55 protein-coding genes and 1 tRNA gene are annotated in these 55,732 nt (G+C 62.3%); 28 read left to right on the top strand and 28 right to left on the bottom strand.

Features of this window, described 5'->3' with window-relative positions; all coding sequences use genetic code 11:
• Nucleotides 1-27 precede the first annotated feature (27 nt).
• Both grxC and NA645_RS03740 read right to left on the bottom strand, forming a co-directional pair.
• Nucleotides 28-282, bottom strand: a complete 255-nt coding sequence (grxC, locus tag NA645_RS03745) for a glutaredoxin 3 (protein WP_131651314.1) — start codon at nt 280-282, stop codon at nt 28-30.
• A gap of 2 nt (nt 283-284) precedes the next feature.
• Nucleotides 285-698: a rhodanese-like domain-containing protein gene (locus tag NA645_RS03740; protein ID WP_256047595.1), complete on the bottom strand. Its 414-nt coding sequence runs from the start codon at nt 696-698 to the stop codon at nt 285-287.
• Between the two features lie 327 nt (nt 699-1,025).
• Between NA645_RS03740 and gpmI the strand changes: the two genes are divergently transcribed.
• The 4 genes from gpmI to NA645_RS03720 all read left to right on the top strand — a co-directional run bounded on the left by gpmI (nt 1,026) and on the right by NA645_RS03720 (nt 6,127).
• Nucleotides 1,026-2,564 (top strand): 2,3-bisphosphoglycerate-independent phosphoglycerate mutase, encoded by a 1,539-nt coding sequence (gpmI, locus tag NA645_RS03735; protein ID WP_256047594.1) that lies wholly within the window; start codon nt 1,026-1,028, stop codon nt 2,562-2,564.
• A 109-nt stretch (nt 2,565-2,673) separates the two neighbouring features.
• Nucleotides 2,674-3,933 (top strand): murein hydrolase activator EnvC family protein, encoded by a 1,260-nt coding sequence (locus NA645_RS03730; protein ID WP_256047593.1) that lies wholly within the window; start codon nt 2,674-2,676, stop codon nt 3,931-3,933.
• A 33-nt stretch (nt 3,934-3,966) separates the two neighbouring features.
• On the top strand, nt 3,967-5,301 hold the full coding sequence (locus NA645_RS03725) for a S41 family peptidase (protein WP_256047592.1): 1,335 nt from the start codon (nt 3,967-3,969) through the stop codon (nt 5,299-5,301).
• A gap of 1 nt (nt 5,302) precedes the next feature.
• Nucleotides 5,303-6,127, top strand: a complete 825-nt coding sequence (locus tag NA645_RS03720) for a divergent polysaccharide deacetylase family protein (RefSeq protein WP_272891964.1) — start codon at nt 5,303-5,305, stop codon at nt 6,125-6,127.
• On the opposite strand, the gene NA645_RS03715 is transcribed toward NA645_RS03720, so the two are convergent.
• From NA645_RS03715 to hisB, 7 genes are all read right to left on the bottom strand, one after another.
• On the bottom strand, nt 6,118-6,864 hold the full coding sequence (locus NA645_RS03715) for a substrate-binding periplasmic protein (protein WP_256047591.1): 747 nt from the start codon (nt 6,862-6,864) through the stop codon (nt 6,118-6,120). The genes NA645_RS03720 and NA645_RS03715 overlap by 10 nt on opposite strands.
• A gap of 303 nt (nt 6,865-7,167) precedes the next feature.
• Complete coding sequence (locus NA645_RS03710; protein ID WP_256047590.1) at nt 7,168-7,911, bottom strand: substrate-binding periplasmic protein; 744 nt, start codon at nt 7,909-7,911, stop codon at nt 7,168-7,170.
• A gap of 81 nt (nt 7,912-7,992) precedes the next feature.
• Nucleotides 7,993-8,763, bottom strand: a complete 771-nt coding sequence (gene hisF / locus NA645_RS03705) for an imidazole glycerol phosphate synthase subunit HisF (RefSeq protein ID WP_256047589.1) — start codon at nt 8,761-8,763, stop codon at nt 7,993-7,995.
• Between the two features lie 72 nt (nt 8,764-8,835).
• Nucleotides 8,836-9,579 carry a 1-(5-phosphoribosyl)-5-[(5-phosphoribosylamino)methylideneamino]imidazole-4-carboxamide isomerase gene (hisA, locus tag NA645_RS03700; RefSeq protein ID WP_131651305.1) on the bottom strand — a complete coding sequence of 248 codons (744 nt, stop codon included), beginning with the start codon at nt 9,577-9,579 and terminating at the stop codon, nt 8,836-8,838.
• A 34-nt stretch (nt 9,580-9,613) separates the two neighbouring features.
• Nucleotides 9,614-9,874 (bottom strand): DUF2164 domain-containing protein, encoded by a 261-nt coding sequence (locus NA645_RS03695; RefSeq protein ID WP_181103118.1) that lies wholly within the window; start codon nt 9,872-9,874, stop codon nt 9,614-9,616.
• Nucleotides 9,874-10,512, bottom strand: a complete 639-nt coding sequence (gene hisH, locus NA645_RS03690; RefSeq protein WP_256047588.1) for an imidazole glycerol phosphate synthase subunit HisH — start codon at nt 10,510-10,512, stop codon at nt 9,874-9,876. Before hisH ends, NA645_RS03695 begins: the two co-directional genes overlap by 1 nt.
• Entirely contained in the window at nt 10,512-11,105 is a 594-nt protein-coding gene (gene hisB / locus NA645_RS03685; RefSeq protein ID WP_256047587.1) for an imidazoleglycerol-phosphate dehydratase HisB, read from the bottom strand. Before hisB ends, hisH begins: the two co-directional genes overlap by 1 nt.
• A 284-nt stretch (nt 11,106-11,389) precedes the next feature.
• On the opposite strand from hisB, the gene panM reads away from it, so the two are divergent.
• The 5 genes from panM to NA645_RS03660 all read left to right on the top strand — a co-directional run bounded on the left by panM (nt 11,390) and on the right by NA645_RS03660 (nt 15,723).
• Nucleotides 11,390-11,788: an aspartate 1-decarboxylase autocleavage activator PanM gene (panM, locus tag NA645_RS03680; RefSeq protein WP_256047820.1), complete on the top strand. Its 399-nt coding sequence runs from the start codon at nt 11,390-11,392 to the stop codon at nt 11,786-11,788.
• Between the two features lie 119 nt (nt 11,789-11,907).
• On the top strand, nt 11,908-14,133 hold the full coding sequence (locus tag NA645_RS03675; protein ID WP_256047586.1) for an AsmA family protein: 2,226 nt from the start codon (nt 11,908-11,910) through the stop codon (nt 14,131-14,133).
• Nucleotides 14,130-15,212, top strand: a complete 1,083-nt coding sequence (gene mutY, locus NA645_RS03670) for an A/G-specific adenine glycosylase (RefSeq protein ID WP_256047585.1) — start codon at nt 14,130-14,132, stop codon at nt 15,210-15,212. Before NA645_RS03675 ends, mutY begins: the two co-directional genes overlap by 4 nt.
• Nucleotides 15,209-15,481 carry an oxidative damage protection protein gene (locus tag NA645_RS03665; protein ID WP_256047584.1) on the top strand — a complete coding sequence of 91 codons (273 nt, stop codon included), beginning with the start codon at nt 15,209-15,211 and terminating at the stop codon, nt 15,479-15,481. Before mutY ends, NA645_RS03665 begins: the two co-directional genes overlap by 4 nt.
• Nucleotides 15,482-15,647: 166 nt before the next feature.
• Nucleotides 15,648-15,723: transfer RNA gene (locus NA645_RS03660), tRNA-Phe, on the top strand.
• A 220-nt stretch (nt 15,724-15,943) separates the two neighbouring features.
• On the opposite strand, the gene arsH is transcribed toward NA645_RS03660, so the two are convergent.
• From arsH to NA645_RS03640, 4 genes are read right to left on the bottom strand one after another with little or no spacing between them, the layout of a single operon-like run.
• Nucleotides 15,944-16,630 (bottom strand): arsenical resistance protein ArsH, encoded by a 687-nt coding sequence (arsH, locus tag NA645_RS03655; RefSeq protein ID WP_256047583.1) that lies wholly within the window; start codon nt 16,628-16,630, stop codon nt 15,944-15,946.
• Nucleotides 16,627-17,115 (bottom strand): arsenate reductase ArsC, encoded by a 489-nt coding sequence (locus tag NA645_RS03650; protein ID WP_256047582.1) that lies wholly within the window; start codon nt 17,113-17,115, stop codon nt 16,627-16,629. Before NA645_RS03650 ends, arsH begins: the two co-directional genes overlap by 4 nt.
• A gap of 27 nt (nt 17,116-17,142) precedes the next feature.
• Nucleotides 17,143-18,426, bottom strand: a complete 1,284-nt coding sequence (locus NA645_RS03645; RefSeq protein ID WP_256047581.1) for an arsenic transporter — start codon at nt 18,424-18,426, stop codon at nt 17,143-17,145.
• Nucleotides 18,427-18,444: 18 nt separating this feature from the next.
• Nucleotides 18,445-18,789, bottom strand: coding sequence for a metalloregulator ArsR/SmtB family transcription factor (locus tag NA645_RS03640; RefSeq protein WP_336605249.1), 345 nt, complete (start codon nt 18,787-18,789; stop codon nt 18,445-18,447).
• 268 nt (nt 18,790-19,057) lie between these two features.
• On the opposite strand from NA645_RS03640, the gene NA645_RS03635 reads away from it, so the two are divergent.
• The 7 genes from NA645_RS03635 (at nt 19,058) to NA645_RS03605 (ending at nt 26,326) form a co-directional block, all read left to right on the top strand.
• A complete protein-coding gene (locus tag NA645_RS03635; protein ID WP_256047580.1) occupies nt 19,058-19,834 on the top strand; it encodes a substrate-binding periplasmic protein in 777 nt (258 codons plus the stop codon).
• A 215-nt stretch (nt 19,835-20,049) separates the two neighbouring features.
• On the top strand, nt 20,050-22,104 hold the full coding sequence (locus NA645_RS03630; RefSeq protein ID WP_256047579.1) for a BCCT family transporter: 2,055 nt from the start codon (nt 20,050-20,052) through the stop codon (nt 22,102-22,104).
• A 233-nt stretch (nt 22,105-22,337) separates the two neighbouring features.
• Entirely contained in the window at nt 22,338-23,111 is a 774-nt protein-coding gene (locus tag NA645_RS03625; protein WP_256047578.1) for an ABC transporter ATP-binding protein, read from the top strand.
• Nucleotides 23,112-23,125: 14 nt separating this feature from the next.
• Nucleotides 23,126-23,881: an ABC transporter substrate-binding protein gene (locus NA645_RS03620; protein ID WP_256047577.1), complete on the top strand. Its 756-nt coding sequence runs from the start codon at nt 23,126-23,128 to the stop codon at nt 23,879-23,881.
• Nucleotides 23,882-23,943: 62 nt separating this feature from the next.
• Nucleotides 23,944-24,639, top strand: coding sequence for an ABC transporter permease (locus tag NA645_RS03615; RefSeq protein WP_256047576.1), 696 nt, complete (start codon nt 23,944-23,946; stop codon nt 24,637-24,639).
• Nucleotides 24,636-25,325: an ABC transporter permease gene (locus NA645_RS03610; protein ID WP_256047575.1), complete on the top strand. Its 690-nt coding sequence runs from the start codon at nt 24,636-24,638 to the stop codon at nt 25,323-25,325. The genes NA645_RS03615 and NA645_RS03610 overlap by 4 nt, the downstream gene beginning before the upstream one ends.
• Nucleotides 25,326-25,429: 104 nt before the next feature.
• Nucleotides 25,430-26,326 (top strand): D-hexose-6-phosphate mutarotase, encoded by an 897-nt coding sequence (locus tag NA645_RS03605; protein WP_256047574.1) that lies wholly within the window; start codon nt 25,430-25,432, stop codon nt 26,324-26,326.
• Between the two features lie 151 nt (nt 26,327-26,477).
• On the opposite strand, the gene NA645_RS03600 is transcribed toward NA645_RS03605, so the two are convergent.
• The 5 genes from NA645_RS03600 to purE all read right to left on the bottom strand — a co-directional run bounded on the left by NA645_RS03600 (nt 26,478) and on the right by purE (nt 29,689).
• Nucleotides 26,478-27,158 carry a uracil-DNA glycosylase family protein gene (locus tag NA645_RS03600; RefSeq protein ID WP_423836558.1) on the bottom strand — a complete coding sequence of 227 codons (681 nt, stop codon included), beginning with the start codon at nt 27,156-27,158 and terminating at the stop codon, nt 26,478-26,480.
• Nucleotides 27,159-27,173: 15 nt separating this feature from the next.
• Complete coding sequence (locus NA645_RS03595; RefSeq protein WP_256047572.1) at nt 27,174-27,704, bottom strand: DUF3299 domain-containing protein; 531 nt, start codon at nt 27,702-27,704, stop codon at nt 27,174-27,176.
• Between the two features lie 53 nt (nt 27,705-27,757).
• Nucleotides 27,758-28,009 carry a GlsB/YeaQ/YmgE family stress response membrane protein gene (locus NA645_RS03590; protein ID WP_025243550.1) on the bottom strand — a complete coding sequence of 84 codons (252 nt, stop codon included), beginning with the start codon at nt 28,007-28,009 and terminating at the stop codon, nt 27,758-27,760.
• Nucleotides 28,010-28,111: 102 nt separating this feature from the next.
• Nucleotides 28,112-29,197 carry a 5-(carboxyamino)imidazole ribonucleotide synthase gene (locus NA645_RS03585; protein ID WP_256047571.1) on the bottom strand — a complete coding sequence of 362 codons (1,086 nt, stop codon included), beginning with the start codon at nt 29,195-29,197 and terminating at the stop codon, nt 28,112-28,114.
• The gene (gene purE, locus NA645_RS03580; protein ID WP_256047570.1) at nt 29,198-29,689 is read right to left on the bottom strand and encodes a 5-(carboxyamino)imidazole ribonucleotide mutase; all 492 of its coding nucleotides are present in this window, start codon (nt 29,687-29,689) and stop codon (nt 29,198-29,200) included.
• Nucleotides 29,690-30,034: 345 nt separating this feature from the next.
• On the opposite strand from purE, the gene NA645_RS03575 reads away from it, so the two are divergent.
• Entirely contained in the window at nt 30,035-31,417 is a 1,383-nt protein-coding gene (locus NA645_RS03575) for a hypothetical protein (protein WP_256047568.1), read from the top strand.
• Nucleotides 31,418-31,522: 105 nt separating this feature from the next.
• Here the strand turns inward: NA645_RS03575 and NA645_RS03570 are convergent, their stop codons facing one another.
• On the bottom strand, nt 31,523-32,419 hold the full coding sequence (locus NA645_RS03570) for a LysR substrate-binding domain-containing protein (protein WP_256047567.1): 897 nt from the start codon (nt 32,417-32,419) through the stop codon (nt 31,523-31,525).
• Between the two features lie 191 nt (nt 32,420-32,610).
• On the opposite strand from NA645_RS03570, the gene NA645_RS03565 reads away from it, so the two are divergent.
• The 3 genes from NA645_RS03565 (at nt 32,611) to NA645_RS03555 (ending at nt 35,291) form a co-directional block, all read left to right on the top strand.
• Nucleotides 32,611-34,035 carry an aspartate ammonia-lyase gene (locus NA645_RS03565; RefSeq protein ID WP_256047566.1) on the top strand — a complete coding sequence of 475 codons (1,425 nt, stop codon included), beginning with the start codon at nt 32,611-32,613 and terminating at the stop codon, nt 34,033-34,035.
• Between the two features lie 177 nt (nt 34,036-34,212).
• Complete coding sequence (locus tag NA645_RS03560; protein WP_256047565.1) at nt 34,213-34,842, top strand: FMN-binding negative transcriptional regulator; 630 nt, start codon at nt 34,213-34,215, stop codon at nt 34,840-34,842.
• A 5-nt stretch (nt 34,843-34,847) separates the two neighbouring features.
• Nucleotides 34,848-35,291 (top strand): GNAT family N-acetyltransferase, encoded by a 444-nt coding sequence (locus NA645_RS03555; protein WP_256047564.1) that lies wholly within the window; start codon nt 34,848-34,850, stop codon nt 35,289-35,291.
• Between the two features lie 19 nt (nt 35,292-35,310).
• Here NA645_RS03555 and NA645_RS03550 read toward each other — a convergent pair whose 3' ends face one another.
• Nucleotides 35,311-36,135, bottom strand: coding sequence for a helix-turn-helix domain-containing protein (locus NA645_RS03550; protein ID WP_256047563.1), 825 nt, complete (start codon nt 36,133-36,135; stop codon nt 35,311-35,313).
• 147 nt (nt 36,136-36,282) lie between these two features.
• Here NA645_RS03550 and NA645_RS03545 point away from each other — a divergent pair, with 147 nt between their 5' ends.
• Complete coding sequence (locus NA645_RS03545; RefSeq protein WP_256047562.1) at nt 36,283-37,722, top strand: alanine/glycine:cation symporter family protein; 1,440 nt, start codon at nt 36,283-36,285, stop codon at nt 37,720-37,722.
• 23 nt (nt 37,723-37,745) lie between these two features.
• Here NA645_RS03545 and glsB read toward each other — a convergent pair whose 3' ends face one another.
• On the bottom strand, nt 37,746-38,654 hold the full coding sequence (gene glsB / locus NA645_RS03540; protein ID WP_256047561.1) for a glutaminase B: 909 nt from the start codon (nt 38,652-38,654) through the stop codon (nt 37,746-37,748).
• A gap of 170 nt (nt 38,655-38,824) precedes the next feature.
• Here glsB and NA645_RS03535 point away from each other — a divergent pair, with 170 nt between their 5' ends.
• The gene (locus NA645_RS03535) at nt 38,825-39,805 is read left to right on the top strand and encodes an asparaginase (protein WP_256047560.1); all 981 of its coding nucleotides are present in this window, start codon (nt 38,825-38,827) and stop codon (nt 39,803-39,805) included.
• Here NA645_RS03535 and NA645_RS03530 read toward each other — a convergent pair.
• From NA645_RS03530 to nudE, 3 genes are all read right to left on the bottom strand, one after another.
• Nucleotides 39,802-42,669: a hybrid sensor histidine kinase/response regulator gene (locus tag NA645_RS03530; protein ID WP_256047559.1), complete on the bottom strand. Its 2,868-nt coding sequence runs from the start codon at nt 42,667-42,669 to the stop codon at nt 39,802-39,804. The two genes, NA645_RS03535 and NA645_RS03530, sit on opposite strands and share 4 nt — an antisense overlap.
• A 108-nt stretch (nt 42,670-42,777) precedes the next feature.
• Nucleotides 42,778-43,593, bottom strand: coding sequence for a 3'(2'),5'-bisphosphate nucleotidase CysQ (gene cysQ, locus NA645_RS03525; protein ID WP_256047558.1), 816 nt, complete (start codon nt 43,591-43,593; stop codon nt 42,778-42,780).
• Complete coding sequence (nudE, locus tag NA645_RS03520; protein WP_256047557.1) at nt 43,590-44,156, bottom strand: ADP compounds hydrolase NudE; 567 nt, start codon at nt 44,154-44,156, stop codon at nt 43,590-43,592. The genes cysQ and nudE overlap by 4 nt, the downstream gene beginning before the upstream one ends.
• A 115-nt stretch (nt 44,157-44,271) precedes the next feature.
• On the opposite strand from nudE, the gene yrfG reads away from it, so the two are divergent.
• The 4 genes from yrfG (at nt 44,272) to NA645_RS03500 (ending at nt 48,929) form a co-directional block, all read left to right on the top strand.
• Nucleotides 44,272-44,952: a GMP/IMP nucleotidase gene (yrfG, locus tag NA645_RS03515; RefSeq protein WP_256047556.1), complete on the top strand. Its 681-nt coding sequence runs from the start codon at nt 44,272-44,274 to the stop codon at nt 44,950-44,952.
• Nucleotides 44,953-45,108: 156 nt separating this feature from the next.
• Entirely contained in the window at nt 45,109-47,205 is a 2,097-nt protein-coding gene (locus NA645_RS03510) for a hybrid sensor histidine kinase/response regulator (protein ID WP_256047555.1), read from the top strand.
• Between the two features lie 195 nt (nt 47,206-47,400).
• Entirely contained in the window at nt 47,401-48,246 is an 846-nt protein-coding gene (gene fdhD, locus NA645_RS03505) for a formate dehydrogenase accessory sulfurtransferase FdhD (protein WP_256047554.1), read from the top strand.
• Nucleotides 48,247-48,470: 224 nt separating this feature from the next.
• Entirely contained in the window at nt 48,471-48,929 is a 459-nt protein-coding gene (locus NA645_RS03500; protein WP_256047553.1) for a YMGG-like glycine zipper-containing protein, read from the top strand.
• A 102-nt stretch (nt 48,930-49,031) separates the two neighbouring features.
• Here the strand turns inward: NA645_RS03500 and NA645_RS03495 are convergent, their stop codons facing one another.
• From NA645_RS03495 to NA645_RS03480, 4 genes are all read right to left on the bottom strand, one after another.
• Complete coding sequence (locus tag NA645_RS03495) at nt 49,032-49,475, bottom strand: acyl-CoA thioesterase (protein WP_256047552.1); 444 nt, start codon at nt 49,473-49,475, stop codon at nt 49,032-49,034.
• A 58-nt stretch (nt 49,476-49,533) separates the two neighbouring features.
• Nucleotides 49,534-50,697, bottom strand: a complete 1,164-nt coding sequence (locus NA645_RS03490) for an iron-containing alcohol dehydrogenase (RefSeq protein ID WP_256047551.1) — start codon at nt 50,695-50,697, stop codon at nt 49,534-49,536.
• A gap of 196 nt (nt 50,698-50,893) precedes the next feature.
• Nucleotides 50,894-52,684, bottom strand: coding sequence for an acyl-CoA dehydrogenase C-terminal domain-containing protein (locus tag NA645_RS03485; RefSeq protein WP_256047550.1), 1,791 nt, complete (start codon nt 52,682-52,684; stop codon nt 50,894-50,896).
• A gap of 2 nt (nt 52,685-52,686) precedes the next feature.
• Nucleotides 52,687-53,925: a 3-hydroxyacyl-CoA dehydrogenase gene (locus NA645_RS03480; RefSeq protein WP_256047549.1), complete on the bottom strand. Its 1,239-nt coding sequence runs from the start codon at nt 53,923-53,925 to the stop codon at nt 52,687-52,689.
• Between the two features lie 101 nt (nt 53,926-54,026).
• On the opposite strand from NA645_RS03480, the gene NA645_RS03475 reads away from it, so the two are divergent.
• A complete protein-coding gene (locus NA645_RS03475; protein WP_256047818.1) occupies nt 54,027-54,926 on the top strand; it encodes a LysR family transcriptional regulator in 900 nt (299 codons plus the stop codon).
• Between the two features lie 505 nt (nt 54,927-55,431).
• Nucleotides 55,432-55,644, top strand: coding sequence for a cold-shock protein (locus NA645_RS03470; protein WP_256047548.1), 213 nt, complete (start codon nt 55,432-55,434; stop codon nt 55,642-55,644).
• The last annotated feature ends 88 nt before the right edge of the window (nt 55,645-55,732 follow it).

Here is a 55,732-nt window from a genome sequence, read left to right as displayed (position 1 = left end):
CGGCCGTCCGGCAGGTCTGGAATGGAGTCATGCCTGCAGCATCGCATCCAGCCGCCCTGCCCGCTCCAGTGCGTGCAGCTCATCGCAGCCGCCGACGTGCGCATCGCCTATCCATATTTGCGGTACAGAGGTACGTCCGGCCTTGCTTGCCATTTCCGAGCGCAATGCGGGTTTGCCGTCGACGGCAATTTCCTCGTAACTGACACCCTTGCGATCGAGCAGACCCTTGGCTCGAATGCAGAACGGGCACCAGGCGGTGGTATAGATGACGACTTTAGGCATAGTTACTTGACCACTGGCAGATTCTCGCCGCGCCAGCCGGAAATCCCTCCGGACAGCTTGGCGGCAGTGAAGCCTGCCTTCTGCAGCTCGCGGCAGGCCGTTCCGGCGTGCTGACCCATGGCATCGACGACGACGATCGTCTTGGCCTTGTGCTTTTCCAGCTCGCCTACTCGGCTGACCAGCTTCTCGTAGGGAATGTTCAATGAATCGACGATGTGACCGGCGTCGAACTCCTTCTTAGCGCGCACGTCCAACACCACGCCTTCGTCGCGGTTGACCAGAGCGGTCAGCTCGCGATTGCTCAGACTTTTGCCGCCTTTACGCGCTTCGGTGACGGCTAAGAGAACCAGCAGCACCAGAAAGATACTGACCAGAACATAGTGGTTAGAGACAAATTCAATCAGGTTAGCGACCATCAAAAGGGTACCCGGAGGATAAAATGCGGGCCAGTATACACAGCCCCTCTCCCAGGCTGAACCCTGCTGCAAACCGCTGGAAAATGTCGCAATCGGTGGCTAGACCGGGCGAAACGACCATTGAATGACAGCTCCCGGCTGGCCCGTAGGGCGGGCTTTAGCGAGCAAAGAGTCAAAACGCGCAGCGTCGCAATGAGCTTTTAGAGCTCGCTCAACGCTGCATAGCCGAGCGCAGTGATCCTTTAACGGCCTGCCAATCGTGACCATAAGCCGGCCAATCAGTAGACTGGCCACCATTTTTGCGCCCTCGTACAAGGAGCCAAGTAGATGCCCGCCGCGCCCAAACCTCTCGTATTGATGATTCTCGATGGCTTCGGACATAGCGACAGCCCGGAATTCAACGCTATTCATGCCGCCAACAAGCCCGTCTATGACCGCTTGCGCGCGACCCAGCCGCACGGATTGATCTCCGGCAGCGGCATGGACGTCGGTCTTCCGGACGGCCAGATGGGAAATTCCGAGGTCGGCCATATGAATCTGGGCGCGGGCCGCGTGGTGTACCAGGACTTCACACGCGTGACCAAATCCATCCGCGACGGCGATTTCTTCGAGAACCCGAACATCTGCGCCGCTGTGGACAAGGCTGTGGCAGCTGGCAAAGCGGTGCATATCCTCGGCCTGCTCTCCGACGGCGGCGTCCATAGCCATCAGGATCATCTGGTCGCCATGGCCGAGCTGGCGGCCAAGCGCGGCGCCGAGAAGATCTACCTACATGCCTTCCTCGACGGTCGCGACACCCCGCCAAAAAGCGCGCAGCACTCGATCGAGCTGTTGCAAGCCACTTTCACTCGCCTGGGCAGGGGCCGCATCGCCAGCCTGATCGGCCGCTATTTCGCCATGGATCGGGACAACCGCTGGGATCGCGTCGAGCAGGCCTACAACCTGATCGTCGATGGCGCCGCGGCTTATCGCTCTGACTTCGCAGTGGATGGCCTGATCGCCGCCTACGAGCGCGGCGAAAGCGACGAGTTTGTCAAAGCCACGGGTATTGGCGAGCCGGTTCGCGTGGAAGATGGCGATGCCGTGGTGTTCATGAACTTCCGCGCCGACCGTGCGCGCGAACTGACCCGCTGCTTCGTCGAGCCCGGCTTCAACGAGTTCCAGCGTGCCCGAGCCCCGCAACTAGCCGGTTTCGTCATGCTCACCCAGTACGCCGCAAGCATTCCCGCGCCGGCTGCCTTCGCACCGGAAGCGCTGACCAATGTGCTGGGTGAATACCTGGCGAACAACGGCAAGACCCAGCTGCGCATCGCCGAGACCGAGAAATACGCGCACGTCACGTTCTTCTTCTCTGGCGGCCGCGAAGAGCCCTTTGCCGGCGAAGAGCGCATTCTCATTCCCTCGCCACAGGTCGCCACCTATGACCTGCAGCCGGAAATGAGCGCACCTGAGGTGACCGATCGCATCGTCGATGCCATCGAGAACCAGCGTCACGACGTGATCATCGTCAACTACGCCAACGGCGACATGGTCGGCCATACCGGCGTGTTCGATGCCGCGGTGAAGGCCGTCGAATGTCTGGACAAGTGCATCGGACGCATCGTCGAAGCGCTGGACAAGGTGGGCGGCGAGGCGCTGATCACCGCCGATCACGGCAACGTCGAGCAGATGGAAGACGCCATGACCGGCCAGGCTCACACCGCCCATACCTGCGAACCGGTGCCGTTCATTTATTACGGCAAGCGGAACCTGACGATCCGCGAAGGCGGCGTGCTCGCCGATGTGGCCCCGACCATGCTGACGCTGCTGGGCCTGCCAGTGCCGACGGAGATGACCGGGCGCTCGATCGTCGAACTGAAAGACTGAAGGACTGGAAGCTGGAAGCCAAGCTCTTGCTTCCAGCTTAGGCTTCAAGCTTCCGGCTGTTTTTTTAGGCATACTACGGCGGTCGTCGATCGCTCGGTTACACCCTCTCATGCCTCGTATTTTTCTCGCATTCGCGCTTTTTTGCCTGCTCGGCTCTGCCATGGCGGACGAGCGCGCCGACGCTCGCAAACAGATCGAAGCGGCCCGCCAAGACGTAGCCGAACTGCAAAAGCTGCTCAAGCAGATCGAGCAGGAGAAATCTACTGTCCAGAAGCAGCTGCAAACAACTGAAAGCGAGATGGGCCAGCTGGAAAAGCAGGTCGATTCACTGCAACAGGAAATCGACCGCAGCGAAGCGGAGCTGGAACGGCTCAACGAAGAGAAGACCACCCTTGAAGGCGCTCGTATCGAGCAGCAGCGCCTGATTGGCATTCAGGCACGCGCGGCGTATCAGAGCGGTCGTCAGGAATACCTGAAGCTCCTGCTCAACCAACAGAACCCGGAAAAATTCAGCCGCACCCTGACGTATTACGACTACCTCAGCAAAGCTCGTTTCGAGCAGGTCGCCAATTTCAACGAAACGCTCAGCCAGCTGGCCAACGTCGAAGCCGGCATCGAGGCGCAGCAGGCAACCCTGGCCGAGCAGCAGGATGGACTAAAGGAACGACGCGCCCAACTCGCTGAAGTGAGCAAGGAGCGTCAGCTGGCGCTGGCCAAACTCGACCGCGACTATTCCAGCCGTGATCAAAAGCTCAAGGCCCGTAAACAGGAGCAGGCGCAGCTCGAGCGTGTACTCAAGACCATCGAGGAAACCCTGGCGCGCCAGGCACGTGAAGCCGAGCAGGCACGTCAGCGTGCCCTTGCACTGGCTCGCGAGGAACAATCACGACGTCAGCAGGCCGGTAGCGCTGCTCCGGCAGCAACCGGCCCCACCGTTTCGAGTGCCGGCGGCAATTTTGGCGGGCCCTTCGCCAGCGCCAAGGGCAAGTTGCCTTGGCCGGTGGACGGAAGATTGGTCGCTCGCTACGGCACTCCACGCGGCGGCGACGCTCGAACCAAGTGGGACGGCGTGCTGATCGGCGCAGGTCTGGGCAGCCAAGTGCGCGCCGTGCATGGCGGCCGAGTGGTATTTGCCGATTGGCTGCGCGGCGCGGGCCTGCTGGTGATTCTGGACCACGGCAATGGCTATCTGACCCTGTACGGCCATAATCAGAGCCTGTTGCGCGACGCCGGAGAAATCGTCAAGGCCGGCGATCCGATCGCCACCGTAGGTACCAGTGGCGGGCAGGAATCTGCCGCACTGTATTTCGCCATTCGTCAACAGGGTCGCCCAAGCGATCCGGCACAATGGTGCCGCGCGCAAGGATAAGCCGGCTAGCGCGCCCTCACACTGGAGTCAGACATGCTGCACCTGCGCCGTTTCGCCCAACCATCCGCCCTGTCCCTGGCCCTCCTGCTGGCGACTTACGGAGGCGCCTGGGCCCAGCAACCGCCCGCAGAGCTGGCGGAACCCATATCGCTGGGAAGCTCGACCAGCAAGGCGCCGCTGCCGCTGGACGAGTTGCGAACCTTCGCCGAGGTGCTGGACCGGATCAAGGCCGCCTATGTCGAGCCTGTCGACGACAAGACCCTGCTGGAAAACGCCATCAAAGGCATGCTCAGCAACCTCGATCCGCATTCTGCCTATCTGGAACCCGAAGCCTTCGCCGAGCTGCAGGAAAGCACCAGCGGCGAGTTCGGTGGTCTCGGGATCGAGGTCGGCATGGAGGACGGTTTCATCAAGGTGGTATCGCCAATCGATGACACCCCCGCATCCAAGGCCGGCATCGAGGCGGGCGATCTGATCGTAAAGATCGATAACAAGCCAACCAAGGGCATGTCGATGATGGACGCCGTTGGCATGATGCGCGGCAAGCCGGGCAGCGATATTTCGCTGTCGCTGGTGCGCGAGGGCGGGCAACCCTTCACTGTCAAACTCACCCGCGCAGTGATCAAGGTCACCAGCGTGAAAAGCCAAATGCTCGAGCCCGGCTACGGTTATCTGCGCGTCACCCAGTTCCAGATCAATACCGGCGAGGAAGTCGGCAAGGCTCTGGCGCGCCTGCGCAAGGAAAACGGCAAGAAGCTCAACGGCTTGGTGCTCGACCTGCGCAACAACCCGGGCGGCGTGCTGCAGGCCGCGGTGGAAGTATCCGATCACTTCCTCACCGATGGCCTGATCGTCTACACCAAAGGCCGCATCGCCAATTCCGAGCTGCGTTTCAACGCCGACCCGGCCGATGCCAGCGAAGGTGTTTCGCTGGTGGTGCTGATCAACGGCGGCAGCGCCTCGGCCTCGGAAATCGTCGCCGGCGCCCTGCAGGACCAGAAGCGTGGCGTCGTAATGGGTACCGATAGCTTTGGCAAAGGATCGGTGCAGACCGTCCTGCCGCTGAACAACGACCGCGCGCTGAAGCTCACCACGGCGCTTTACTACACCCCTAACGGCCGCTCCATCCAGGCGCAGGGCATCGAGCCGGATATCCAAGTGGCCCGCGCCAAGTTCACCCGCGAGCAGGCGGTCGAAGGCGTACGCGAGGCGGATCTGGCCGGACATCTGGGCAACGGTAACGGCGGCCCGGAACGCCCCACCAGCACCCAGGTCGTCAGCGACTCACCACGCCCGCAGGACGAAGACTTCCAGCTCGGCCAGGCACTGAATCTGCTCAAGGGGTTGAACCTCACCCGCGGCCAGTAGGATGTCCCGACTTGCCATCCTGCTGCTGGGACTCTTGACACCGCTGCTGGTAATCGGCGCTCCGGGCGCGGATGCAACAGGCGACTCAGAGCGCCTGACAACCCTTTCGCGAATGCCGAAGTTAGCCTTGGTAATGGATGACCTCGGTCAGAACGCTGCTCGTGACGGTCGTGTTCTGGCACTGCCCGGCCCGGTGGCCATGGCGATCCTGCCGGACAGCCGCCACGCCACACCGCTGGCCGAACGGGCCAACGCGGCAGGCAAGACGGTCATGCTGCATCTACCCATGGCTCCGGCCGATGGCCCCTATGCCTGGCAGCCGCAACTGGGGCCGACGGAGCTGTCAAACCGATTGGACAGCGCACTGGCAAAGGTTCCCCATGCCAGCGGTGTAAACAACCACATGGGCAGCCTGATGACCGCTCGAGCGCAGCCGATGGCGTCCTTGATGAACGAGCTGCAGCAGCGCCATCTGTTCTTTCTCGACAGCCGCACCCATGCCGGAACGGTTGCAGCCGCCGCCGCTCAACGGATCGGATTGGCCAGCCTGTCGCGGGATATTTTTCTCGACGACGACCCCAGCCCTCACGCCGTTGCGGCGCAGTTCCGCGCAGCCCTGGAGCTTGCGCGCAAGCAGGGTTCAGTGGTGATCATCGGCCACCCGCACCCGAGCACGCTGGCGCTTCTGGAACGGGAACTGCCACGTCTGCAGGCTCAGGGGATCGATTGGGTGGATATCGGCCAGATGATCGCTACCCGTGGCAACCGCGCGATGGTTGCCCACGGCGCACGTGGCGTCTATCGCTCAGCTCAGGATCAGAGATAACGACGCATGATGGCGTCGATGGCGCCATCGTCCCGCATCTCGTCCAACGCTTTTTGCAGCCGCGCCACGACATCGTCCGGCGTCTGCTTGTTCAGCGCGAGAAACAGCTGCGCATCGTTGAACCTCAACGCCGTCACCAGCCCGCTTACCCCTTCCTGCTTGGCCAGATAAGGACCGACCGGATCGGTCGTCGCCCATAGATCGATCTGTCCTTTGAGCAGCTTGCCGATGTTTGCCTGGTCACGCAGCGAGTTGATCGGCTCGAAACCCTTGCTTTCAAGATGCTGACTGACCGCGTCATCCTTATAGGCGCCGACCCGGTATTGCCGCGCCTGCTCGAGCGAACTCAGGCGTAACGGACTGCCGGGCGGAGCGAGAAGCACCCAGCCGGTGCTAGCGAGCGGGCCGACCCACTTGAATAGCGGCTCGCGCTCCGGCGTATAGGTGGTGGAGAACAACCCTTGGTCCGGCTTTTCCAGCACCTGGTTATAGATGCGCTCCCAGGGGAAGCGCAGTGTCAGGCTGTAATCGATACCGGCACGCTTGAACATTTCGCGCACGATGTCGGCGTTGATCCCGCTGACGTTGCGATCCGCTGCGTAGTTCTTGCCGTCGGCCGCCATATTGAACGGCGGGAAATTCTCCGTCAGCACCACCACTCTGTAGTCGTCTGGCAATGCGGCCTTGGCCGAGGCGGCCGCGAGCAACAGCAGGCCGACCGCTAGAATTCGTTTCATCGATCCTCCCCCTACGTCTGCTAATACCAGGCGGCGCACCGACACCTAACAGATGTCATGCGTGCCACCTTTTATGTGTAGCAACGAAAGAACCAGACGCACGGAGACCGTCACCGAACTGGGATGAACAGCACAAGTTGAGACATCATTTGGCCATCACTCGCATCCGCAGCGCCAACCTGCACGAGGTTTGCTTAATAAGGAGGGAAAGGAGATGTTCAGTCGCGGGGAAACGGCGTGGCGCTCACCTCTGGAGCGCCCCCACCGGTCTTCGATGCATGCACGCAGCTAGCGAGGCCCCGATCAGAAATATCGGCCAGTGATGGTATTGATCGTGCCGTCGGCGCGCATTTGATCCAGAGCGGCCTGTAGCTTCTCGACCGTCTCATCGGACACCTGCCGGTTTAGCGCCAGGAAAAGCTCAGCACTGTCGAAACGCAGTACCCGCTTGAGACCGGACACGCCCTGCTGCTTCGCCAGGAAGCGCCCCGCTGGGTCGCCCGTCGCCCATAGATCGATCGCGCCGCTTTGCAGTTTCTCGACGTTGATCTGGTCACGTAACGCCAACGTCGGCTGCAGCCCCTGCGCAACGAGATGCTCGGCAATGGCATCGCCCTTGTAAGCGCCGATCCGGTATTGCCGGGCCTGCTCGAGGCTGTCGACTTCAATGGTGCTGTCACCCCGCGCCAGCAGCACCCAGTCATCCGGCCCGATAGGACCTACCCATTTGAACAGCTCCTCGCGCTCAGGCAACCGAGCCGTTACGAACACCCCATAGCCAGGCGTTTCCAGAGCCATCTTGTAGATCCGTTCCCAAGGGAAGCGCAAGGTCAGGGTGTAATCGATACCGGCGCGCTGGAACATCTCGCGGATGATGTCGGCAGCGATGCCCCTGATGTTCTGGTCACGGGCGAAATTCTTGCCATCGGCAGCCATGTTGTAAGGCGGAAAATTTTCGGTGAGCAGATCGATCTGCTCCGGCGCGGCCTGGGCGGTGGTGCCCAAGATCAAACTGGTCGCTAAAGCAAGAAGCGTGGATTTGAACATGGCATTAATTCCTTTATTCCCGCACGGATGGCCCGTTGCGTTCCTTTAAGTGTTGTTTGCTCGATCGAATCGGCAGCAGACTCAACGCATCACAATGCCGCAACTGGCCATATAGGCTTTTGCTTCCGGCACGGTGTATTCGCCAAAGTGAAAAATGCTGGCCGCCAATACCGCGTCGGCCTTGCCCTCGATGATGCCATCGGCCAGATGCTGCAGATTGCCTACACCACCGGAGGCGATCACCGGGATACTCAACGCCTCGCTGATGGCGCGGGTGACACCGAGGTCGTAGCCGCTCTTGACGCCATCCTGATCCATGCTGGTCAGCAGGATTTCACCGGCACCCAGCGCCTCCATCTTCTGTGCCCAGAGCACCGCGTCCAGCCCCGTGGGCTTGCGTCCGCCATGGGTGAAGATTTCCCAGCGTGGCGTTTCGCCAGCCTTGGACACTTTCTTCGCATCGATGGCGACGACGATGCACTGCGAGCCGAAGCGATCGGCGGCCTCGCCAACGAACTCGGGCGTGAAGACGGCGGCGGTATTGATCGAGACCTTGTCCGCCCCAGCGTTGAGCAGGTTGCGGATGTCTTGCACGGTGCGCACGCCACCGCCGACGGTCAGCGGGATGAATACCTGGCTGGCCATGCGCTCGACGGTATGCAGCGTGGTGTCGCGGTTGTCGACGCTGGCGGTGATGTCGAGAAAGGTGATCTCGTCAGCGCCCTGCTCGTCGTAGCGACGAGCAATCTCCACCGGATCGCCGGCGTCGCGGATGTTCTCGAACTGGACGCCCTTGACCACGCGACCGTTGTCCACGTCGAGGCAGGGGATGATGCGTTTTGCCAAAGCCATAGCGGATTACCCGTAGGGTGGGTGCAACCCACCAATGTGCGTCGATTACGGTGGGCTACGCCCACCCTACGTTTATTCGTCCTTGAACTTGAGATCGCAGAGCGCCTGCGCCTCGGCGACATCGAGGGTGCCCTCGTAGATCGCGCGACCGGTGATGGCACCGATGATGCCGGGGGTATTGGTATCGAGCAGCTTCTGGATATCACCGATGTTGTGGATACCGCCGGAGGCGATCACCGGGATCTTGCTGGCATTGGCCAAGGCCACGGTGGCTTCGACGTTGCAGCCCTGCATCATGCCGTCCTTGGCTATGTCGGTGTAGACGATCGCCGAGACGCCATCCGCCTCGAAGCGGCGGGCCAGGTCTACGGCCTGCACACTAGAAACCTCGGCCCAGCCATCGGTGGCAACGAAGCCGTCCTTGGCGTCCAGGCCGACGATGACCTTGCCCGGAAAGGCGCGGCAGGCCTCGCCGACGAACTCCGGCTGCTTGACCGCCTTGGTACCGATGATCACGTAGCTGACGCCGGCGCGCACGTAATGCTCGATGGTTTCCAGCGAGCGGATGCCACCGCCGATCTGGATCGGCAGGTTCGGATAGCGCTTGGCGATCGCCGTGACAACTTCGCCGTTGACCGGCTGGCCTTCGAAAGCACCGTTGAGATCGACCAGATGCAGACGGCGGCAACCGGCCTCGACCCACTTGGCAGCCATCGCCACCGGGTCATCGGAAAACACCGTGGCGTCGTCCATCAAGCCCTGACGCAGACGCACGCAGGCGCCGTCTTTCAGATCGATTGCGGGGATAATCAGCATGGCGAACCTGTTCAAATCGGGAATCGGTTAAAGGTCAGCTCTTTTCGAGCGCCCACAAGTCGCTTTCGATGCTTTCGAACCTGTCTTTCAGGTGTGTCTGCACATCGAAAATCGCCTTGTTGTAGTAGAGCGGAGCAATCTCACGCGCAAACAGATCGAGCACTTCCTGCGCCTCGAAGGAGCCAAGCTCCAGTTCGAAACGATCTTCGAGAAAACGCTTGATGGTCTGCTGCGCAGCCTGCTCCTGAGCGGGGTCCAGCGTCAGCACAGGTGCTTTCGTCTTGGCCCGGCTCATTACCAGCGGCCATCCCAGGCGGCGAAATTCTGCAGCAGCTGCAGGCCGTGGGTGTGGCTCTTCTCGGGATGAAACTGCACGGCGAAGCGCGAGCCATCGGCCAGCGCAGCGGCAAAGTCCTTGCCGTAGTGACCGCGACCGACAACGTGGCGCGGATTACCGGCCTCGATGTAGTAGCTGTGCACGAAGTAGAAGCGGCCTTGGTCCGGAATGTTGTGCCAGAGCGGATGATCGACCGCCTGCTTGACCTCGTTCCAGCCCATGTGCGGCACTTTGAGGCGCTCGCCGTCTTCCTGCAGATCCTTGCCGAAGAAGCGCACCTGGCCCGGGAACAGCCCGATGCAATCGACCCCACCGTTCTCCTCGCTGCGCTCCATCAGCGCCTGCATGCCGACGCAGATGCCAAGAAAGGGACGGTCGACGCTGACTTCGCGCACCAGCTCGTCGAAACCCAGACGTCGGATCTCGGCCATGCAATCACGGATCGCGCCGACGCCGGGGAAAACCACGCGGTCGGCATCACGGATGACTTGCGCATCGCTGGTAACCAATACCCGTCCGGCGCCGACGTGCTCGAGCGCCTTGGCAACCGAGTGCAGGTTGCCCATGCCGTAATCGATGACTGCAACGGTCTGCATTACAGGCAACCCTTGGTCGAAGGCATCTGTCCAGCCATCCGCTCGTCCAGCATCAGTGCCATGCGCAGCGCGCGGCCGAAGGCCTTGAACACGGTTTCGATCTGGTGATGGGTGTTGTGCCCGCGCAGGTTGTCGATGTGCAGAGTGACCAGCGCGTGATTGACGAAGCCCTGGAAGAATTCCTGGAACAGATCGACGTCGAAACCGCCGACGGTGGCCCGGGTATAGGGCACGTTCATGGTCAGTCCCGGGCGCCCGGAGAAATCGATCACCACGCGCGACAGCGCTTCATCCAGCGGCACGTAGGAATGCCCGTAACGGGTCATGCCCTTCTTGTCGCCGACTGCCTTGGCAAATGCCTGGCCGAGGGTGATGCCGACATCTTCTACGGTGTGGTGGTCGTCGATATGCAGATCGCCCTGGCACTCGATGTCCAGGTCGATCAGGCCATGGCGGGCGATCTGATCGAGCATGTGCTCCAAGAACGGCACGCCGATGGCGAAGCGGCTCTTGCCGGTGCCGTCCAGGTTAATGGTGGCCTTGACCTGAGTTTCCAGGGTGTTGCGCTCTACGCATGCCGTACGTTCGGACATCGACAGCTCCGCTGATCGTGGGGCTAAAAAGGTCCGCATTATAGGCTCAAACCAGCCTACGGGGATACGCGAGCGGCGGCTCGGCGGCCGTCAACGGGTCTGCGCCTCTGTCTTGCGTTCAGCGGAGCGACCGAAGCGCCAGCCACGGCAATCTGTCACGCGCGCCCGGCAAACCGCCCGCAACCGCTCAACGAAGCAGCCCATCGCCAGAGCCGCGAGCCGTCGTGCGCTGAAAAGCCGGCACGGTTATGCTTGCCGGCATCCATTCAGCGCGTCAGGTCAGCATGCCCGTATTCGTCGAAACCCTCACCGAGCCCAGCCAGCAGGATCGCATCGATCTTGCGAAGATCTTTGCCGACGCCCCGGACTGGCTGTTGGCGCCCTACGCGGATGCCACGGCTCTGATCGAGGCAGGACTGGCCGATCACAGCCTGATCGCCGGTCGTTTCAACGATCGCCTGCTCGGAGCCGCCCTGCTGCAGCGCGGTACGTCGCATTGGCGCTTGTCGCATCTCTGTGTGCGCAAGATTACTCGCCGCCGCGGCGTTGGCAAACGGATCCTCGAGGAAAGTCTGCGCCTGGCCCGGGAAGCCGGAACGGACCTGCGCCTGGCCGCGCCGAGAGAGCATCTGGAAGCCCAGGCGCTGGCCGCCAGGACGCATCTGCCGCTGGATTCCATTTAGCTCCGCCCCATCACAGGAACCCAGGCGCAGACAGCCACTCCAACGCCATCTGCGGCGAAAGCCGACGTTCGTGGCGCTATACTCGCTGCTTTTGAAACGCCAAAAACAAAGGACCTGTCATGAAAGCGCTCGGCAAGATCCTGGGCCTGGTAATCCTCGGGTTGCTGCTGCTCCTCGTCGCACTGGGCTTCGCCCTGACTCACCTGTTCGACCCCAACGATTACAAGGATGAAATCCGCGCGCTTGCCCGCGACAAGGCCGGCCTGGAACTGAACATTGCCGGCGATATCGGCTGGAGCCTGTTCCCATGGCTCGGCCTGGAACTGCACGACACCACCCTGGCCAGCGTGCGCACGCCAGAGCAGCCGTTCGCCGATCTGCGCATGCTCGGCCTCTCGGTCCGGGTGCTGCCGCTGTTCAGCCGCGAAGTGGAGATGAGTGACATCACCCTCAATGGCCTCAACCTGACCCTGGCTCGCGACGAAAACGGCAGCAGCAACTGGGAAGGCGTAGGCCAGCCAGCCGGCGGCGAAGCGCAACCCGGCGAACCCGCCCCAGCGGAACAGGCCGAGACAGCGAATGAAGAGCCGCGAGCCGGAAAACCAAGGCGTCCGCTGCAGCTGGATATCGATAGCCTGACCATCAGCGATGCCCGGGTGAGCTACCACGACGCGCAAAGCGGCCAGCAATTCAGCGCCGAAGGCATCGAGCTCAGCACCGGCGCCATCCGCGAAGCCACTTCGATCCCGGTCAAGCTCAACGCCTTCTTCGGCAGCAACCAGCCCGTGATGCGGGCGCGTACCGCGTTGCAAGGCGACCTGCGCTTCGATAACAAACTGCAGCGTTATCAGTTCGAGAACCTGCGCCTGAGCGGCGAAGCCTCCGGCGAACCTCTGGAAGGCAAGACACTGTCTTTCAGCGCGCAGGGTCAATTGCTGGTCGACCGGGCGGCGGATATCGCTGAGTGGACCAGCCTCAAGTTCACCGCCAACCAATTGCGAGGCCTTGGCGAGTTGAAGGTGCGCGATCTGCAGGAGCAGCCGAAGCTCGCCGGTACGCTGTCCATCGCCGAGTTCAATCTGCGCGAATTTCTCGATGGCGTCGGCCAGCAACTCCCGCCCATGGCCGACAACACGGCTTTGGGCAAGGCCGAACTGGTCACCCGCCTGACCGGAACCTCGACCAGTCTGATGCTCGAAGAACTCGACCTGAAACTGGACGGCAGCACCTTTACCGGACAGATCGGCATCAGCGATTTCGCCAAACAGGCACTGCGCGTAGATCTCAAGGGCGACCAGCTGAATCTGGACCGCTATCTGCCACCGCCAAGCCAGGAAGATGCATCCGGCGCTGCCCGCAAGAGCGAAGTAGAGGCCACCGAGGCCGCCGTGATCGGCAGCGGCACCACCCCACTGCCAGACAAGCCCACTCAGCAAGCCTGGAGCGAAGCCTCGGTCCTGCCGATCGCCACGCTGCGCCGTCTGGATACCCGAATCAATCTGGATATCGGCAGCCTCACCGCAATGAAACTGCCACTCGACAGCTTCGCGCTCCGGGCACGCAGTGCAGGCGGCCTGCTGACCCTGGAGGAAATGCGCGGCGGCTATTACAACGGTCGCGTGGAAGCCTCGGCCAGCCTCGATGTACGCCCGCAAATACCGTTGATTGCAGCTCAGACCCGCTTCGCTCGCGTCCCGGTCGAGCGCCTGCTCGAAAGCCAGGGCGAAAAAGTGGTGGTCAAGGGCCTGCTCAATCTGGACAGCGACATTCGCAGTCAGGGCAACAGCCAGAAGGCCTGGGTCGACAACCTAAACGGCAAGATCGGCTTCATCATCGACAACGGCATTCTGGTCGACGCCAATCTCGAACAGCAACTCTGTCGCGCCATCTCCACGTTGAATCGCAAGCCTCTGACCAGCGACCCGCGCAGCAAGGACACGCCGTTCCGCCAACTCAAGGGCAACCTGACCCTTCGCAACGGCGTGGCCAGCAACCCGGACCTGAAAGCCAGCATTCCCGGCCTGACGGTAAACGGCAACGGCGATGTCGACCTGCGCGTTCTGGGCATGGACTATCGCGTCGGCATCGTCATCGAGGGTGACAAGGGCGCCATGCCCGACCCAGCCTGCGCGGTCAACGAGCGTTACGTCGGCATCGAATGGCCACTGCGTTGCCGTGGCCCGCTGGAACTTGGCGCCAAGGCCTGCCGCTTCGACAAAGACGGTCTCGGCAAGATCGCCGCCCGCCTCGCTGGAGAAAAGCTCAACGAGACCATCGAAGAGAAGCTCGGTGACAAGGTCAGCCCTGAATTGAAAGACGCACTGAAAGGCCTGTTCAATCGATGAACCCGCAAGCGTTGAACGACGAGCAGTTCGGTGCATCTGTTCTCGACTGGTACGACCGCCACGGCCGAAAGGATCTGCCTTGGCAACAAGGCATCACGCCCTACCGGGTCTGGGTATCGGAGATCATGCTGCAACAGACCCAGGTCAGCACCGTGCTCGGCTATTTCGATCGCTTCATGGCTGCATTGCCGACGGTGCAGGCCCTGGCCAGAGCAGACGAAGACGAAGTGCTGCACCTGTGGACCGGGCTCGGTTACTACAGCCGCGCACGCAACCTGCACAAGACTGCCAAGCTGATCGTCGCCGAGCATGGCAGCGAGTTTCCAAAGTCGGTCGATCAGCTCGCCGAACTTCCCGGTATCGGTCGATCGACCGCCGGCGCCATCGCCAGCCTGAGCATGGGACTGCGAGCGCCGATACTCGACGGCAACGTCAAGCGCGTGCTGGCCCGCTACGTCGCCCAGGATGGCTATCCGGGCGAGCCGAAAGTCGCCAGAAAGCTCTGGGACGTGGCCGAGCGCCTGACGCCGCACACGCGCGTCAATCACTACACCCAGGCGATGATGGACCTGGGCGCGACGCTCTGCACGCGCAGCAAACCCAGTTGCCTGCTTTGCCCGCTGAAGTCTGGCTGCCGCGCCCACCTGCTTGGCCGCGAAACAAATTTTCCGGTGCCCAAGCCGCGCAAGGCGCTGCCGCAAAAGCGCACGCTGATGCCGTTACTCGCCAATCATGAGGGCGCGATCCTGCTCTATCGCCGCCCCTCGACCGGCCTCTGGGGTGGGCTTTGGAGCCTGCCGGAACTGGACGACCTGACCGCACTCGGCCCGCTCGCCGAGCGTCACGCCCTGCAGTTGCAACAGCGCCGAGAACTGCCCGGCCTGACCCACACCTTCAGCCATTTTCAGCTCGCCATCGAACCTTGGCTGATCAGGGTTAAGTCCGAGGCTAGCGCCGTGGCCGAGGCGGACTGGCTCTGGTATAACCTCGCCACCCCGCCGCGACTGGGGCTTGCCGCCCCGGTGAAGACGCTACTCAAGCGCGCCGCCGCCGAATTGAACGCAGGAGAGATGTCATGACTCGCACCGTGAACTGCCGCAAGTACAAAGAAGAGCTTCCCGGCCTCGACCGCCCGCCGTATCCAGGCGCCAAGGGCGAGGACATCTACAACAACGTGTCGAAGAAGGCCTGGGACGACTGGCAGAAGCACCAGACCATGCTGATCAATGAGCGCCGGCTGAATATGATGAACGCCGAGGACCGCAAATTCCTGCAGGCCGAAATGGACAAGTTCTTTTCCGGCGAAGACTACGCCCAGGCCGAAGGCTACGTACCACCGAGTCAATGATTCATCCCTAGTGGGTACGCGTCCTGTTGGCTGCTTGTCGGCAGCCAACAGGACGATCGGAAACCGCTTTCAAGCTCCATCACAACGCTAAACGCCCGTTCTGACTAAATATTTTCTCGGTCGCGCTTGACAGGCAAAAGCCAAATCCGTCTAATAGCGCCCCGTTGCCCAGGTAGCTCAGTCGGTAGAGCAGGGGATTGAAAATCCCCGTGTCGGCGGTTCGATTCCGTCCCTGGGCACCATGACTTGTAAACCCCTGATTCCGTGAGGTCTCAGGGGTTTCGTCGTTTTGGGGTAGTGTGCCCGCCCCGACTGGATACACGTGACGGGTACAGAATGGCGTTTATGGCCCAACCAATCCAAGGCAAACGAAGCGACAGCTACTCATCCGCCACCTCCCCCAAGGACGCAAGACGCTCCGACCTGAAGTGGACGAGCTCGCTACCGGCGGGCAACCCATAGTCATATGGATCGCTGATTGACCCGCCTAGAGAGCGCCTCGGCCGACTCCTTTCGCTCGGAATAGCGATCCACAAGGTCTGACCGATCCCGCAGGAGGATGGTGAACTTCATCAGCTCCTCCATTACATCCACAACCCGATCGTAGTAAGGCGAGGCCTTCATCCGGTCCTGTTCGTCGAATTCCAGATAAGCCTTGGGCACGGACGACTGGTTGGGGATAGCAAACATCCGCATCCACCGCCCCAGAACGCGGAGCTGGTTGACCACGTTGAAAGATTGCGAGCCGCCGCAGACCTGCATGATCGCCAAGGTCTTGCCCTGGGTCGGGCGGACCGCTCCCATCGCCAGCGGAACCCAATCAATTTGCGCCTTGAAGACCGCCGACATCGAGCCATGTCGCTCCGGCGAGCACCAGACCTGCCCTTCCGACCATTGCATGAGCTGCAGCAGCCCCTGAACCTTCGGATGGTCTACCGGCGCGTCGTCGGGTAGCGGCAGCCCGGACGGATTGAAGATGCGCGTCTCGGCGCCGAAGCGTTCCAGCAGGCGGGCGGCTTCCTCGACCAGTAAACGACTGAAAGAACGAGGACGGGTCGATCCGTAAAGGAGAAGGATGCGCGGCTTGTGTGTTCCTGTGTCGTCATTGCGGATCAGCGCTTCATCGAGATTAGGAAGGTCATGCGTCATGGCGCTTCTCCAGGCTGCAGATTGCCGATGCGGTCGAGTTCGCGCTTCAGCTCGTCCCGGCCCAACCGCTCGAAGGGCAGCGCCAGAAACGCGCGGCAACGGCCCTTGATGCGCGCCAATGTGGCATGAAAGGCTGCGCTGACTTGCACATCGTCCCCCTTCACGTCGGAAGGGTCTTCCAGGCCCCAGTGGGCTTTCAGGGCGGGACCGAAGTAGACCGGGCAAGGCTCGCCTGCGGCCTTGTCGCACACGGTGATGACAATGTCGGGAGGGCTGTCTTCGAACGCGTCGTTGCCCTTGCTGCTCAGCCCCTCGGTCGAAAGCCCGGCCTCGTGGAGTGTTACCAGCGTGCGCGGCAGAACCTGGCCCCGGGGGACACTCCCGGCGCTCACGGCCTCGAACCCGCTCGGGGCGAGGTGGTTGAACATGGCTTCGGACAAAATGCTTCGGCAGCTATTGGCCGTACACATAAACAGAACTTTCACGGCTTCTCCTCCGCGCTGACGGCGGTTTCAGATACTCAGCCTGATGGCCAAGGCGGACAGGGTGACGAACAGGACCGGCAGCGTCAGAACGACACCAACCTTGAAGTAATACCCCCAGGTCACGCGGATGCCTTTACGGCTCAGGACATGGAGCCAGAGAAGAGTGGCCAAGCTACCGATGGGGGTGATTTTCGGCCCCAGGTCGCAGCCGATGACGTTGGCGTAAATCATCGCGTCACGCACTAAGCCGCTCGTATCCGTCGCCTGAATCGACAGGGCGCCGACCAGCACGGTGGGCATGTTGTTCATGACCGAAGACAGGCCCGCTGTCAGAAACCCCGTTCCCAGCGCAGCGCCCCAAACGCCGTAGCCGGCCAGATGATTCAGGGCGGTCGTCAGGTAATCGGTGAGCCCTTGGTTCTTCAGGCCGTAGACGACCAGGTACATACCCAGCGAGAAGACAACCACCTGCCAGGGCGCCTCGCGCAGCACCCTTCGGGTCGAAATGACGTGCCCACGGGCAGCGACGGCAAACAGCACAACCGCACAGACGGCCGCAACGGCGCTTATGGGAATGCCCAAAGGCTCGAGCGCAAACAGACCAGCCAGGAGCGCGACGAGGACGATCCAACCGACTCGGAAAGCAGCTCGGTCGCGAATCGCCATGGCCGGGGCCTTGAGCAAAGCCAAGTCATAAGTCGACGGAACGTCACGCCGAAAGAACAACCAGAGGACGGCCAGCGTCGCCGCCACGCTGACCGCGTTGACCGGGACCATGACGGCGGCGTACTCGCTGAAGCCCACATCGAAATAATCAGCCGTGACGATGTTCACCAGATTCGAAACGACCAATGGCAGGCTGGCGGTATCGGCGATGAAGCCGGCTGCCATGACGAAGGCCAGCGTGGACGCTGCCGAGAAGCGCAAGGCGACCAGCATCGACACCACGATGGGCGTCAGGATGAGCGCCGCACCATCGTTTGCGAATACGGCCGAGACGGCCGCGCCCAGAAGGATCGTGAAAGCGAACAGACGGCTCCCCCGCCCCCTGGCCCAACGCGCGACATGCAGGGCGGTCCACTCGAACAGCCCAGCCTCGTCGAGGAGCAAACAGATAACGATGATTGCGATGAAGGTCGCCGTCGCGTTCCAGACGATGCCCCACACGGTGGGGATGTCAGCGAGCGTGACGACTCCTGCCAACAGCGCGGCGACCGCACCCAGGGATGCGCTCCAGCCGACCCCGAGCCCTCGGGGCTGCCAGATGACCAAGACGATGGTAGCGATGAAAATGGCGACTGCGATAAGCATACGACTGGCGCTCCTGGCTCAGCAGCAAGAGGCGGCGCGGACTGGGCGGTCGCCCATTTGCTCGAGCCGGGCTCGATCCTGCTTCAACCACTCTGCATTGGCTTGCAGCGTCGCCTGGAGAACGTCCCGGACCCAGGACGGCAGGTCCGGATTGAGGCTGTAGTACACCCACTGCCCCTGACGCCGATCCACCAGCAGGCCGTAGGCTCGAAGCTGCGCAAGATGGCGGGATACCTTGGGCTGGCTGTCATCCAGCGCGCAGACCAGCTCGCAAACACAAAGCTCACCCTCCTGAATAACAAGCAAAGCGGCTCGCACGCGGGTTTCATCAGACAAACATTTGAACAATGCAGGGGGCGTCACGGCAAACACCTGAACATACGGATGCGCGAATATATGGATTACCACATATAAGAGCAAGCAGCGTGACTCGATCCAAGACCATCGGCGCAGCCGGTTCCTGTCTTTCACATGCACCGCAAAAAAAAAACCAAACCGGGCAACGAGCCCTTGCGGCCGCCGTTGCGTCATGAGCTGGGTGAACTGGCGAACCATTGGAACTGCGGATACTCTAGACTACGCGGTTGAAACGCTATGGATGGCCGACCAGGCAGGAGCATAAGCAGTGCGGATGTTTCCTTCGATTCTACTGATAGGGTTGTGCACACTCGCCACCCAGACGAGCGCCGAAGAGTGGCGGTTCGTCACCGAGGATTTCCCGCCGTTCAGCCGCGCTGCGGGAGCCCCGGCCCAGACCAATGACGGAATACAACAAGCGGGCGGCCCGCTGGTGGAAATCGTGCAGGCGGTTTGCGCGCGCCTGGACCTGAATTGTCCGATCGTGCTCCATCCATGGCAGCGCGCCCTGCACTTGGCCGAAGACGGGGAAGTCGAAGGTATTTTCACCGTGGTTCGTTCGCCGCAGCGCGAGCGCGCGTTTCATATCACCCGCATGCTGGTCACTTCGCGCTATGCCGTATTCGCTCGCAAGGACAGTGGCTTCGTGTATAGCCAGCCGGGTGATCTGGCCGGTCGGCTGATCGGCGTCTACGGCCCATCCGGCACGTCTTACGCCCTCTCCCAACACCTCGAACCGGTTGCCGGAGCGCAGGTGCATCTGACTGCCAGTAACCGTCGGCTGTTGCGCATGCTGAAGTCCGGCCGCTTCGGTGAAGGCGGCCTGGCTGTTCTCAATCAGGATGTAGCCTGGTATCTGATAGAAGAGGAGCAGCTCGATGAGCTCCGTGAAGCCGGCGAGCTGACGTCGGTCTCCTACGGGATCGGCCTGTCGCGCAAGCGGATCAGCGAGGCGCAGTTTCAGAGCTTCGAGCGAGCCTTGGATGAGCTCATTGCCGACGGCACCGTGTCGGAAATCCTGCGCCACCATCAACTGGAACCGGCTTACTGAGCCGTCCGACGCGCTCAAACAACCCGGGCGGCAACCGCCTCCTGACGATGCCTGAGTGGACGCGGGGCCTGATACATCCGAGACAAGCCCGGCTCGATCTCGTTTTTTGCGTGAGTAATCCTCTGTCGAACACCGTCTACCCTTCAGTCAGCAGTTTCATTTCGGAGCCACGGCGCGTTTCCGTTCCCCTCGATCAGCCAAGAACAGAAGGACATATGGAAGCAGAGAAGAAACTTCCCAAAGCCGTCATCCTTTTCCCGGTGTTCATCCCAGCCGTTGTCGTAACGCTGCTGCTGGTGATCGGCACGATCAGCAACCCCGAACTGGCGAGTGAGGTATTCAGCTCGACGCTGGCGTTCATCACCCGCTCGTTCGGCTGGTTCTACATGTTGGCGGTGGCCTTTTTTCTGGTCTTCGTCGTCGGCATCGCGCTGACGAAATGGGGCAACATCAAGCTCGGGCCAGACCATGCCGAGCCGCAGTACAGCTTCCCGGCCTGGTTCGCCATGCTGTTCTCCGCCGGCTACGGCATCGCGCTGCTGTTCTTCGGCGTCGCCGAGCCAGTGCTGCATTTCTCTACGCCGCCGGCCGGCGCACCGGAAACCGTCGATGCGGCCAAGCAAGCGATGCAGATCGCCTTTTTCCACTGGGGCTTTCACATCTGGGCGATCTACGGTCTGACCGGCCTGGTGCTGGCCTATTTCTCGTTCCGCCACGGCCTGCCGCTGTCGATGCGCTCGGCGCTGTATCCGATCATCGGCGAACGCATTCATGGCCCCATCGGGCACGTTGTGGATGTATTCGCAATTCTCGGTACGTTGTTCGGCATCGCCACCACCCTCGGTCTGTCGGTCACCCAGATCAACGCTGGCTTGAACTACCTGTGGCCGCAAATCCCCGTCAGCACCACGGTGCAGATCATTGCCATCGTGGTGATCACGGCGCTGGCCACCTGCTCGGTGGTGGCCGGGATGGACAAGGGCATCAAGAACCTCTCGCTGCTGAACATGATCCTGGCGATCACGCTGATGCTGTTCGTGTTCGCCGTGGGGCCGACCATCTTCATTCTGGAAACCTTCCTGCAGAACACCGGCAGCTACCTGAACAACATCATCGAGCGCACCTTCAACCTACAGGCCTACAGCCGTAGCGACTGGATCGGCAACTGGACGCTATTCATCTTCGGCTGGACCATCGCCTGGTCGCCTTTCGTCGGCCTGTTCATCGCCAAGATCAGCCGCGGCCGGACCATTCGCCAATTCGTCTTCGGCGTGATGTTCGTACCGACGATCTTCACCTTTCTCTGGTTCTCGATCTTCGGCGACACCGCTTTGCATCTGATCATGGTCGAGGGCTACACCGAGCTGATCGGCCAGGTGCAGAGCGACCACTCCATCGCCTTGTTCCAGCTCTTCGAACGCCTGCCGCTAAGCGCCATCACCTCGTTCATCGCTGTGGTGCTGATCGCAACCTTTTTCGTCACCTCGGCCGACTCCGGCGCGCTGGTGATCGACTCGCTGGCCGCTGGCGGCGTGGGGCAAACGCCGGTCTGGCAGCGGGTGTTCTGGGCAACCACGGCCGGCTTCGTCGCCATCGCCCTTTTGGTTGCCGGCGGCCTGAGCGCCCTGCAAACCATGGCGATCACCAGTGCGCTGCCCTTCGCCATCATCATGATCATCGCGGCGCTGGGCATGTGGCGTGCGCTGGTGATCGAAGGCCACCACGAAGTCAGCCTGCAAAACCACATGCACGGCAGCCGGCTGGCCAGCAATGCCGGGCCGGGCTTGTGGAAAAAGCGTCTGGCCGGCCTGGTCAACTTCCCCAGCCGCGAGGAAGCGGAAAACTTCATCGCCACCAGCGTGCTCAAGGGCATGCGCCGGGTGCAACGCGCTCTGGCCGAACAGGACTGGCCGGCCGAAGTGCATACCGACGAGCACAATTCGCGGGTCTATCTGGAAGTGATCAAGGAGGATCAGGTCGATTTCATCTATGAGATTCGCCTGGTGGGCTATGCCATGCCGTCCTTCGTGCTCACCGAGGATCCGGACACCGACGAGCAGTACTACCGCGCCGAGGTCTTCCTGCGTCGCGGCGGTCAGTCCTACGACGTCTACGGCTACGACCAGCAGGACATCATCAGCGACATACTCGACCAGTTCGAGAAGTACCTGAATTTCCTACATATCTCGCCAGGCAGCCTGCCCTGGAAGATGGGCGAACACGACGAGATGCTCAGCAACGAACCCGACGCACCGAAACCCACGCCGTGAGGCGGCAAAACAGGGGAAGTTCATCTATATAGATACAGGACGATTCGCCGCGCCACCAAGAGTCCGTCGATCGAACGGTGACCAAACGGTCACCGTTCCGGTGGCGGCGCCACGCTTGGCGCATGACCCTGCCCATGCTAGGTTTGCGCCTCGCCAGGAGGGCGAGCAGTTGGCCGGAGCGCAATTTACATAGAAAAGACCAGGCAAAGCGCTGGTCCGAGAGAGGAAGCTCAATGGCTGAGGCCATACCCGCGCTGGAAATTCGCAACCTGCACAAGCGTTACGGCGATCTGGAAGTACTCAAGGGCATCTCATTGACTGCGCGCGACGGCGATGTGATCTCTATCCTCGGCTCATCCGGCTCCGGAAAGTCGACGTTTCTGCGCTGCATCAATCTGCTGGAAAACCCAAACGAAGGCGAAATTCTCGTCGCCGGGGAGCAGCTACGCCTCAAGCGCGCCAAAGACGGCGACCTGGTCGCGGCTGACGCCAAGCAAATCAACCAGATGCGCAGCAAGCTTGGCTTCGTGTTCCAGAACTTCAATCTCTGGCCGCACATGAGTGTGCTCGACAACATCATCGAGGCACCGCGCCGAGTGCTCGGCCAGAGCAAAGCCGAAGCCACCGAAGTCGCCGAAGCGCTGCTGGCCAAGGTCGGCATCGCCGACAAACGCCACGTCTATCCGAACCAGCTTTCCGGCGGCCAACAGCAACGGGCGGCGATTGCGCGCACCTTGGCGATGCAGCCGCAGGTGATCCTGTTCGACGAGCCAACCTCGGCACTCGATCCGGAAATGGTACAAGAAGTGCTTACGGTGATCCGGTCGCTGGCCGACGAGGGCCGCACCATGCTGCTGGTCACCCATGAAATGAACTTCGCCAAACAGGTATCCAGTGAGGTGGTCTTCCTCCACCAGGGCCTGGTCGAAGAGCAAGGAACGCCGGAGCAGGTGTTCGACAACCCCAACTCGGCACGCTGTAAACAGTTCATGTCCAGTCATCGCTAATGGAGCAACACCGCATGAAAAGCTATAAGAAGATTCTGCTGACTGCCGCCGCCACGCTGATGCTCGGCGCCAACGCCCTTGCCGCCGACAAGCTACGCATCGGCACCGAAGGCGCCTACCCGCCCTTCAACCTGATCGACGCCAGCGGCCAGGTGGTCGGCTTCGATCTGGACGTCGCCCATGCGCTCTGCGCCAAGATGGAAGTCGAGTGCGAAGTGGTCACCTCCGACTGGGACGGAATCATTCCCGCCCTGAACGCTGGCAAATTCGACTTCCTCGCCGCCTCCATGTCGGTTACCGAGGAACGCAAGAACGCTGTCGATTTCACCGACCACTACTACACCAACAAGCTGCAGTTCGTGGCGCCCAAGTCGGTGGACTTCAAGACTGACAAGGACTACCTGGACGGCAAAGTAATCGGCGCCCAACGCGCGACCATCGCAGGCACCTGGCTGGAAGACAACATGGACGGCGTGGTCGACATCAAGCTCTACGACACCCAGGAAAACGCCTATCTCGACCTGGCCTCCGGCCGCGTCGACGGCATCCTCGCCGACTCCTTCGTGCAGTGGGAATGGCTCAAGAGCGATGCCGGCAAGGACTTCGAATTCAAGGGCGAGCCGGTGTTCGACGACGACAAGATCGCCATGGCCGTGCGCAAGGGCAACGATGAACTGCGTGAGAAGCTGAACAAGGCGCTGGCGGAAATCATCGCTGACGGCACTTACGAGAAGCTCAACGCCAAGTACTTCCCGTTCAACATTTACTGATCCGTCTGAACCGAAGCCCGACCGCCAAAACTGGTAGGTCGGGCTTCGGTGTTTGAGCCCATATGATTCCCGACCTTCATGGATTCGGTCCGGCGCTGATCGCCGGCACCTGGATGACCATTCAGCTGGCCCTCGCGGCCCTGGCCCTCGGCCTTGTGCTAGGGCTGCTTGGTGCACTCGCCAAGACTTCTCCATTCGCTACGCTGCGCTGGATCGGCGGCACCTACTCGACCATCGTGCGCGGCATCCCCGAGTTGCTCTGGGTGCTGCTGATCTATTTCGGCACCATTGGGCTGGTGCGCGGCATCGGCGAAATCTTCGGCATTGCCAATCTGGCCCTCAGCCCGTTCGTCGCCGGCACCATCGCCCTCGGCCTGTGTTTCGGCGCCTACGCCACCGAGGTCTTCCGCGGCGCATTGCTGGCTATTCCCAAAGGTCATCGCGAAGCGGGACTGGCGCTGGGCCTGGGCAAACGGCGGATTTTCATGCGCTTGATCCTGCCGCAGATGTGGCGCCTGGCCCTGCCCGGCCTGGGCAACCTGTTCATGATCCTGATGAAAGACACCGCGCTGGTATCGGTGATCGGCCTGGAAGAGATCATGCGTAGCTCCCAGATCGCCGTGACCGCCAGCAAGGAGCCCTTTACCTTCTTCGTGGTCGCCGCCTTTATCTACCTCGGCCTGACCGTCATCGCCATGACCGGCATGTACTTTCTGGAAAAACGCGCCGGACGCGGCTTCGTCAGGAGCGCCGCATGAGCTGGGAATTATTCATCAAGTGGCTGCCAGACTTTCTCGAAGGCGCCTGGCTCACGCTGCAGCTGGTTGGCGTTTCGGTCGTCGCCGGGCTAATTCTTGCGTTACCACTGGGCATCGCTCGCTCCTCACGCATGCTGGCGGTGCGTGCGCTGCCTTACGGGTACATCTTCTTTTTCCGTGGCACGCCGTTGCTGGTGCAGCTGTTTCTCGTCTACTACGGCATGGCGCAGTTCGAGGCCGTGCGCCAGAGCGTGCTCTGGCCGTATCTGCGTGATCCCTACTGGTGCGCGATCATCACCATGACGCTGCATACCGCCGCCTATATCGCCGAAATCCTGCGTGGCGCGATCCAGAATGTGCCTGCAGGCGAGGTCGAAGCTGCACGGGCACTGGGCATGTCCCGCCGTCAGGCGCTGTGGCACATCATCCTGCCGCGCGCTGCACGCATCGGCCTGCCGGCCTACAGCAACGAGGTGATTCTGATGCTCAAGGCCAGCGCCCTGGCCAGCACCATCACCTTGTTGGAACTGACCGGTATGGCCCGCAAGATCGCCGCACGCACCTATATGCACGAGGAAATGTTCCTCACCGCCGGCCTGATCTACCTGCTCATTGCCTTCGTGCTGATGCAAGGCTTCAAGCTGCTGGAGCGCTGGCTGCGAGTGGATGCCTGCCAGGGGCGATGATCGCGATACATGCCTCTTCGCCACGGAGCGATGAGGCATTTGCAGCTGAATCCCGCCCTATCCGTGCGGTCAGACGGACACCTGAACCAACCACGAGATCGCCCATGTCAGTCGATATTCAACGCATCGAAAAGGATCAACTCGCCTGCTGGCTAATCCGCCGTGGCGACGACGAACTGCTGATCGCCGAGCAGGGCGCGCAGATACTCAGCTACCGCCGGGGCGATGCGCCGCCGATCATCTGGCTTAGCGAGGAAGCTGCCTTCCAGCAAGGCCAAGCGGTACGCGGCGGCGTGCCGATATGCTGGCCCTGGTTTGGCGATCTAGGGCGCAACCCCGAAGATGTGCAAGCGATGTATCAGGGCGAAGCCGAAGCACCCTTCCATGGGCTGGTTCGCAGCCTGGATTGGCAGCTGGAGCGACAGGGCTCTGAAGGCGACACCGCTATCCTCGAATTCATTTGTCCTCAGGCTCAGGGAGCGCTGCCCGGCTGGCCCCATAGGGTAGAGCTGAAGCTGCAGGTCCGTCTCGACGAGCGCCTGCACATCGCGCTGATCAGCCGCAATCTGAGCGATCGACCCGTCGCCCTCAGCCAGGCGCTGCACACCTACTTCGCCATCGGCGATATCCATCAGGTGTCGGTGGAGGGCCTGGATGGCTGTCGCTATATCGATACCCTGGAAAACTGGCAGCAACGTCAGCAACAGGGTGACCTCCGTTACGAGGGCGAGACCGACCGCATCTATCTCGATCTGCCGCCGGTGCTGAGCCTGCGCGACCCGCAGCTGAATCGCCGAATCACGCTGGAAACCGAAGGTTCGCGCTCGGCCGTGCTGTGGAATCCCTGGATCGCCAAGGCGCAGCGCCTGTCGCAGTTCGCCGACGATGCCTGGCAGCGCATGGCCTGCATCGAAACCGCCAATGCGATGGACGACCGGATCGTTCTCAACGCAGGCGCCAGCCATACGCTTGCGGTCTCCATCGGCAGCGAATCACTCTAGGGTCTACCCCGTTTCTTTGGCACTGGATGGAGCCCACTGCCGGCGCTCTTCGTAGGGTGCGCTCCGCGCACCGATGCTGAGCTCAGTGGTAACCCCGCTCAGCTAACGCGTTCTGATCTCGATATCTCGGTGCGCAGAGCGCACCCTACGTTTACCGCGATTCGGAATCCAGCAGTACCAGCCGCGCTTCGAGCAGTGCAGGAAACCGCTTGAACCAGGCCTGGTTCAGCGGTGACGGATGCGGCAATGGATAAAGCTTAAAGGCGCGCTTCGCACCGTCCTCGGCCTGCAGCTCAATCTCGATAGAGGCGCTGAAACGGTCCTCGCTCTGCCAGAACTGCTCAAGACGCTGGCGTACCTCGGCGGGCTGATCGATACCGAACCAGAGGAAAGCTTCGCGGCCTAGCGTGATGATCGACTCGCCGTGCCAGCTTTCGATGAGCAACTGGCGCATCTGCGGAAGAAAGCGGCGCTTGACCTTCATCGACCAGGCTTTGTTGCCGATTGGCTTGTACGGCACGGTGTTGATCCAGAAGAACCTTTCACTGAGCGCACGCCCGGCTTCGAAGTCCGGCATCTCCTCGCCATGCAGGTGCCGGTAGAGCACCTTGCGCACCAGCTGCCCGCCGCTGCCGATGAACGGCTCGCCATAGCGAACCTCCTCGCGCCCCGGATCGCGACCGAAGAAGGCGATCGGCGCATCGGCGTCGCCCAGGCCGATGATGGGTTCAAGCGGGTCTTTACCGAAGCGCTGGTACACCTCGACATCGATACCCTCGGTATCTGCGGCGAGTTCGCGAAAAGCTTGGCGTTGCCCCTGATTCACAGTCACTGGCATTGGCCTCGTTCAAAAGTCGCTCTCGTCCACCAGCGCCACGTTTGCGGCGGTTAGTGCGTATGCCGCGTCGGCCAGATCATTGCTGACCGGCTCGATCCGCAGCGTGCCGTCCACCCACAAGGGCGCATAAATGTCTTCCAGCATGATGCCGGCCGGGTAGCGAACCAACACGATCTGATTGGGCGGTGGCGGCGGAACGTGGATGCAGGCGCCCGGATATGGCACTAGGAAGAACTCGGTGCTGCGGCCCCTGCTGTCAGTTTCCAGCGGCACTGGATAACCGCCGAGGCGGATCTGCTGGCCGTTCAGCGATGTCACTGTCTTGGCCGAATACATTACCTCGGGTAAGCCCCGCCCTTGCTTGAGCCCACCCTCATCGCTGAAACCATCGGCCTCAGGAGAGTCGTGCTCGATCTCTGGCATTTCCTCTAGCGCCTTGCGGTCTTCGGCGGGCATCAATTCGAGCCAGTCGAGTTCGTCCGGAGCCGCTTGAATGAGGGTTGAGACGCACAGCAAAAGAGGCAGGATGATCGAGCGCATGAGAACCGAGGGGTAGTGAGATCGGGGCCGCCCGAAGCGCGGCCCCGGACGGGTCAGTGTTTACGGCTGGTCACCATGCCATAAATCACCAGCAGGATGATCGCACCGACCACCGCGCCGATAAAGCCGGCACCTTCGCCCGCCTCGTACAGGCCGAGCGCCTGGCCGCCATAGGTAGCGAGCAGCGAGCCGCCGATACCCAGCAGGATGGTCATGATCCAGCCCATGCTGTCGTTGCCGGGCTTCAGGAAGCGTGCGATGAGGCCCACGATCAGGCCGATGATGATGGTTCCGATGATGCCCATTGGCAGTCTCCCTCAGGTCCGAAAAATACGCGTTACGTATCTTCGGACCGGAGAGGGGCTAGGCAGTTCGCCACTGAATGCCCCAGGCCAGACGGCCGGTGATCAGTCGCGGTCGATCAGCGACTCGACCGCAGTGATCTGCCGATCCAGCGTGGCGCGGTCCGGACAGCGCAACGTTGCGTGACCGACTTTGCGTCCGACCTTGAACGCCTTGCCATAGTGATGCAAGTGGCAGTCCTCGACCGCGATGACCTTCGCCACGGGCGGCACTTCGCCGATGAAGTTGAGCATGGCGCTTTCGCCCAGTTTCGCCGTCGAGCCCAGCGGCAAGCCGGTCACCGCGCGTAGGTGATTCTCGAATTGGCTGCACTCAGCGCCTTCGATGGTCCAGTGACCGGAGTTGTGCACGCGCGGCGCGATCTCGTTGGCCTTGAGGCCGCCGTCCACCTCGAAGAACTCGAAGGCCAGCACGCCGACATATTCCAGTTCTGTCAGCACCCGGCCGGCATAATCCTCGGCCAGCGACTGCAGCGGATGATTGCTGCTGGCCACCGACAACCGCAGGATGCCGTCTTCGTGAGTGTTGTGAACCAGCGGATAGAAACAGGTCTCGCCGTCGCGAGCGCGCACGGCGATCAACGACACCTCACCGCTGAACGGCACGAAACCTTCCAGGATGCACGGAACGCTGCCCAGCTCGGCAAAAGCGCTGCTGACGTCGGACTGTTTGCGCAGCACCTTCTGACCCTTGCCGTCATAACCCAGGGTGCGGGTCTTGAGCACGGCAGGCAGGCCGATACTGGCCGCGGCAGCATCGAGGTCAGCCTGGGACTGGATATCGGCGAAAGCCGGTGTAGGGATGCCAAGGTCCTTGAACATCGACTTCTCGAACCAGCGATCACGGGCGATACGCAGCGCATCGGCGCTCGGATAGACCGGCACGAACTGGGAGAGAAAGGCGACCGTCTCGGCGGGCACGCTCTCGAACTCGAAGGTCACCAGATCCACTTCATCGGCCAGCTGGCGCAGGTGATCCTGATCGCCATAGTCGGCACGCAGGTGCTCGCCGAGCGCCGCGGCGCAGGCGTCTGGCGCCGGATCGAGAAAGGCGAAGTTCATGCCCAGCGGCGTTCCCGCCAGGGCCAACATGCGGCCGAGCTGGCCGCCACCGATCACGCCGATCTTCATTTATGCGTTCCTCGGATCCGGATTGTCGAGCACGGTCTGGGTCTGTTCGTCGCGGAATTTCTTCAGCGCAACGTGATATTCAGGGAATTCATGCCCGAGGATGCTGGCCGACAACAATGCCGCGTTGACCGCGCCCGCCTTGCCGATGGCCAGGGTCGCGACCGGCACGCCAGCGGGCATCTGCACGATGGACAGCAGCGAATCGACACCCGAGAGCATGGACGACTGCACCGGCACCCCGAGCACCGGCAGATGCGTCTTGGCAGCACACATGCCCGGCAGATGCGCCGCACCGCCGGCCCCGGCGATGATCACGCGCAGCCCGCGTTCCTCGGCCTGCTCGGCGTACTGGAACAGCAGATCGGGCGTGCGGTGTGCGGACACCACGGTGACTTCGTGCGGAATGCCGAGTTTTTCCAGCATCTCGGCGGTGTGGCTGAGGGTGGACCAATCGGACTTGGAGCCCATGATCACGCCTACCAGTGCGGTCATCGTCGTGCCTCTCGTCGTGCGCTGCGCAGCGCTACAAAAACGACAAGCCACGCACCGGGAGCGTGGCTTGCATGCAGGGCAAACCAGCGAAGGCGCTGGTTCGAAGGCGCGGCATTATACCGGAAAGCCGCGCATGTCGCGCCTGCGGCTTGACAGCCGGACGGCTGCATGAAGGCCGCTCATCTTCGATGCCGTAGCGAATGCCCTAAGCGGAACACCGCACGCCTGCCAGGCCAATGGCGAGCCCCACCCCGAACGCTGGCAGGCAAGCCAGCCCTCATGATGGCCGGCGCTGCTTCCGGCCAGGCTTGGTATGCTCCTCGCGTACACCGTATTGGAGGTGCCGTGTTCTCATTGAAGCGCCAGGGCGATTTTCGCCTGCAATTGAGCCGTACGCTGACCAGGCCGGGGCGTCATCAGGTCGAGCTGTACCTGTTCACGCCCCATGAGACTACCTTTTCCACCCGTGCCCTGACCGAAGAGCAATTCTTTCACAGCGCCCTGACCCACCGCTTTCGGCTGCTGGGCCTGCCGGCCAAAGACCGGGCCAGCAAGCTGGATACCTCCTATTCGCTGCTGTCGCCGCACTACGAAATCATGCATGGGGCCTCGTTTTTCCAGTTCCAGGCGTCCCTGGATCGCCTGCGCCAGCAGCTGCAGGGCAAGGCGACAGCCGAGCCGCTGGCGCGTGCCCTGCGGCTCAGCCAGAACTACGCCCAGCGCCTGCGCAAGGCCGAGCCGAAGCAGAGCAAGCAATCGCGCTACTTTCGCCAGTTGGATATCTATTTTTCCTGGCTTGCGGAGCAGTTCCTGCTGGAAAGCATGACCTTGGAAGGCTTCGCGGACCTCGACGAAGAGCTGCAACAGGCGGTGCACGAATTCCTTCACCAGGAACGCCGCTACCGCGCCGAACGCGACTATCTCAGCGACTTCCAGGGGGCGCCGACCCGCGTCTGGAACCGTATGAGCCTTTATCTGCGGCTGCTGGAATACCCGGTGGTGCTGCGCCAGAAGCTCACCGCACTGGGCGCCGGCACCCGCAAGCTGGTGAAGGCGGCCTCCACCATGCTGATCATGTCGCTGTTCACTTACTTTCTGTTCAACGTGCGCGACGCCAGCCAGAAAATGTCCCTGGCGCTGCTGGTGGGTATCGCGCTGGTGTACGCGGTGCGCGACCTGCTGCGCGACGACCTGATCGACACCGTCACACGCTGGCTGCGCAAGGGCAAGCCGCGCTGGAAGATCCGCCTGCTGATGCCTTATACCCAGGCATCCATGGCCCAACAGCTGGTCTGGCTCGACTACCGCAAGCTCTCCGAGCTGAGCAAGGCCGTGCGCGAGCATTCCGGCAAGTGGGCCACCAACGAGGAGCGGCAGATCGTCTGCTACCGCTCATGGCTGCACCTGGAAAAGGCGGCGCTGGTACAGGACGAGCTCCAGGAACGCCTGATCCTCGATTGCGAGCCGCTGTGCGCGATGATCCAGGCCAGCCATCAGCAACTGTTCGAGTGGAAGGAAGCAGAGGACCAGCCGGTGGCCATCCAGGCGCACACCATCGAAAAGCAGCACGACTACAACCTGCTGCTGGTGCATCGCCAGCCGGGACAGGAAGCCACCGTGGCGCAGCGCTGGACACTGCGCCTGGGTGCAGGGGGCATCGTACGCTGTGTGAACAAGTCGGTGAACTGGCCCGAGCCACCAAAACGACGCCTGTGGCGGCGGGCCTGACCGCACGCTTCAGGCGCTCGCCAATGCCGCATGAAGACCGCTCATTGGCGGAAGGCGCGTCAGTGTGCGTGGCTCGCGGACCGAACTGCGACGCAAATCTTGTCGCTATCCGCCACCCTCCAGCCGGCGCCACAAGAGTCGCACCGCCGCCTTGCGCACCAGCGCGCAGCGATACAGACGGATTTCCAGCGGCAGGCGCCAGGTTTCGTCGGCGCACTCCACCAATTCGCCGCGCTGCAGTTCGGCGGTGATGCTCAGGCGCGGTACCCAGGCGACGCCAAGGCCTTGCAGGGCCATGCTTTTCAGGCTGTCGGCCATGGCGGTTTCGTACACCGTGGTGTAGCGCAGCCGGCGCTGGCGCAGCAGGCCGTTGACCGAGCGACCGAGAAAAGCGCCGGCACTGTAGGCCAGTAGCGGCACGCTCTGGCCGCTGTTCAGGTCGAATAGCGGGCTGCCCTGCTTATCGACGGCGCAGACCGGTAACATCTCGCTGTTGGCCAAGTGCTGGGAGGGAAAGATGTCCGCATCCAGCTGCAGCGCGGCGTCGGGGTCGTGATAAGCCAGCATTAGGTCACAGGCGCCTTCGCGCAGGGCGTGCACCGCTTCACCCACGTTGGTCGCCATCAGCCGGGTACTGGGGTTCAGACCCAGATCACGCAGGCCGGCAATCCATTGCGGAAAAAACCCCAGCGCCAGCGAGTGTGCCGCCGAAACCTGCAGCACCTCGCCCTGCTGGCCTTCCAGATGATGCAGATGACGCAGCACCTCGCCGAGCTGTTCGACCAGGCTACGTGCGGTGATCAGAAATAGCTGGCCGGCCTCGGTCAACTCGATCGGCGTGCGCGTGCGGTTCACCAGCGTAATCCCGAGACTGTTTTCCAGGCTGCGAATGCGACGACTGAACGCCGGCTGGGTGACGAAGCGACGCTCTGCCGCCTGGGAAAAACTTCGCGTTGCCGCCAGGGTGACGAAGTCCTCCAACCATTTGGTTTCGATATTCATGCCGGCTCCTGGCGGGCTTGGGATGGTCTGATCATGCGCAGCAATAACGCTCCATGTCGAAACGGCGTCACATTACCGTTATGCCGATCATGCATGACCCAGCGATTAACGGCATTGGCCGGAAACAGGCCTCAAGCCCTATGGTAGCGGCCTTCGCGGCAACTGCCGCTTTCTCTCGGATGAGAATCCTCATGTCCTCCGCTGCATCGTTCCGCCTCGAAAAAGACCTGCTCGGCACCCTCGAAGTACCCGCTGACGCCTACTACGGCATCCAAACCCTGCGCGCCGTGCATAACTTCCGCCTCTCCGGTGTGCCGCTGGCGCATTACCCGAAACTGGTGGTCGCGCTGGCGATGGTCAAGCAGGCGGCGGCCGATGCCAACCGCGAGCTGGGCCATTTGAGCGATGCCAAACACCTGGCGATCAGCCAGGCCTGCGCGCAGCTGATCCGCGGCGATTTTCACGACCAGTTCGTCGTCGACATGATTCAGGGCGGGGCGGGCACCTCGACCAACATGAACGCCAACGAGGTGATTGCCAACCTGGCGCTGGAATACATGGGGCATGCCAAGGGCGAGTACCGCCACCTGCACCCGAACAACGACGTGAACATGGCGCAGTCGACCAACGACGCCTACCCGACGGCGATCCGCCTCGGCCTGCTGCTCGGCCACGACACCCTGCTGGCCAGTCTCGACAGTCTGGTCGGAGCCTTCGCCGACAAGGGTGCGGAATTCGCCCACGTGCTCAAGATGGGCCGCACCCAGCTGCAGGACGCGGTGCCGATGACCCTCGGGCAGGAATTCCGCGCCTTCGCCACCACCCTCGGCGAGGATCTGGAACACCTGCGCCTGATCGCGCCGCAGTTGTTGGTGGAAGTGAACCTCGGCGGCACCGCCATCGGCACCGGCATCAACGCCGACCCGAACTACCAAGCGCTGGCCGTGCAGCGCCTAGCGACCATCAGCGGGCATCCACTGAAACCCGCCGCCGACCTGATCGAAGCCACGTCCGACATGGGCGCCTTCGTCACCTTCTCCAGCATGCTCAAGCGCCTGGCGGTGAAGCTGTCGAAGATCTGCAACGACCTGCGCCTGCTTTCCAGCGGGCCGCGCACCGGCATCAACGAGATCAACCTGCCGCCGCGCCAGCCGGGCAGCTCGATCATGCCGGGCAAGGTCAATCCGGTGATTCCGGAGGCGGTCAACCAAGTCGCCTTCGAGGTGATCGGCAACGACCTGTCGCTGACCATCGCTGCCGAAGCCGGCCAGCTGCAGCTCAACGTCATGGAGCCGCTGATCGCCTTCAAGCTGTTCGATTCGATCCGCCTGCTGCAACGCGCCATGGACATGCTGCGCGAGCATTGCATCGTCGGCATCACCGCGAACGAGGATCGCTGCCGCGAGCTGATGGAAAACTCCATCGGCCTGATCACCGCGCTCAACCCCTACATCGGCTACGAGAATGCCACCCGCATCGCCGGCCAGGCACTGCTCAGCGGTCGCGGTGTGCTGCAGCTGGTGCGCGAGGAACAATTGCTGGACGACGCCACCCTCGACGACATCTTGCGCCCGGAAAACATGATTGCGCCGCGACTGGTGCCGCTGAAGGGTTGATTCCGGCCTGTTCGGCGAGTACCCACGCTTTATCTTCCCGGGATGGCTTAGGCCATCCCGTTTTCGTTCTCCCCATCGGTCACTGCGCGCCGGGTCTTACGCCCTGCTAGAAATGGCACCTGGAACGGATCAATATCCTGCCCAACCTGAAGCTATTTTCCGCTCGGAGAACCCGCCATGTACCTGCCCGCCGCCTTCCGCCAGGACGACCTCACCGAGCTGCGCGCGCAGATCCAGGCCAATCCCTTCGCCCTGCTCGCCAGCACCGGGAGCGGCGGCATGCAGGCCAGCCATCTACCGTTGCTACTAGAGCCGGAAGAAGGTGAGTTCGGTACCCTCTACGGCCACTTCGCCCGGGCCAATCCGCACTGGCGCGAGCTGCACGTTGCCGAAGCGCTGGCCGTCTTTTCCGGGCCGGACGCCTACGTCAGCCCGAACTGGTATCCATCCAAGGCCGAGCACGGCAAGGTGGTGCCGACTTGGAATTACATCGCCGTGCACGCACGCGGCCCGGTCGAGCTGATCGAGGAGCCCGAGCGCCTGCTGCAGATCGTCAGCCGCCTCAGCGACCGTCACGAGGCAGCCCGTCCGCAGCCCTGGGCAGTAAGCGATGCGCCGCGCGACTACCTGGACGGCATGCTGCGCGCCATCGTTGGCTTCGCCCTGCCGATCCGCCGTCTTGAAGGCAAGTGGAAGCTGAGCCAGAACCGCTCGGCCGCCGACCAGGCCGGCGTGCGCGATGGCTTGGCCGCCTCGCCCCATCCGCGCGAGCAGGCCCTGGCCGCACACATGACTCAAGAAGGATGACTCCTATGGCCGATATCCGCCCGCTGACCGCTGACGACCACGCCGCCTGGCTGCCGCTCTGGCAGGGCTACCAGCGCTTCTACAACACCCAGATCCCGGAGACGACCAGCGCCCTTAGCTGGGAACGCTTCCTCGATCCCGCCGAGCCGATGCATGCGGCGCTGGCCTGGCGCGACGGAGAGGCCGTAGGCCTGGTGCACTGGATTTACCACCGCAGCTGCTGGACCACCGGCGACTATTGTTACCTGCAGGATCTCTATGTGGCCGAAGGGATTCGCGGCGGCGGCATCGGTCGCTCGCTGATCGAGCATGTCTACGCCGAGGCTAGCGCCGCCGGCGCTGCGCGCGTGCACTGGCTGACCCAGGAGACCAACTACCAGGGCCGCATGCTCTACGACCGCATCGCCGACCGTCCCGGTTTCATCCAGTACCGAAAACTGCTCGGATAAGCGCCGAGCGGCTGAAGCGCTATTCGATTTCGAACAAGCCGTCGCGAATGGATACCGATGCCAGCCGCTCACGAATCTCCGGGTCGATTCGCGGGTCGTCTAGCTCGTAGAGCATGACCTGGCGATAGGCATTGACCCGGTTGATCTCGCTACCCAGGTATTCCCACACCACACGCGTGCATGCCGGAGTGCGCCGGTCACCGCTGGAAACGCCGGTCTTGAGCCCGTTGAGGCGATTGATGCGGCTCTTGAAGCTGGGGATCAGAATGGTCTGACTCATCTCGTTGCTCGTCAGCGACTCGTAGTCGATGAGGAACAGACGATCCTGCAGATAAAAGGCCGCGCCCAGATAGCGACAGCGCACCACGCCTTCCTCGGTCCCGCTGGTGTTGTCGGCGCGCGACTGCTCTTGTCGCTCCTGCCGTTCGAAGACGAAGCTGCCGCGATCCTCACGCAAATGCACCAGCGACAGTAGGATATGCCCCGGCACCGACATGCAGTTGGCGTACTCGAAGTAATACCCGCAATAGCGCGAAAGGCTGCTAGCGTTGTCGCGTAGCGGCTGAAACAGCTCGAGCAGCGGGTCGCTGGCGGCGATGCGTTCCTGATCATGGCTGCGCATGCCGATCAGCGGGGCGAACTGGTCGCTGGGCAGCGCCAGTTCATAGCCTTCGACGCCGAAAAAATCACAGATACGCTTGAGATTATGCGCAGTCGGCCGGCTCTGGCCGCTCAGGTATTTGTTGAACTGGGCGCGGTTGATCGACAGCTTCCGGCACACCTCGGCGATCGAGCGGTAGTGACTGCAGAGCAGTTTTAGGTTGGCGCCGAGATGGTCGTGCATGGTCTGTTCCGGTGATGCGAGCGGCGCAATACTAGCATCAACTCGCGCCAACTCGCCGCGACCTGCGTAATTGTGTGACCGATGCGTCTGGCCAACCATTTCGCCCCTGCGTTCCTTACCTTCAAAACAACAAGAGACCACCACGCCATGCTCGATATTCTCAACGACCTCATCTGGAGCAAGCTGCTGATCGTCATGCTGGTCGGCCTGGGTCTGTATTTCACAATCCGCTCCGGCTTCGTCCAGTTCCGCTACTTCGGCAGCATGTTCCGTATCTTCGGCGAGGCCTTCAAACGCAAGCCCGGCCAGCTCAGTTCGTTCCAAGCGCTGATGCTCAGCGTCGCCGGTCGTGTCGGCGCGGGCAACATCGCCGGTGTCGCGGTCGCCATCATGCTCGGCGGGCCGGGTGCGATTTTCTGGATGTGGGTAGTGGCGCTGGTCGGGATGGCCACTAGCTATTTCGAATGCTCGTTGGCGCAACTCTACAAACGCCGCGAAACCGACGGCAGTTACCGCGGTGGACCAGCGTTCTACATTCTGCATGGGCTTGGCCAACGCTGGATGGCGGTGCTGTTCTCGGTGCTATTGCTGGCGACCTTCGGCTTCGGCTTCAACGCGCTGCAGTCCTTTACCGTGGCCAGCTCGCTGCATGACACTTTCGGCGTACCGACCTACATCAGCGGTGTGGTGCTGGCGGTCGTCATGGCAGCCATCATCTTCGGTGGCATTCGCCGTATCGCCAGCATCGCCGACGTCATGGTACCCATCATGGCATTCGCCTACATCGGCATGGCGTTGATCGTCATCGGCATGAACATCGAGCGAGTGCCGGAAACCCTGATGCTCATCGTCCGCAGCGCTTTTGGCCTCGAGTCGGCGTTCGCCGGTGGTATTGGCGCCGCGATCATCATGGGCGTCAAGCGCGGCCTGTTCTCCAACGAGGCGGGCCTGGGTAGCGCCCCGAACGTCGCGGCGGTGGCCGAAGTGAAGCATCCTTCAGCCCAGGGCATCGTGCAGTCGCTCAGCGTGTTTATCGACACCCTGCTGGTGTGCACCAGCACCGCGTTGATCATTCTCCTCTCAGGCGTCTACAACCCCGAAGTCGCGGAAGTTGCAGGTGTGGTGCTGACGCAAAGTGCGCTGGCCGCGGTCGTCGGCGAATGGGGCCGCGTATTCATCAGCATCGCGCTGATGCTCTTCGTGTTCACCACACTGATCTACAACTACTACCTGGGCGAGAACGCACTGGGCTTCTTCAGCAGCAGGCGCTCGCTGATCCAGGGCTACCGGACAGCGGTGATCGCGCTGGTGTTCTGGGGTTCGCTGCAGGATCTGGGCACCGTGTTCGCCTTCGCCGACCTGACCATGGGCCTGCTGGCGATCGTCAACCTGATCGCCGTGGCACTGCTGTTCAAGACTGGCCTGCGCCTGATGCGCGACTACGATGCGCAGGTACGCGCCGGCATCGAGCAGCCGGTGCTCAATGCGAAGGATTACGCCGACCTGGACATCGACCACAGCGCCTGGCCGGCCACGCCCGCACCAACCAGCGAAACACCCGCAGCCGGAACCGTGCTGCAACGTTGAGCCGCTAGCACAGCGATGGCTGGTCAGAAGATCGACCAGCCGATCCGCTCGGTGAGCTTTTCCAGCGCCGCAATGCCGGCCAGCGAATTGCCGGCGGCGTTCAGTTCAGGTGACCAGACACAGACGCTGAAGCGTCCCGGCACCACCGCAACGATGCCGCCGCCCACGCCACTCTTGCCCGGCAGGCCGACCCGATAGGCGAAATTGCCCGCTTCGTCGTAGAGGCCGCTGGTTGCCATGATCGAATTGACTTGCTTGGCCTGTCGCGCGCTCAGCACCTGTTCATCGCTGTGCAGACAATGACCTTCACGCGCCAGGAAAGCGAAGGCGCGCGCCAGGTCCACGCAGCTCATGCGCAATGCGCAATGATGGAAATAGCTGTGCAGCACCGTCTCGACATCGTTGTGGAAATTGCCGAATGCCTGCATCAGGTACGCCATGGCGGCATTGCGGGCGCGATGCTGGTATTCGGAAGCGGCTACCTTGGCATCGGAGACGATCAGCGGATTGCCACAAAGGCGGCGGGCGAAATCACGCAGCGAAAGCGTCGGCGCAGCGAAACGCGACTGATTGATATCGCAGATCACCAATGCCCCGGCATTGATGAAGGGATTGCGCGGCCGACCACTTTCGAACTCCAGCTGCACCAACGAATTGAACGGTTGCCCGGAGGGCTCGTAACCCAGGCGCGACCAGATACTCTCACCGGAATGCTGGATCGCCTGGACCAGACTGAATACCTTGGAGATGCTCTGAATCGAGAAAGGCGTCTGCGCGTCACCGGCCTGCCAGGTCTTGCCGCTGACACCGTAAACGGCGATGCCCAGTTTCGCCGGTTCGACCTCCGCCAGCGCCGGAATGTAGTTGGCCACCGCGCCCCGGCCCAGCAGGGGACGCACTTCATCGAGAATTTCTTCGAGCAGGCTTTGCATGAATCACCGCAGCAGATTGAGAGAGCGCTGGCCCAGGCCAGCCAGACCGTAAGACAAATAGACATTGCAAGCCGAACAGGCTCCGGCAGCTTCAGGCACAAAAACGCTACCCACGCCAAGCGAGCACGCCAGATGAGCCAACCGACAGGGGAATTACTGTGACTAGACCCATGAAACGCCTGTTGGTGCTCTATACCGGCGGGACCATCGGCATGCAGATGAGCGACCAGGGACTGACGCCCGCTACCGGTTTCGAAGCACGTTTACGCGCCCAGCAAGCGCTCGACGACCCGGCTTTGCCGGACTGGTACTTTCGCGAGCTGCTGCCGCCCATCGACAGCGCATCCATGACCCAGCGCAACTGGCTGGAGATGGCGACCGTTATCGGCAAAGAGGTCGACTCCGGCCACTGCGATGGCGTACTGCTGTTGCATGGCACCGACACTCTCGCCTACAGCGCCGCGGCCTTGAGCTTCCTGCTGCTCGACTTGCCCGTCCCGGTGGTGCTGACTGGCTCGATGCTGCCGGCCGGTACGCCGAACAGCGACGCCTGGGCGAACCTGTTCGGCGCCATGCAGGCACTGCGCAACGGCATCCGGCCCGGTGTGCAGGTCTATTTTCACGGCAAGCTGATGCACGGCGCGCGGCTCACCAAGCTGAACGCCACCGAATTCGACGCGTTCGCCGTACTGCCGCGCCCGCGCGTGGGCCAGCACGCATCGGCTGTCGAGCAGGCGTTGAATTACCGTCAGCCGCGCCAGCCGGTCGGCCTTGCCGTGCTGCCGCTATACCCCGGTATCCAGGCCGCTCAGGTTCGCGCGGTACTCGTCGGTGACTTGCAGGGGCTGGTGCTCGAATGCTACGGCAGCGGCACGGGGCCGGCGGACGATGACGAGCTGCTGGCCACATTAAAGGAAGCGCATGCGCGTGGCGTGGTGCTCGCGGCGATCAGCCAGTGCCCGCAGGGTCACGTCGAGTTCGACATCTACGCCGCCGGCAGCAAGCTGGCCGCCAGCGGCTTGGTCTCGGGCGGCGGAATGACCCGCGAGGCGGCGCTGGGCAAGCTGTTCGCGCTGCTCGGGGCCGGGTTGTCGCAGGCGGAAGTCGAACGCTGGTTCGCCCTCGACCTCTGCGGCGAACGCGCCGACTAGCTCGGTTTCAGCTCAAGCGCCTGCAAACAGGCGCGCACCAGACGGCGCAGCTCGTCGAGGTCCAGCGGCTTGCCCAGCCATCCCTGGCAATCGATACCACCCGCCTCTTCAATGGCTGCACTGAGCACGATAACCGGCAATTCCCGTGTGGCTGGGGCCTTGCGCAGCAGCCTCAGCAGTTCTTCTCCCGTCAGTTCGGGAAGGTTCAGGTCCAGCAACAGCAGGTCCGGCGGATCGCTCAGCAGCTGCTCCAGCGCCGTCCGGCCATTGCCGATCACGCTGACCTCACCGAGATCCTCCAACGCCTTGCGCACCAGCAACTGACTGGCCGGATCGTCTTCGGCATAGACGATGCGCGGCCGCTCATGAATCGGCCGTAGCGGCCGCGCTTCGATGACCGGCAGTGCAATCCAGAACAGGCTACCGGTGCCCAACTCGCTCTTCACACCGATGCTGCCACCCATCAGCTTGGCGTATTCCAGACACAAGGACAGTCCGATGCCGGCACCCTGAATGTTCGAACTCTCGCGACCCAGACGCTGAAAGGGCTCGAACATCCGCGCTTGCTGCGCCTCGTCTATTCCGAGGCCCGTATCTTCGACCAACAGGCGCACCTGGCCGGCCACCGTTTCGATGCTGAGCAGAATCTGCCCGGACGGTCTGTTGTACTTGATCGCATTGGACAGCAGGTTGAGCAGTACCTGACGCAGCCGCCGCGGCTCGGCCAGTACCTCGATGGGTTTCGCCGGCAGATCGAATGACAACTGCAGGCCGTGACGCTTGACCTCGAGCGCCACCAGCTCGGCGCATTCACGCATCAGCGCTATGATTTCGACCGACTCGAGCTTCAATCGCGGGCGCTCGGCCTGCAGGCTCGACCAGTCGAGAATGTCGCTGAGCAGCTGGTTCAAATGGCGGCTGGCCAGCAGAATTTCATCGAGGTAGTCGGCCGCTTCCGGATTGGACTCGGGCGAGCAATCCATGCGCATCAGCTGCGCGAAACCGAGGATGGCGTTCAGCGGCGTACGCAGTTCGTGGCTGATGCTGGAAATCAAATGGGTCTTGGCCTCGTTGGCCGCCTGGGCCTGCTGCGTGGCATGGCGCAAGTCTTCCTCGACTCGCTTGAGCGCATCGATATCGACATGTGTGCCGGCCAGCAGCGTGACTTCGCCGGTCTGCGGGTCGCGCTCGAGCACCCTGCCGCGACTCAACAACCAGTGATACTCGCCGAGCGCGTCGGCAAGGCGGAACTCACATTCGTAGTGCAGCGCGTGCCCCATCAGCATGCGCGCCATCTCGGCACGCACACGGGGCACGTCGCGGGGATGGATGCGTTGTAGGAACTGCGCTTGGCTGAGCTGCGACGAAGGGAGCCCGAAGCGGGCCGGCAGGCGTCCGCGAACGTGCAGCGTGCCGTTGCGCGTGTCGCTTTCCCAAAGGCTTTCGGTTGCACTTTCGAGCACCAGTTCGAGGCGTTCCTGCGCCTGCGAGCGCTGCGCCTCGCTGAGCTCCAGCTGACCACCAATGGCATGGGTATGCTGCGCCAGATCGTCGAGTTCACGGATGTCGGAAGCGATCGGCTGCGATCGCCACTGACGTTGCCCGATCTGTCCCATCATCTGCGAAATGCTGGCGATAGGCGCTAGTAGCGACTGGCTGAGTTGCCGCGCACGCAGCCACATGTAGGCGAAAAACAGTAGGTAGAACAGCAGCAGGCCGGCGATCAGCAGGTAGCCGATCTGCCGATAGTGGCTGGCGAGCGTATTGGTCTGGCGGAACACCTCGGCCTCGTCCACCACCGTCAGCAGGTGCCAGTCGGTCTGCTCCACCGTTCCCCAGGCCACCAGCTGTTGCCGGCCATCGAGGCTCACACGCTGCACGCCCTCGGGCTGTGCGGCGATGGCATGTGCCAACCCTCGGGTTTCGGGGCGGCGCCCGAGGTTGAAATCTTCAGGCTTGAATATTTCCCGGCGAATCGCTTCCTCGTAGGAGTGTTCGGTCAGCTCATCGAGGCCAAACTGGCGCTCGCCGGCTTCGGGCAGCGCCATGATGTTGAGGTCGCGGCTGATCAACATCGCATAACCGCCCCAAGGCACCCGCAAGTCGGCGATCTGCTGCAGGATGCCGTTGACGGTAATGTCGATGCCGCTGACGCCTTCCAGAAAGTCGTCGAGGTACACCGGCGCGATGGCCGACATCATCCAGCCGTGCCCGGCCGGGTCCAGATACACATCCGTCCAAACGACCCGACGCGCCGGGTTGTGCCAGGAGCCGGCCAGGTAATAGAAGTTGTAGCTGGGGATGTCCATATCCGACGGATATTGCTCCGCCGTGTTGAACCAAGGATATATATGGTTGTAGCTGTCCCAGCTGTTGAAGTAGAGGCTGGCGATCAGTGGATTGCCGGCGTGCAGCTCTTTCATCAGCGGATCGAGACGGCGCAAGCGCGCCACTTTCTCAAGATCCTGCTGTTCGGGCGCGGTAGCCGCGGAATAGAAACTTGCCGCACCGCCATCGTCGTGCGGGCTGTAGCGCACCCCGCGAGGGTCGAGCTGCAGCTGCGGCAGCGGTTCGGTGCTTTCGTCTTCCAGCGCACGCGCGGTGAAGTTGCGAAACAGGGTGGTGGCGCTCGCCACCTGCTGCAACTGCTGGCTGATGATTCGCGCCTCGCGGCCAACCGCGGTTTGCAGTTCGGCGAGCGCCGTTTCGCGCAAATGCTCGATCTGCGCATCCCGGATCGCATTGTTGGTCAGCAAATAGGCGGCGATCAGCACCACTTCGACCAGCACCAGCGGGATCAACGCGCTCTGGACAAAGGCGCGCCAGATCCATTGGCGTATCCCGATGGGTGTTTTCAGTGACACGACACGGCTCCAACGATCCCTTCAAACGCCTGGCCGGTCATGGTGGCCGCCTTCAAGTAGAGGTTTAGCACTAACGGCCCCGGCACGGCTTGCACAGATGGGTTCGATTCAGCGATTCGCCAGCTCGATGAGCGCGGTGCGCCACTCCACGCCGCGCGGCAACGCCAGGAAGGATGGATTGAGATAGCTCTCTCGCGCTTCGTAGGTCAGCGTCGCGCCTGTGACATCCAGCACCTCGCCACGTGCGCCTTCGAGCACGCCCTGCGCAGCGGCGGTATCCCATTGCGAGGTCGGTGCCAGGCGCGGATAGCAATCAGCGGCGCCTTCGGCCAACAGGCAAAGCTTCAGCGAGCTGCCGACGCTGGCCAGCACCAGCTCCCCGAAGCGCTGGCGCAACCCGTCTAGCAAATGCTCCTGCGCCGGGCTCGAATGGCGGCGGCTGGCGACCACGGTGAAACCCTCGGCCGGTTCGTGGCGCACCTGCAACGGCTGCGCCGCGCCATCGGCTTCAGCGCGCCAGGCGCCGTACTCGGCACCGCCGTAATAACAGCGGCCATTGGCCGGAATGCCCACCACGCCGAACAGCACCTTCCCCTGTTCGATCAGCGCCACGTTGACGGTGAACTCCTCGCTGCCGGCGATGAATTCCTTGGTTCCGTCCAACGGATCGACCAACCACCAGCGCGTCCAGCCCGCACGTTCGGCCAGGCTCAGGTCGCAATCTTCTTCCGATAGCACCGGAATGTCGGGCGCCAGCGCGCGCAGGCCGTTGGCCAGCAGATGATGAGCAGCCATGTCGGCCGCGGTTACCGGCGAAGCATCCGCCTTCTCATGGACCTGCACACCACTGCGCCAATGCGGCAGGATGGCCTGGCCCGCGGCGCGCACCAGATCGATGACCGGTGCCAGATATGGATGACTCATTGGCTGAACTCCCCGCGCTGGCTCAACAGATCACGCGCCAGATACAAGGCCGCCAATGCGCGGCCTTCACTGAATTGCGGGTTCTCGATCAGGCTCGACAGTTCGCGCAGGTCGACCCGTTCGACGCGCATGGGCTCGGGTTCGTCGCCGGGCAGCTGTTCGGGATAGAGATCGCGGGCCAGCACCACCTGGATCTTCTGGCTCATGTAACCAGGCGAGAGCGAGAGCTCGGTCAGCCATTCGAGCTTGCGCGCGCCAAAGCCGGCTTCTTCCTTGAGTTCGCGGTTGGCGGCGTCCAGCACATCTTCACCCGGCTCGATCAGCCCCTTGGGCAGAGACAGCTCATAGGTGTCGGTGCCACCGCAATACTCTTCGACCAACAGCGCCTTGCCGTCGTCTTCCAGCGCGACGATCATCACCGCCCCATAACCGGCGCCCTTGCCGACCAGCCGTTCGTAGGTGCGCTCGACACCATTGGAAAACCGCAACTGCAGCTCCTCGACACGGAACAGACGGCTGGTAGCGACGATCTCACGGGCAAGCACTGTAGGTTTCTGGCGCATGGGGGGGATCCTTTGAAACGCGAACCGCAATCATAACCCGGCTTTTCGTGCCGACCACTTGGCATCGAACCGACCGCTGTCGCACCATTGCGCCAATTGCCGAAAAGAGCCCGCCATGATCGCTTCGCTGCCCTGGTCTGAAATCGACACCGTCCTGCTGGACATGGACGGTACCTTGCTGGATCTGCACTTCGATAACCACTTCTGGCTCGAATTCCTGCCCCAACGCTACGCCCAGCTGCACGGCATCAGCCAAGCCATGGCCGAACTGGAACTGGCGCCGCTGTTCAACGAGCACGAGGGCAAGCTGACCTGGTACTGCCTGGATTTCTGGACTCGCGAGCTGAACCTGCCGATTCGCGAAATGAAGCGCGAAATCGCCGACCTGATCGCCCTGCGTCCGGCCGCGGACGAATTTCTCGCGGCACTGCGCGATGCCGGCAAGCGGGTGGTCCTGATCACCAATGCGCACCGCGACTCCCTGTCGCTAAAGCTCGAACGCATCGAGCTGGCGCCCTGGTTCGACCGGCTGATCAGCTCCCACGACTATGGCTTTCCCAAGGAGCAGGCCCAGTTCTGGGATGCGCTGAAAGCGGATCTGGATTTCGATCCGGCCACTTCGCTGTTCATCGACGACAGCCTGCCGGTATTGCGCAGCGCCCGCGACTACGGCGTCGCTCATCTGCTGGCCATCCGTGAGCCGGACAGCCGGCGAGGGCAGAAAAATACCGAAGAATTCACCGCCGTCGATGACTATCTGGAGCTGATTCGCAGCCTGCAGGGTCATGCGGACTGATCGTGGGCGCTCCGCCGGCCTTTTCTCCCACGGCGCGTGTCAGGGGGATGCCGAGGACGGCAGTGCCTTCGGTAACTATGCTGTGGATGCCAGACCACGACGCCTAACCGTAATGAAAGATGCCGAATGGCCCGCTGTACATCCGATGGGAGACCTATGCCAATAGATCCGGGAGCCTGGCCGGCCGGTCGTAGCGAAATGAGCGGGCGCATCCGCAACCACGACTGGAGCGCAACGCCGCTAGGCGCGATCGACAGCTGGCCGGTCTCGCTGCGCGTTCTGCTCGACACCTTGCTCGAAGCGCCATTGCCCATGTGCGTGCTCTGGGGTGACAACGATGTGCAGCTATACAACGACGCTCATGCGGCGCTGATTGGCCGTTGCCATCCCGCCGCACTCGGCGCTCCGGTCGCTTCAACCTGGGCTGAAATCTGGCCAGCACTGACCGATACGTGCAGCGGCGGCGACCGCAGCCAGGCATGCCTGCTGCGCAACTACCGGTTGCCGGACGGAGACGCGCAGACCGGCGTCTGGTTCGATCTGGCCCTCAGCCCCATCAGGGATGATCAGCAGATCGCAGGCCGTCTGCTTTGCCTGCGCCACAGCGAGGAGGAAGCGCTGCGCCGCAGCGAAGCGGAAATCATGACGATCACCGACGCGTTGCCGGTGCTCATCGGCTACGTGGACCAAGACGAGCGCTATCGCTTCAACAACCGCCACTACCAGAGCTGGTTCGGCCAATCACCCGAGTGGTTGTACGGCAAGCGCCTGATAGAGGTCGTCGGCGAACGCGCTTACAACGAACGTCGCGAGCAGATAAAGGCCGCGCTGGCAGGCGAACCGATGGTCTTCGAGGCCTACATGCCGCACCAGGACGGCAGGCCACGCCATGCGCTGATGCACTACTTGCCACGCCGCGATGCTGAAGGGCAGGTGCAGGGATTCTTCGTTCTCTGCCAGGACGTGACCGAGCGCTGGCAGGCGGAACAGGCGTTACGCGAGCTCAACGAAACCCTGGAAAGCCGCGTGCAGGAACGCACCACCGCACTGGCTGAAGTTTATGAGCGGCTGCTCAAGGAAATGGCCAGCCGCGAACAGGCGCAGGAAGCCCTGCGTCAGGCGCAGAAAATGGAAGCGGTCGGCCAACTTACCGGCGGCATCGCCCACGACTTCAACAACATGCTCACCGGCATCATCGGCGGGTTGGACCTGATCCAGCGTTACAACCAGACTGGCCGTCACGCCGAAACCCAGCGCTTCATCGATGCCGCAGCCACCTCGGCCAACCGCGCCGCGGCCCTCACCCATCGCCTACTCGCGTTTGCCCGGCGTCAACCGCTGAACCTCAAGCGGGTCGACCTGAATGCAATGGTCGAATCGATGCGCGACCTGATAGTGCGCACCCTGGGCGGTCATATTCTGGTCGATGCCCAATTGCAGCCAGACCTATGGGCCGCCAACAGCGACGAAAACCAACTGGAAAGCGCCCTGCTCAACCTGGTCATCAACGCCCGCGATGCGATGCCCGACGGAGGCAGCCTGTATATCGCCACCACCAACGTGCAGTTGTCGAGCCAATCGCAAGTGGGTGAACTGGCTCCGGGCCGCTACGTCACCCTCAGCGTGATCGACAGCGGCTGCGGCATGGCGCCCAAGGTGCTGGCCGCCGCGTTCGAACCATTTTTCACGACCAAACCAATTGGGCAGGGCACCGGCCTCGGGCTTTCGATGATCTACGGTTTCGCCCGTCAGGCCGGCGGTCACGTGCAGATCCGCAGCGAGCCCGGTAATGGCACCGAGGTCACGCTGTACCTTCCCGCGCACCACGCGCTGCCGATGCCGGCGGCGATCAGCAGCCCGACGGAGCAGCCGCCGCAGGCGCTGCAAGGCGAAACCGTGCTGGTGGTCGAAGACGATCCGGCCGTGCGTCAACTGGTTCTGGATGTGCTGGGCATGCTCGGCTACCGCGCCCTGGAGGCGGCCGAGGCGAACGCCGCCATCAAAATTCTGGAGAGCAGCGAACGCATCGATCTGCTGGTCTCGGACGTCGGCCTGCCGGGAATGAATGGCCGGCAATTGGCGGACATTGCCCGCCAGCATCGTTCCGGCCTGAGCGTGCTGTTCATGACCGGTTACGCCGAGCAGGCGGCCAGCAGCGGCTTTCTCGACGCGGGCATGGACATGATCAGCAAACCGTTCCAGATCGATCATCTGGCGGCGCGGGTACGCGGCATGCTGGCACGTGGTGGTTAGCACAAACCCCGCTACGATTCGGCCCTACGAAATCGTGCGCGGCACACCGAGATGCACCATCTGGAGCGAGCCGGCCCGCGGCGGAGCTCGCTGTTCGAGATCGCCAACAAACTGGCTGCGACCATTGAAAATCCGCCCGGAGCTCTTCACAGTCGACCAGGCGGTACATCATCTGCGGTCAATATCGAGCCTGCCATGAATACTCCATGCCCCCCAAGCACCGCCCCGGATAAGCATGCGCCGACCGAGGCCAGTCACCGCTATCACTTCCAGGCGCTCGGAGAGACGCAGCGCGAGGCCGTGGAGCTGGCCGAGGAATGTGCACTGGCGATCGCCTACAACGGCATCAACCAGGCGGTGATGATGGTGTCGCCGGCTGACCTTGAGGATTACGTGGTGGGATTCAGCCTCGGCAGCGGTATCGTCGAGGATGTCGGCGAGATCTACGACATTCATATCAGCGGCGCCGGCAGCGGACGCCAGGCCGACGTCGAGATTTCCAGCCGCGCCTTCTGGAAGCTCAAGGAGCAGCGCCGACAATTGCCGGGAAATGCCAGCTGCGGGTTATGCGGTGTCGAAGCACTGGAGCAGGCGCTGCCACAGCTGCCGGCAATGCCGGTCGCGCCCCTGCCGCCGGCCCACTGGCTGCATGACCTGCGTCAGCGCATCGCCGAATTTCAGCCATTGGCTCAAACCTGCGGCGCGGTGCACGCCGCTCTGTTCATCGACGCGCAGGGCGAAATCCGCCTGGGTCGCGAAGACATCGGCCGGCACAACGCGCTAGACAAGCTGATCGGCGCGCTCAGGCGCACCCATCAGGACGTCGCCGGCGGTGTCGCCGTGGTCACCAGCCGCTGCAGTCTGGAGCTGATTCACAAGGTGCAGCGCGCCGGTATTCCAACGCTCGTCAGCTTCTCCTCGCCCACCGGCCTGGCGGCACGTTGGGCGCAGCGTCATAACCTCAACCTGATCCACATCCCGCACCGCAGCCCGCCGCGGGTTTTCAGCCCTGCGAGCGCCTCGAACGAGGGTGGGGCATAAGTCCAAGCGGAAAAGCATCTGCTACCGGATGCGTCGATTCGCTGATTTCCTACCCTTTGCGGTCATGGCCAAACAGTTGGAGACCGCCTCGCTTGTTACAAGTTCCTTTGTTAAATCAAAAAGTTACGGAACGAGAACCCCGTCATGCCTTTCATCGGTGAACACTTGCGCAAGCCTCGCTCGCCACGTGAGCATCGCGGCGCCATCCATTCAAGAGGTTCGCCATGAAGTATTCCTCGATTCTGCTGTTGTCCGCGAGCCTGCTCAGCAGCGCCGCCTTTGCTGGAAGCAACACCGAAGCTGCTGTCGGCGGCGCGTTGGGCGGTGCCCTGGGCTCGGTGGTCGGTGAACATCTTGGCGGCTCGACGGGTGCTGCCATTGGCGCCGGCGTAGGCGGCGCGGCCGGCGGCATGGTCGGCGCCGACAAGCGCAGCCGCACCGAAGCGGCTATCGGCGGCGGCCTGGGTGCTGCGGGCGGTAACGTGATCGGCCAGCGTGTCGGTGGCAGCACCGGCGGTTTGATCGGCGCGGCTGTCGGCGGTGGCGCCGGCGGGGCGATTGGCAATGCCTACGGCGATGATGACGATCGAAGCGACCGCCGTTACCGCGACGACCGTCGGTACCATCCGGGTAAAGCCAAGGGCCACTACAAGCACAAGCATAAGCACCGGCATCACGACTGAGCCGGCTCCAGTCGGGATCTCGTGAGTCGCCCCGTGTCGTGACCACCGCGGCCCGAGGCCGAACACGTTCGGCCCTACAGCAAGATTGCCGTAGGGCCGAATTTATTCGGCCACCACCAACAGTACTTCCAGCGCCCGGCGCAAGCCATTCGGGATCGGCGTCGGCCGATTGCTGGCGCGGTCCACGAATACGTGGACGAAGCGCCCCGCCGCGCAGGCCTGCGACTCACCTGCCTTGAAGATCGCCAACTCATACTGCACCGAACTGTTGCCAAGCTTACCGACCCGCAAGCCAACTTCCAGGGCATCGGGAAAGGCAATCGACGCAAAGTAATCGCAGGATGAGCTGACGACGAAGCCCACTACCTCGCCTTCATGGATGTCCAGCCCGCCCCGCTCGATCAAATAGGTGTTCACCGCGCTGTCAAAATAGCTGTAGTAAACGACGTTGTTTACGTGGCCATAGATATCGTTGTCGTGCCAGCGCGTGGTGATCGGCTGGAAGTGGCGGTAATCGTCGCGCAGGTGCTGCGGTTGTTCGGCCATTCGGCAAATCCTTGAAGGCAAGTCGACGCGGCGCGGTAAGCGCGGTGCGCCATTAAGATCAGTAGGCGGCGCGGTAGATCGCCAGTGCATCGGCCTCGGTGACTTCACGCGGATTGTTGACCAGCAAGCGCTGCTGCAGCATCGCCTCCTTGGCCAGTTGCGGCAGCATGTCCTCCGGCACACCGGCATCCCGCAGCCGGGTCGGCAGGCCGACGCGGGCGCTCATCTGCTCGAACTCTTCTATCAGCTGCTCGGCGTAGGTCGAGGGATCGTCCTTGCGCAACCGGTCACCGAGGATGATCGGCGCCAGCTCGCCATAATGAGTGGTCGCCGCGCTGACGTTGAAGCGCAGCACGTGCGGTAGCACCAGCGCGTTGGACAGGCCGTGGGGAATATGGAAATTGCCACCCAGCGGATAGGCCAGCGCATGCACCGCCGCCACCGGCGCGTTGGCGAAGGCCTGGCCGGCGAGGCAGGCGCCGAGCAGCATCGCCTGGCGCGCCTCGCGATTGCCGCCGTTGTGCACCGCCTCGTGCAGGTTGGCCGACAGCAGGCGCAGCGCTTCGCGGGCCAGCAGGTCGGACAGCGGATTCTTCTTCAGCGCGCTGGTGTAGGCCTCGGTGGCATGCACCATGGCGTCGATGCCAGTGGCGGCGGTCACCGCTGGCGGTAGGCCGAGGGTGAGGTCGGCGTCGAGCAGCGCAAGATCCGGCAGCAGCAGCGGCGAAACCACGCCCATCTTGGTGGTTTCGCCGGTGGTGATGATGGCGATCTGGGTGACTTCCGAGCCGGTGCCAGCGGTGGTCGGCACCTGGATCAATGGCAGGCGCTGGCCCCGTGCGTTGCCCACACCGTAGATATCCTGCAACGACTGCGCACACTGCGGATGTGCCAGCAACGCAACCAGCTTGGCGACATCCATCGAGCTGCCGCCGCCGAAGCCGATGACCATATCGGCCTTGATTTCTTTGGCCTGCGCCACCGCAGCCAGGACGATGTTTTCCGGTGGATCGGCCACCACCTGGTCGTAGACGGCAACCGACAGGCCTTCGTTGTCGAACCCCGGTAATACCTCGTCGAGCAGGCCGAAACGGGTGATGCCCGGATCGGTCACCACCAGCACCGAGAGCGCCCCGCGCTCCTTGCAGATGCTGGCCAGGCGGCGTGACGAGCCGGGTTCGCAGATCAATTGGGCGGTTGTGGAGAAGCTGAATGGATGCATCGGTGCCTCCTGGTTTTTGTGGTTCTGCGGGACTTTAAAAGCACCCTCACCCCAGCCCTCTCCCGGAGGGAGAGGGGGTAATTCCGTGCAGCGTCGAGCACTGCGCGCGAACCTCACTCGGTCCAGCTCCCTCTCCCCTCCGGGGAGAGGGTTGGGGTGAGGGGCATCGGCAGCAACTGAGCGTCATCATGGCCACTCAAAACGCGAAATCCGCCTCCGGCAACGCCATCAAACAACCCGCCCCGCCGAGAATCGCCTCACGATGCGCGCTGGCACGCGGCAATACTCGGCGCAGGTAGAAATCCGCGCTGGCCAGCTTGGCTTGGTAAAAGGCTTCTTCGCTGGCGCCCTCGTCCAGCGCATCCCGCGCCCGTGCCGCGGCCTGCAGCCAGAGCCCAGCTAGCAACACATAAGCCGAGTACTGGAGAAAGTCCACCGACACCGCGCCGATCTCCTGGGGGTCACGCTGGGTCGCGGCGATCACCTCGGCGGTCAGCTCGCGCCATTCGCCGATTCGTGCCTGTACCTTGCTGGCCATCTCATGCAGCGCCGGCCGATCGATCTGGCGATCGCAAACCTCGCTGAACTCCGCCTGCAGCGCCGACAGCTCTGCACCGCCATCACCGAGCAGCTTACGGCGGATATAGTCCAGCGCCTGGATGCCGTTGGTGCCCTCGTAGAGCTGGGTGATGCGGCTGTCGCGCATCAGCTGTTCCATGCCCCACTCGCGGATATACCCGTGCCCGCCATAGACCTGCACGCCGAGGCTGGCGACTTCCTGACCCATGTCGGTGAAGAAGGCTTTGACGATGGGGATCAGCAATGCAGCTCGCTTGCTTGCGGCCTTGCGGTAGCTCGGCTCGGGATGGCCGTGCTCCATATCCAGCTGCCGCGCACAGTAGGCCGCCAGCATGCGGCTGCCCTCGACCAGGGTCTTCTGCGTCAGCAACATGCGCCGCACGTCCGGGTGCACGATGATCGGATCGGCCGGTTTGCCTGGATACTGCGCGCCAGTCAGCCCACGCGACTGCAAACGCTCGCGGGCGTAGGCCAGCGAACCCTGATACGCCTGCTCAGCAATGCCCAGGCCCTGCAGCCCGACCTGGAAACGCGCGTCGTTCATCATGGTGAACATGCAGGCCAGGCCCTGATTCGGCTCACCGACGACCCAGCCGGTGGCACCGTCGAAGTTCATCACGCAAGTGGCCGCTCCCTTGATGCCCATCTTGTGCTCGATGGCGCCGCAGCTCAGCGCATTGCGTTCGCCCGGCGTGCCGTCGGCGTTGGCGAGGAACTTGGGCACCAGCAGCAGGCTGATCCCTTTCACACCGGCCGGCGCATCCGGCAGGCGCGCCAGCACCAGATGCACGATGTTCTCGCTCATATCGTGCTCGCCGCCGGAAATGAAGATCTTGCTGCCGCTGACCTTGTAACTGCCGTCCGCCTGGGGTTCGGCCTTGGTGCGTAGCAGCGCCAAATCCGTGCCGGCCTGGGGCTCGGTGAGGCACATGGTGCCGCTCCAGCTGCCGCTGACCAGTTTCTCCAGATAGGCGTTCTTCAGCTCGTCGCTGCCATGCTTGTACAGCGCCAGCACCGCGCCCTCGGTCAGGCCGGAGTAAATACGGAAGGACAGCGACGCGCCCATCAACATCTCATGGAAGTTACAGGCGACCAGCTGCGGGAAGCCCTGGCCGCCGTACTCGGTCGGCCCGGTCATGCTCGCCCAGCCGTTGTCGACGTACTGCTGGTAGGCCTCGACGAAGCCCTGCGGCGTCTTCACCTCGCCGTTTTCCAGGGTCACGCCTTCTTCATCGCTATTGCGATTGAGCGGTGCGATCTCGCCGCCGGTGTAGCGCGCCGCTTCTTCCAGCACGCCGTCGATCAGCTCGCGGTCGAGGCCGTTGCCGAGCAGCTCGCAATGAGCGGTGGCGTCGAACAGCTCGTGCAGCACAAAGCGCATGTCACGCAGGGGAGCTTTGTATTCCATGCTCAGGCCTCCTTCTTGTAGTCGACGAAGCGACCACCCAGGGTGGCCAGGCTGTCGATCAGCTCGGCCGGCCGCCAGTGCGCGCCATTGCGTTCGGCCAAGGCATTCAAGCGCTCGCGAATCTGCGGCAGGCCCTGACGATCGGCCCAGGTCATCGGTCCACCGATTTCGGTCGGGAAACCGTAGCCGTTGAGGTAGACGGTGTCGATATCAGTGCTGGATTCGGCCATGCCTTCCTGAAGAATCTTCGCGCCCTCGTTGACCAGCGCCAGCAGGCAGCGCTCACGGATTTCTTCCTCGCCGATCTCCCGACGCTGATAACCCAGGCGCTCGGATTCGCGCTGTACCAGCGCATCCACTTCTGGATCGTGCTCGGCCTGGCGGCTGCCCTCGGCGTAACGGTAATAACCCATGCGCGACTTCTGGCCGAAGCGGCCCAGTTCGCAGAGGCGGTTGTCGATCTGTACCTCGGGCTCGTCCTGGCCTTCGCCAGCCAGTTCTCGGGCGCGCCATTCCAGGTCGATGCCGACTACGTCATACATGCGGAACGGCCCCATGGCGAAACCGAAGCCCTGCAGCGCCGCGTCCACCTGATGTGGATACGCGCCTTCAAGCAGCATCGCCCGCGCTTCGCGCACATAGGTCTTGAGCATGCGATTGCCGATGAAGCCCGGGCAATTGCCGGCGATCACGCTGACTTTACCCATGCGCTTGCCGAGCGCGGTTAAGGCCTCAAGTACCGCATTCGAGGTTTTCGCGCCGCCGACGATTTCCAGCAGCTTCATGATGTGCGCCGGGCTGAAGAAGTGCAGTCCCACCACCTGTTCTGGGCGCTTGGTGACAGCGGCAATGGCGTCGATATCCAGCGCCGAGGTGTTGCTGGCGAGGACGCCGGCCGGCTTCACGATTCCGTCCAGCTCGCGAAAGATGTTCTGCTTGAGCTCAAGGTTCTCGTAAACCGCCTCGATCACTAGATCGACATCGGCCAGCGCCTGATAGTCCGCCGCCTTGCTGATACAGGCGCGGCGCGCTTCGGCCTGTGCCTCGTCGATACGCCCCTGGCGCACATTATGGGCATAGGTGTCGGCCACCACACCCAGCGCCTGTTCGAGCATTTCTGGGTTGTTGTCCAACCACAGCACCTGCACGCCAGCGTTGGCCAGACTCATGACGATGCCACGGCCCATGGTGCCGGCACCGATTACCGCGGCGGTTTGGATATCGAAGCGGGTTTGGCTCATTGCAGCAATCCTCGTCGCAAGGCAAAAAATCAGAAGACCTACCTTAGATGAAGACGGTACTATTTTTGAAATTTAGTCTTGTGATGTATCAGATTCATCCGATGAATATCTATAACTTCGATCTCAACCTGCTCCGCGTGCTAGACGCCCTGCTGCGCGAACGCAACGTCTCCCGTGCCGCCCAACGTCTTTCCCTCAGCCAGCCGGCGGTCAGCAATGCCCTCAATCGTCTGCGCGAACTGCTCGACGACCCGCTGCTGGTGCGCGTCGGCCGTGCCATGCAACCGACGCCGCGCGCACTGAGTCTTGAAGCGCCAATTCGCGATGCGCTGCAACAGATCGAACACACGCTCAAAGCCGGTGACTTTTTCGACCCTGCGACCAGCCGACAGCGCTTCGCCATCGCCGTCACCGACTACGTTGAATTGATCTGTATGCCGCCGCTGATGGCCCATCTGGCCAAGGTGGCGCCGGGGATTCAGCTGGCGATTGAGCACCTGACCCCGACGCTGCCGGCCGAGGCGCTGGATAACGGTGAGCTGGATCTGGCGCTGGGCCGTTTTATCGAAGTGCCGACGCGTTTTCACCGCCGCCGCTGGGCCAGCGAGACGTTACAGGTTGCGCTGCGCAAGGATCATCCGCTAATGGGTGAAGGGCTGGATCTGGATAGTTTCCTGCGTCTGCGCCATCTCTGGGTGCATGGCGGGCAGACGCGCGGCATGGTCGATCAGTGGCTGGAAGAACGGGGCTTGAGCCGCGCACTGGTCTACACAACACCGAATTACCTGCAGGCCGCGCATATCGTCGCCAGCAGCGACCTGGCGGCTGTACTGCCAACCCAGCTGGCCCGCTATTTCGCCACGCTGTTGCCGCTGCAATTGTTCGACTTGCCCTTCGATCTCGGTACCTTCCAACTGGATATCGCCAGCGTCGCCCAGCGGGAACGCGATGCCGCGCTGCAGTGGTTGATCGAACAAATCGTGGCGGTAGCGAAGCACTGATAGCCGGATTGGATTTTCGCTCTTGCTTAGATGCGAGACGAACGTCAGATTTTTGCTGGCGAACCGGGCCGTATATATGCCAAGTCATGCCATCGATCCAGCCTGTCAAAGCAGGACAGCCGCTCGGCAATGCCGCGCTCACATCTCATCGCTATCTGATTCAAGAGGACATTGATCGACAGCTTGGCGGCTATCTAGGAATACAGAGCCGCTGCTTGTGCATGCACCAACCGACGTACGGTCCCGCCAATTAATACTCATGATTAACAGCCGTTTAGAGCTGATTCATGACTTCAGAAAGTAGAACTTTTAGAAATTAAAATTATAAATCCTGTACTTGCCTAATTAACTGCGTATATTCGCCCCCACTGCTTCGCAATTAACACTTCGACACCCAGCTTGATGTTTCTTTGTTTCGTCTCCCTGGTTCGTTTTGCTTCTCGCTTCTCAGTCTCGACGCTGAAAAATCAGCATCGCAGCCTTAAAACCACCTTGGAGATACATCATGTCTACTCGTCAAAACGGCACTGTTAAATGGTTCAACGATGAAAAAGGCTTCGGCTTCATCACCCCAACTGATGGCAGCGAAGATCTTTTCGTTCACTACCGCTCAATCGAAAGCGCTGGCTTCAAAAGCCTAAGCGAAGGCCAATCGGTCTCTTTCATGGCCACCAAAGGTCAGAAAGGGATGCAGGCCGATCAGGTTCAAGTCGCTTAAGACGCCTGATTAAAAAAGCCCCGCTTCGGCGGGGCTTTTTTTGTCTAGAGAAAAGTGCTGTCCGGCTCGGCGACTGGTCACGTTTCTT

Origin of the sequence: Stutzerimonas stutzeri (assembly GCF_024448955.1) — a bacterium.
Lineage (GTDB): Bacteria > Pseudomonadota > Gammaproteobacteria > Pseudomonadales > Pseudomonadaceae > Stutzerimonas > Stutzerimonas stutzeri_AQ.
The sequence above is the reverse complement of the archived record's forward strand: the minus strand, read 5'-3'. Positions and strand labels throughout refer to the sequence as shown.

Excerpts from the sequence above, each read along its gene's own strand:
- grxC (WP_131651314.1), bottom strand. The coding sequence starts at position 282 with ATGCCTAAAGTCGTCATCTATACCACCGCCTGGTGCCCGTTCTGCATT.
- NA645_RS03740 (WP_256047595.1), bottom strand. The coding sequence starts at position 698 with ATGGTCGCTAACCTGATTGAATTTGTCTCTAACCACTATGTTCTGGTC.
- gpmI (WP_256047594.1), top strand. The coding sequence starts at position 1,026 with ATGCCCGCCGCGCCCAAACCTCTCGTATTGATGATTCTCGATGGCTTC.
- NA645_RS03730 (WP_256047593.1), top strand. The coding sequence starts at position 2,674 with ATGCCTCGTATTTTTCTCGCATTCGCGCTTTTTTGCCTGCTCGGCTCT.
- NA645_RS03725 (WP_256047592.1), top strand. The coding sequence starts at position 3,967 with ATGCTGCACCTGCGCCGTTTCGCCCAACCATCCGCCCTGTCCCTGGCC.
- NA645_RS03720 (WP_272891964.1), top strand. The coding sequence starts at position 5,303 with ATGTCCCGACTTGCCATCCTGCTGCTGGGACTCTTGACACCGCTGCTG.
- NA645_RS03715 (WP_256047591.1), bottom strand. The coding sequence starts at position 6,864 with ATGAAACGAATTCTAGCGGTCGGCCTGCTGTTGCTCGCGGCCGCCTCG.
- NA645_RS03710 (WP_256047590.1), bottom strand. The coding sequence starts at position 7,911 with ATGTTCAAATCCACGCTTCTTGCTTTAGCGACCAGTTTGATCTTGGGC.
- hisF (WP_256047589.1), bottom strand. The coding sequence starts at position 8,763 with ATGGCTTTGGCAAAACGCATCATCCCCTGCCTCGACGTGGACAACGGT.
- hisA (WP_131651305.1), bottom strand. The coding sequence starts at position 9,579 with ATGCTGATTATCCCCGCAATCGATCTGAAAGACGGCGCCTGCGTGCGT.
- NA645_RS03695 (WP_181103118.1), bottom strand. The coding sequence starts at position 9,874 with ATGAGCCGGGCCAAGACGAAAGCACCTGTGCTGACGCTGGACCCCGCT.
- hisH (WP_256047588.1), bottom strand. The coding sequence starts at position 10,512 with ATGCAGACCGTTGCAGTCATCGATTACGGCATGGGCAACCTGCACTCG.
- hisB (WP_256047587.1), bottom strand. The coding sequence starts at position 11,105 with ATGTCCGAACGTACGGCATGCGTAGAGCGCAACACCCTGGAAACTCAG.
- panM (WP_256047820.1), top strand. The coding sequence starts at position 11,390 with ATGCCCGTATTCGTCGAAACCCTCACCGAGCCCAGCCAGCAGGATCGC.
- NA645_RS03675 (WP_256047586.1), top strand. The coding sequence starts at position 11,908 with ATGAAAGCGCTCGGCAAGATCCTGGGCCTGGTAATCCTCGGGTTGCTG.
- mutY (WP_256047585.1), top strand. The coding sequence starts at position 14,130 with ATGAACCCGCAAGCGTTGAACGACGAGCAGTTCGGTGCATCTGTTCTC.
- NA645_RS03665 (WP_256047584.1), top strand. The coding sequence starts at position 15,209 with ATGACTCGCACCGTGAACTGCCGCAAGTACAAAGAAGAGCTTCCCGGC.
- arsH (WP_256047583.1), bottom strand. The coding sequence starts at position 16,630 with ATGACGCATGACCTTCCTAATCTCGATGAAGCGCTGATCCGCAATGAC.
- NA645_RS03645 (WP_256047581.1), bottom strand. The coding sequence starts at position 18,426 with ATGCTTATCGCAGTCGCCATTTTCATCGCTACCATCGTCTTGGTCATC.
- NA645_RS03635 (WP_256047580.1), top strand. The coding sequence starts at position 19,058 with ATGTTTCCTTCGATTCTACTGATAGGGTTGTGCACACTCGCCACCCAG.
- NA645_RS03630 (WP_256047579.1), top strand. The coding sequence starts at position 20,050 with ATGGAAGCAGAGAAGAAACTTCCCAAAGCCGTCATCCTTTTCCCGGTG.
- NA645_RS03625 (WP_256047578.1), top strand. The coding sequence starts at position 22,338 with ATGGCTGAGGCCATACCCGCGCTGGAAATTCGCAACCTGCACAAGCGT.
- NA645_RS03620 (WP_256047577.1), top strand. The coding sequence starts at position 23,126 with ATGAAAAGCTATAAGAAGATTCTGCTGACTGCCGCCGCCACGCTGATG.
- NA645_RS03615 (WP_256047576.1), top strand. The coding sequence starts at position 23,944 with ATGATTCCCGACCTTCATGGATTCGGTCCGGCGCTGATCGCCGGCACC.
- NA645_RS03610 (WP_256047575.1), top strand. The coding sequence starts at position 24,636 with ATGAGCTGGGAATTATTCATCAAGTGGCTGCCAGACTTTCTCGAAGGC.
- NA645_RS03605 (WP_256047574.1), top strand. The coding sequence starts at position 25,430 with ATGTCAGTCGATATTCAACGCATCGAAAAGGATCAACTCGCCTGCTGG.
- NA645_RS03595 (WP_256047572.1), bottom strand. The coding sequence starts at position 27,704 with ATGCGCTCGATCATCCTGCCTCTTTTGCTGTGCGTCTCAACCCTCATT.
- NA645_RS03590 (WP_025243550.1), bottom strand. The coding sequence starts at position 28,009 with ATGGGCATCATCGGAACCATCATCATCGGCCTGATCGTGGGCCTCATC.
- NA645_RS03585 (WP_256047571.1), bottom strand. The coding sequence starts at position 29,197 with ATGAAGATCGGCGTGATCGGTGGCGGCCAGCTCGGCCGCATGTTGGCC.
- purE (WP_256047570.1), bottom strand. The coding sequence starts at position 29,689 with ATGACCGCACTGGTAGGCGTGATCATGGGCTCCAAGTCCGATTGGTCC.
- NA645_RS03570 (WP_256047567.1), bottom strand. The coding sequence starts at position 32,419 with ATGAATATCGAAACCAAATGGTTGGAGGACTTCGTCACCCTGGCGGCA.
- NA645_RS03565 (WP_256047566.1), top strand. The coding sequence starts at position 32,611 with ATGTCCTCCGCTGCATCGTTCCGCCTCGAAAAAGACCTGCTCGGCACC.
- NA645_RS03560 (WP_256047565.1), top strand. The coding sequence starts at position 34,213 with ATGTACCTGCCCGCCGCCTTCCGCCAGGACGACCTCACCGAGCTGCGC.
- NA645_RS03555 (WP_256047564.1), top strand. The coding sequence starts at position 34,848 with ATGGCCGATATCCGCCCGCTGACCGCTGACGACCACGCCGCCTGGCTG.
- NA645_RS03550 (WP_256047563.1), bottom strand. The coding sequence starts at position 36,135 with ATGCACGACCATCTCGGCGCCAACCTAAAACTGCTCTGCAGTCACTAC.
- NA645_RS03545 (WP_256047562.1), top strand. The coding sequence starts at position 36,283 with ATGCTCGATATTCTCAACGACCTCATCTGGAGCAAGCTGCTGATCGTC.
- glsB (WP_256047561.1), bottom strand. The coding sequence starts at position 38,654 with ATGCAAAGCCTGCTCGAAGAAATTCTCGATGAAGTGCGTCCCCTGCTG.
- NA645_RS03535 (WP_256047560.1), top strand. The coding sequence starts at position 38,825 with ATGAAACGCCTGTTGGTGCTCTATACCGGCGGGACCATCGGCATGCAG.
- cysQ (WP_256047558.1), bottom strand. The coding sequence starts at position 43,593 with ATGAGTCATCCATATCTGGCACCGGTCATCGATCTGGTGCGCGCCGCG.
- nudE (WP_256047557.1), bottom strand. The coding sequence starts at position 44,156 with ATGCGCCAGAAACCTACAGTGCTTGCCCGTGAGATCGTCGCTACCAGC.
- yrfG (WP_256047556.1), top strand. The coding sequence starts at position 44,272 with ATGATCGCTTCGCTGCCCTGGTCTGAAATCGACACCGTCCTGCTGGAC.
- NA645_RS03510 (WP_256047555.1), top strand. The coding sequence starts at position 45,109 with ATGCCAATAGATCCGGGAGCCTGGCCGGCCGGTCGTAGCGAAATGAGC.
- fdhD (WP_256047554.1), top strand. The coding sequence starts at position 47,401 with ATGAATACTCCATGCCCCCCAAGCACCGCCCCGGATAAGCATGCGCCG.
- NA645_RS03500 (WP_256047553.1), top strand. The coding sequence starts at position 48,471 with ATGAAGTATTCCTCGATTCTGCTGTTGTCCGCGAGCCTGCTCAGCAGC.
- NA645_RS03495 (WP_256047552.1), bottom strand. The coding sequence starts at position 49,475 with ATGGCCGAACAACCGCAGCACCTGCGCGACGATTACCGCCACTTCCAG.
- NA645_RS03490 (WP_256047551.1), bottom strand. The coding sequence starts at position 50,697 with ATGCATCCATTCAGCTTCTCCACAACCGCCCAATTGATCTGCGAACCC.
- NA645_RS03485 (WP_256047550.1), bottom strand. The coding sequence starts at position 52,684 with ATGGAATACAAAGCTCCCCTGCGTGACATGCGCTTTGTGCTGCACGAG.
- NA645_RS03480 (WP_256047549.1), bottom strand. The coding sequence starts at position 53,925 with ATGAGCCAAACCCGCTTCGATATCCAAACCGCCGCGGTAATCGGTGCC.
- NA645_RS03475 (WP_256047818.1), top strand. The coding sequence starts at position 54,027 with ATGAATATCTATAACTTCGATCTCAACCTGCTCCGCGTGCTAGACGCC.
- NA645_RS03470 (WP_256047548.1), top strand. The coding sequence starts at position 55,432 with ATGTCTACTCGTCAAAACGGCACTGTTAAATGGTTCAACGATGAAAAA.